The 57,671-nt window shown below is 71.9% G+C and carries 36 protein-coding genes and 3 pseudogenes (2 of these 39 cut by a window edge); 32 read left to right on the top strand and 7 right to left on the bottom strand.

Annotated elements, in window-relative coordinates:
- From ACI78U_RS07080 to ACI78U_RS07070, 3 genes and pseudogenes are all read right to left on the bottom strand, one after another.
- Nucleotides 1-2,509 carry the 5' portion of a caspase family protein gene (locus ACI78U_RS07080; protein ID WP_456874578.1) on the bottom strand. The gene continues 38 nt to the left of window position 1, outside the view, so the window shows 2,509 of its 2,547 coding nt (coding positions 1-2,509); its start codon is at nt 2,507-2,509; its stop codon lies off the left edge, out of view.
- Nucleotides 2,503-3,195 (bottom strand): matrixin family metalloprotease, encoded by a 693-nt coding sequence (locus ACI78U_RS07075; RefSeq protein WP_456874577.1) that lies wholly within the window; start codon nt 3,193-3,195, stop codon nt 2,503-2,505. The genes ACI78U_RS07080 and ACI78U_RS07075 overlap by 7 nt, the downstream gene beginning before the upstream one ends.
- Before the next feature lie 600 nt (nt 3,196-3,795).
- A pseudogene (locus ACI78U_RS07070) lies at nt 3,796-5,006 on the bottom strand (IS256 family transposase).
- 741 nt (nt 5,007-5,747) lie between these two features.
- Between ACI78U_RS07070 and ACI78U_RS07065 the strand changes: the two are divergent.
- The 27 genes from ACI78U_RS07065 to ACI78U_RS06935 all read left to right on the top strand — a co-directional run bounded on the left by ACI78U_RS07065 (nt 5,748) and on the right by ACI78U_RS06935 (nt 46,088).
- Nucleotides 5,748-6,911, top strand: coding sequence for a pentapeptide repeat-containing protein (locus tag ACI78U_RS07065; protein ID WP_456874576.1), 1,164 nt, complete (start codon nt 5,748-5,750; stop codon nt 6,909-6,911).
- 772 nt (nt 6,912-7,683) lie between these two features.
- Nucleotides 7,684-9,093, top strand: coding sequence for a phage tail sheath family protein (locus tag ACI78U_RS07060; RefSeq protein ID WP_456874575.1), 1,410 nt, complete (start codon nt 7,684-7,686; stop codon nt 9,091-9,093).
- A gap of 31 nt (nt 9,094-9,124) precedes the next feature.
- Nucleotides 9,125-11,305, top strand: a complete 2,181-nt coding sequence (locus tag ACI78U_RS07055; RefSeq protein WP_456874574.1) for a phage tail sheath family protein — start codon at nt 9,125-9,127, stop codon at nt 11,303-11,305.
- A 15-nt stretch (nt 11,306-11,320) separates the two neighbouring features.
- The gene (locus ACI78U_RS07050) at nt 11,321-11,845 is read left to right on the top strand and encodes a phage tail protein (RefSeq protein ID WP_456874573.1); all 525 of its coding nucleotides are present in this window, start codon (nt 11,321-11,323) and stop codon (nt 11,843-11,845) included.
- A 2-nt stretch (nt 11,846-11,847) separates the two neighbouring features.
- Entirely contained in the window at nt 11,848-12,576 is a 729-nt protein-coding gene (locus ACI78U_RS07045; RefSeq protein WP_456874572.1) for a T4 family baseplate hub assembly chaperone, read from the top strand.
- Nucleotides 12,573-13,274, top strand: coding sequence for a hypothetical protein (locus tag ACI78U_RS07040; RefSeq protein ID WP_456874571.1), 702 nt, complete (start codon nt 12,573-12,575; stop codon nt 13,272-13,274). Before ACI78U_RS07045 ends, ACI78U_RS07040 begins: the two co-directional genes overlap by 4 nt.
- The gene (locus ACI78U_RS07035) at nt 13,271-14,491 is read left to right on the top strand and encodes a DUF4255 domain-containing protein (RefSeq protein WP_456874570.1); all 1,221 of its coding nucleotides are present in this window, start codon (nt 13,271-13,273) and stop codon (nt 14,489-14,491) included. Before ACI78U_RS07040 ends, ACI78U_RS07035 begins: the two co-directional genes overlap by 4 nt.
- A 2-nt stretch (nt 14,492-14,493) precedes the next feature.
- Nucleotides 14,494-16,377, top strand: coding sequence for an ATP-binding protein (locus ACI78U_RS07030; protein WP_456874569.1), 1,884 nt, complete (start codon nt 14,494-14,496; stop codon nt 16,375-16,377).
- A gap of 29 nt (nt 16,378-16,406) precedes the next feature.
- Nucleotides 16,407-16,658, top strand: coding sequence for a hypothetical protein (locus ACI78U_RS07025; RefSeq protein ID WP_456874568.1), 252 nt, complete (start codon nt 16,407-16,409; stop codon nt 16,656-16,658).
- A 59-nt stretch (nt 16,659-16,717) separates the two neighbouring features.
- Nucleotides 16,718-22,768, top strand: a complete 6,051-nt coding sequence (locus tag ACI78U_RS07020) for an eCIS core domain-containing protein (protein WP_456874567.1) — start codon at nt 16,718-16,720, stop codon at nt 22,766-22,768.
- A 142-nt stretch (nt 22,769-22,910) separates the two neighbouring features.
- Complete coding sequence (locus ACI78U_RS07015) at nt 22,911-23,549, top strand: hypothetical protein (RefSeq protein WP_456874566.1); 639 nt, start codon at nt 22,911-22,913, stop codon at nt 23,547-23,549.
- A 5-nt stretch (nt 23,550-23,554) separates the two neighbouring features.
- Nucleotides 23,555-23,842, top strand: a complete 288-nt coding sequence (locus ACI78U_RS07010) for a LysM domain-containing protein (protein WP_456874565.1) — start codon at nt 23,555-23,557, stop codon at nt 23,840-23,842.
- Nucleotides 23,839-24,984, top strand: coding sequence for a hypothetical protein (locus ACI78U_RS07005; RefSeq protein ID WP_456874564.1), 1,146 nt, complete (start codon nt 23,839-23,841; stop codon nt 24,982-24,984). Before ACI78U_RS07010 ends, ACI78U_RS07005 begins: the two co-directional genes overlap by 4 nt.
- Nucleotides 24,981-25,472 carry a phage baseplate assembly protein V gene (locus ACI78U_RS07000; RefSeq protein ID WP_456874563.1) on the top strand — a complete coding sequence of 164 codons (492 nt, stop codon included), beginning with the start codon at nt 24,981-24,983 and terminating at the stop codon, nt 25,470-25,472. The genes ACI78U_RS07005 and ACI78U_RS07000 overlap by 4 nt, the downstream gene beginning before the upstream one ends.
- Nucleotides 25,473-25,811: 339 nt before the next feature.
- Nucleotides 25,812-26,171: a GPW/gp25 family protein gene (locus ACI78U_RS06995; RefSeq protein WP_456874562.1), complete on the top strand. Its 360-nt coding sequence runs from the start codon at nt 25,812-25,814 to the stop codon at nt 26,169-26,171.
- A gap of 2 nt (nt 26,172-26,173) precedes the next feature.
- The gene (locus ACI78U_RS06990; RefSeq protein WP_456874561.1) at nt 26,174-28,645 is read left to right on the top strand and encodes a hypothetical protein; all 2,472 of its coding nucleotides are present in this window, start codon (nt 26,174-26,176) and stop codon (nt 28,643-28,645) included.
- Nucleotides 28,642-31,104 carry a hypothetical protein gene (locus tag ACI78U_RS06985; protein ID WP_456874560.1) on the top strand — a complete coding sequence of 821 codons (2,463 nt, stop codon included), beginning with the start codon at nt 28,642-28,644 and terminating at the stop codon, nt 31,102-31,104. The genes ACI78U_RS06990 and ACI78U_RS06985 overlap by 4 nt, the downstream gene beginning before the upstream one ends.
- Entirely contained in the window at nt 31,101-33,284 is a 2,184-nt protein-coding gene (locus ACI78U_RS06980) for a hypothetical protein (RefSeq protein WP_456874559.1), read from the top strand. The genes ACI78U_RS06985 and ACI78U_RS06980 overlap by 4 nt, the downstream gene beginning before the upstream one ends.
- Nucleotides 33,285-33,294: 10 nt before the next feature.
- A complete protein-coding gene (locus tag ACI78U_RS06975; protein WP_456874558.1) occupies nt 33,295-35,034 on the top strand; it encodes a DUF6519 domain-containing protein in 1,740 nt (579 codons plus the stop codon).
- Nucleotides 35,035-35,176: 142 nt separating this feature from the next.
- Nucleotides 35,177-35,350, top strand: a complete 174-nt coding sequence (locus tag ACI78U_RS06970) for a hypothetical protein (RefSeq protein ID WP_456874557.1) — start codon at nt 35,177-35,179, stop codon at nt 35,348-35,350.
- A 65-nt stretch (nt 35,351-35,415) separates the two neighbouring features.
- Entirely contained in the window at nt 35,416-37,500 is a 2,085-nt protein-coding gene (locus tag ACI78U_RS06965) for a hypothetical protein (RefSeq protein WP_456874556.1), read from the top strand.
- A gap of 191 nt (nt 37,501-37,691) precedes the next feature.
- A complete protein-coding gene (locus ACI78U_RS06960) occupies nt 37,692-37,940 on the top strand; it encodes a hypothetical protein (protein WP_456874555.1) in 249 nt (82 codons plus the stop codon).
- The gene (locus ACI78U_RS06955) at nt 37,937-40,120 is read left to right on the top strand and encodes a hypothetical protein (RefSeq protein WP_456874554.1); all 2,184 of its coding nucleotides are present in this window, start codon (nt 37,937-37,939) and stop codon (nt 40,118-40,120) included. Before ACI78U_RS06960 ends, ACI78U_RS06955 begins: the two co-directional genes overlap by 4 nt.
- 15 nt (nt 40,121-40,135) lie before the next feature.
- Nucleotides 40,136-41,140, top strand: a complete 1,005-nt coding sequence (locus ACI78U_RS06950; RefSeq protein WP_456874553.1) for a hypothetical protein — start codon at nt 40,136-40,138, stop codon at nt 41,138-41,140.
- A gap of 360 nt (nt 41,141-41,500) precedes the next feature.
- Nucleotides 41,501-43,276, top strand: a complete 1,776-nt coding sequence (locus tag ACI78U_RS06945) for a caspase family protein (protein ID WP_456874552.1) — start codon at nt 41,501-41,503, stop codon at nt 43,274-43,276.
- The gene (locus ACI78U_RS06940) at nt 43,273-45,216 is read left to right on the top strand and encodes a caspase family protein (RefSeq protein ID WP_456874551.1); all 1,944 of its coding nucleotides are present in this window, start codon (nt 43,273-43,275) and stop codon (nt 45,214-45,216) included. Before ACI78U_RS06945 ends, ACI78U_RS06940 begins: the two co-directional genes overlap by 4 nt.
- An 86-nt stretch (nt 45,217-45,302) precedes the next feature.
- Complete coding sequence (locus tag ACI78U_RS06935) at nt 45,303-46,088, top strand: M12 family metallopeptidase (RefSeq protein WP_456874550.1); 786 nt, start codon at nt 45,303-45,305, stop codon at nt 46,086-46,088.
- A gap of 1,218 nt (nt 46,089-47,306) precedes the next feature.
- On the opposite strand, the gene ACI78U_RS06930 is transcribed toward ACI78U_RS06935, so the two are convergent.
- The 4 genes and pseudogenes from ACI78U_RS06930 to ACI78U_RS06915 all read right to left on the bottom strand — a co-directional run bounded on the left by ACI78U_RS06930 (nt 47,307) and on the right by ACI78U_RS06915 (nt 53,170).
- Nucleotides 47,307-47,645 carry a histone-like nucleoid-structuring protein Lsr2 gene (locus ACI78U_RS06930; protein ID WP_456874549.1) on the bottom strand — a complete coding sequence of 113 codons (339 nt, stop codon included), beginning with the start codon at nt 47,643-47,645 and terminating at the stop codon, nt 47,307-47,309.
- Between the two features lie 521 nt (nt 47,646-48,166).
- A pseudogene (locus tag ACI78U_RS06925) lies at nt 48,167-48,403 on the bottom strand (IS5/IS1182 family transposase); the annotation flags it as partial.
- A 137-nt stretch (nt 48,404-48,540) separates the two neighbouring features.
- Entirely contained in the window at nt 48,541-52,677 is a 4,137-nt protein-coding gene (locus tag ACI78U_RS06920) for a trypsin-like peptidase domain-containing protein (RefSeq protein WP_456874548.1), read from the bottom strand.
- Between the two features lie 28 nt (nt 52,678-52,705).
- Nucleotides 52,706-53,170: a trypco2 family protein gene (locus ACI78U_RS06915; RefSeq protein WP_456874547.1), complete on the bottom strand. Its 465-nt coding sequence runs from the start codon at nt 53,168-53,170 to the stop codon at nt 52,706-52,708.
- A 1,110-nt stretch (nt 53,171-54,280) separates the two neighbouring features.
- Between ACI78U_RS06915 and ACI78U_RS06910 the strand changes: the two genes are divergently transcribed.
- From ACI78U_RS06910 to ACI78U_RS06890, 5 genes and pseudogenes are all read left to right on the top strand, one after another.
- Nucleotides 54,281-54,487: a hypothetical protein gene (locus tag ACI78U_RS06910; protein WP_456874546.1), complete on the top strand. Its 207-nt coding sequence runs from the start codon at nt 54,281-54,283 to the stop codon at nt 54,485-54,487.
- Between the two features lie 203 nt (nt 54,488-54,690).
- A pseudogene (locus ACI78U_RS06905) lies at nt 54,691-54,762 on the top strand (zinc-ribbon domain-containing protein); the annotation flags it as partial.
- A gap of 336 nt (nt 54,763-55,098) precedes the next feature.
- On the top strand, nt 55,099-55,635 hold the full coding sequence (locus ACI78U_RS06900) for a hypothetical protein (RefSeq protein ID WP_456874584.1): 537 nt from the start codon (nt 55,099-55,101) through the stop codon (nt 55,633-55,635).
- Nucleotides 55,629-56,681 (top strand): N-acetylmuramoyl-L-alanine amidase, encoded by a 1,053-nt coding sequence (locus ACI78U_RS06895; RefSeq protein WP_456874545.1) that lies wholly within the window; start codon nt 55,629-55,631, stop codon nt 56,679-56,681. Before ACI78U_RS06900 ends, ACI78U_RS06895 begins: the two co-directional genes overlap by 7 nt.
- Before the next feature lie 76 nt (nt 56,682-56,757).
- Nucleotides 56,758-57,671 carry the 5' portion of a streptophobe family protein gene (locus ACI78U_RS06890; protein ID WP_456874583.1) on the top strand. Its footprint extends 727 nt past the window's final position, so only the first 914 of its 1,641 coding nucleotides appear in the window; the start codon lies at nt 56,758-56,760; the stop codon falls past the right edge of the window.

Below are 57,671 nucleotides of genomic sequence, written 5' to 3'. Positions count from 1 at the left end.
CGGCTGTCGCAGGTATGCCGAGGCGTCGGGCCGCGTCCCGGACCTTGAGCGGCACTGACCGCGCGTCCCGAGGCGCCGGAAGGAATCCAGTCTGCAGCGAGAACGTGGGCGCTGGGAACTCTGCTTGAGCTCCGACCGCAGCCGGCTGCGCCTCTCGCGCGGGCGTCGGTCGCTGTCGTCCTGCCCGCTTGTACCCGTCCAGCCATGCCTGCAGTTGTGCCGCGTGCGCGGACTTTGTTGCATCGTCGACGGCCCACACCAGGAACGGACCCAGGCGCGTGGATGCGTGTACCCGCTCCCAGACCTGCTGGGAGACGAGGTCCGGCCGGTCGTACGAGGCTTCGACGATCAGCTGCCAGCTCGCGGTGAACGACGGCGGGGCCGTGAACGGGTCCGTGGCCCGAAGCCGGCCATCGTTACAGCGCAACGACAACGCTTCTACGTCAGGGTGATTGCGACCGAGGAGGTCCCGCAGCCGCAGGACCGCCGTGTCGTAGACGTCGCCGAGCGGGACACCGGTCCAGCGCTCCTGAGAGATTGTCCGGAGGAGCAAGTGACATCCAATGATGGTCGCTATAGGGTCCGGATGCTCCTCGAGTAGCACCCGGCGCAAGACTTCTCCTTGTCCACCTGAGAAGACGTTGCGCCCGTGGACGAGGGCCAGGCGTGCGGCCTCGAGGACGTCGTCCCCGCTGCCACCCGTGCTCAGTTTCTCCTTCCGCATGAACAGCGCGAGATCATCCGGCTCGAGGACGTCGCCGGACGTCGGGCGGTCCTCGTCGCGCCAGGCCCCGCCAAGGCCCGCGGTCCGTCGCAGCACCACCTGTGTGAGCCAGCCTGGCGAAACGGTGAAGGCGGCCTCGTAAGTGGCCCGGTCCAACTCCTGGCGCAGGAAATGAGTCCCCGGATCGACCGGCTGCTGCCAGACGGCAATCGGGTCGTCGCGCTCGTCCTGGACCTCGCTCCGCTCGGCAAGATCGGTCACCGTGGCACCCTCCGCAGCGACGTACCCCAGTCCCTTCATGGGGTGTGGGAGGTTCGCTTGCTCGCTCACCGGCGCCCAGTAGCGCACCATCACCGAGATCGACGCAGCCGGCGTCTGAGCACCATCCCCGGACGGGCGCATGGGATCCGCAGCCTCCCTGAACAACTCGGCATGGTGCTGGTTCACCGGTACACCGGCGTCCAGAGGTGCCGGGGACTCCAAGACAGGCACGAGGCCCATGCCGTCGAGGACGAGATCCCGGTCGAGGAGCACAACTTCCTCTGAAGACGTCGTCATGTCCCGGCCAATCTGTGCCCTGAGCTTGTAGACCCCAGGACTTTCCCGCCCGCGGAGGCCACCAGTACCGCTCGCCACCCACCCGAACTCATCGTCAATCACGACAACCGTTGTGGCTGGATTCGACGTGGTTACCTCCAGGTCGAACAGTTCGGAACCGGCGGCGGGCTCGACCGCCGGACCCCTGCGATCGATCGTCGCCTCGACGGGGCCGGCTCCGGTGACCTGGAAGCCGTCACGCAGTCCTGCGGCTGGCACCTCCGCCACGTAGAGCCCACGGACCAGCCCGCCCGACCACTCCGGCCCGCCCAGCGTCGCGGTGAGTGCGCGCTGATGCGGCGAGCCGGACCATATGCGCAGCTCTTCGCCGGCGGCGGCCGCCGGGATATGCAGCTTCACCTCCAGGCTCGGGCGCTCGTGCAGGCGCTTGAACTCAAGGCCCTCGTCGGCGCGGATGAAGGGGTGCAGGTCGACTGCGGACGAGGTCCGCACGCCATCAGGAAGTGCTTCGGCCATCGCGTTGTGGAGGAAGCTCTCGAGGCTCTTGCCCGTGACCCGAGCGCGGCGGTTCGCGGCGCGCCCGCGCAGACCCTCGAGTAGCGTCCAGGTGAAGACGCCGTGGACCTGCCCGTCGACCATCTCGGCTTCGAGTGCCCGTTTGGTCTGCGCCGCGAGCGCGATGAACGCAGGCCCCGGGACAGCCGTGCCGATCTGGACTCCCATGGGCACCGGCTGCGGGGGCACGGACTGCATAAAGTTCATGCAGGCGTCCACCCAGAGGACTGACTCCTGGAAGCGCTGCGCGGTCCTGAACCAGCGCAGGTAGTCGTGCACGTAAACATGCGCGAATTCCTCGCGGGTCGCGTCGGCTGTGAAGACGGCCGCCTCCTCCAGTTTCGGCGCGAACCCGTGACCGGAGAAGTAGAGGTATAGCCGCCGTCCCGGTCGCTTCTTCGTCCGCCGGGCCAGGCTTACCAGCTCCTGGCGGATCCGCGCACTGGCGGGCTGCGGATCGCTGCTCAGCGATTCGAAGTCCGCCGTCCGCAGCACTACGACGTTGCCGGGCGGCACATGCCCGCCGTCTTCGTCGATCAACCAGTCCCGGACCGCGCTCGCGTCGTTGTCCGGCCCCTGCAGATCGGGGAAGAACTCCGGTTCCGAATAGCGCGAGATACCGACGACCAGCGCGTAGTCGTCGACTTGGGGCGCCGCCCCAGGCGTCACCACGGGTATGCCTTATGGATGAACTCCATGTCGGTGCCGGAGAGCTCGCCGTTGAGGCCGACGGAGAAGCCGTCGGTCGTCCAGGACGCCGGGATCGGGTACATCATGATCGACTGCGGGTCGAGGTTGGTCGCGTTGAGCTCCTCGGGCTCGTAGCGCTTGAAGATGTTGTTCTCGATGGTCCCCTCGTCCCAGTTGTTCGGCGGGCCCGAGAGGTCGGCGATCACCGCGGCCCGGTTCCAGTTGATGGGACGCAGCGGGTTCTGGTGCTCGTGGATGAGTCCGAGCGCGTGGCCGAACTCGTGCAGGACGACCCGCCGCAGCTCGTCGTCGTCCGAGTCGGGCGTCAGCCATCCGTAGTTCATGGTCGGCTCGCCGACGGCGATGTCGTGGGCAACCGTTCCCAGGTACGACCAGGACCCGTTGCCGTGGACGAACCTGATGCGGACGTCGGCCTGCTGGTCGCCGTCGTCGACGAACTGGAGCTCCAGGTTGGCCATGGACGGTCCGACCCACTCCTCGGCGACCGAACGCACCCGGTCCTTCAGCGAGGACTCGCCCTCGAGGAACGACACCCGCACCTGGGTGCCCGGCTGCCACTGGAACTGCTCGATCAGCGCTGCCTTGGTCTGCATCTCCGTCGGCTGCGACGCGATGGCGATGCAGTAGTGGCGGGCGTTCTCCGTCATGGCGGTCTCCTAGCGGTGATAGATGAGCGGTCGTCCGGGAGGTGCGTCCCCGCCGCCGGCGTGGAGGAACGGTTCCGGCGTCCCCGATCGCGGAGCACCCCCGATCAGTGGAGGCGTCGGCCCCCGTCCGGGATACACGGATCCGGTTCCCACAGCGCCACTTCCTCGGCCCACGGCGGAGGACGGCGATGCGCACACGTGCCCACGTCCCCCCGCCGGCTGTTGCTCGGCGACGGAAGGGTCGTGCGGCCGACCGTCGCGCACCAGCACTCCGTGCGCCGACCGGCCGACTCCCCCGCGGCGACGACGTTCCGTCACTGAGCGATTACCGGCGCAAGGCGCAGCGTCCATCGGGCCCGTACTGGACCTCCGTCGTTCGGCGGCCCCGGGATGGGGTGGTCCAGGTCGAGTCGTCGCTCTTCCAGCCCACCCATGGCGCTCAAGGCGAGCGGAAGGCACGGCATCCGCCCGACTTGGCGCTGACAGCCAAGATACCGCTGCAAAATCCCGCCTTCGAAGCTGACTGTGCGGGGGTGACGTCCCGCCCGGTGGTGTAGCTCGCGGCCGGGTGGAGGTTCTGCGGGTTGGACTATGACGCGATCAGGGCGGGCTGCGCCACCTCCTCGTCGGGTTGGTTGAGCAGGCCATGGAACCTTCGGAGAGGTAGCGGCGATCGCTCACCTGCCACTCGTCGTGGGCCTCGACCAGCACCGCTCCGGCCAGGCGCAGCAGCGCGGCGGGGTTGGGAAAGACGCCGACGACGTCGGTGCGGCGCTTGATTTCCTTGTTCAGCCGTTCCAGCGGATTGGTCGACCAGATCTTTTTCCAGTGCCCGATCGGGAAGCCGGTGAAGGCCAGCAGTTCGTCGGCCGCCTCGCGCAGCATCGCTTCGACCTGGGGGAACTGCCGGCCGAGCATGCCGGCGATGACGTCGAGCTGGGAGTGCACGTGCTCGGCGTCGGGCTGGGCGAAGATGGTGCGGATGGCCGCGGCGACCATCTCGGCGTTGCCCTTCGGAACCCGCGCCAGGACGTTGCGCATGAAGTGCACCCGGCACCGCTGCCAACCGGCGCCAGCAGCACGGCGGCGATGGCGGCCTTCAGGCCGGTGTGGGCATCGAAGATGACTAGCTGGACCCCGGCCAGCCCGCGGGCCTTCAGGGTGCGCAGGAACGCCGTCCAGAACGCGCCGTCCTCGCTGTCGCCGACGGCGAACCCGAGCACCTCGCGATGCCCGTCAGCGGCCACCCCGGTGGCGATCACCACCGCCTGGGAGACCACCCGGCGGTTGACTCGCGCCTTGCAGTAGGTCGCGTCGAGGAACACGTACGGGAAGGCCTGCTCGGCCAGGCTGCGGTCGCGAAAGGCGGCCACTTCCTCGTCCAGGTCGGCGCAGATCCGGGACACCTCGGACTTGGAGATGCCGGTGTCGGCGCCCAGCGCCCGGACCAAGTCGTCGACCTTTCGCGTCAAGACGCCGTGCAGATAGGCCTCCATCACCACCGCGAACAGCGCCTGGTCGATCCGCCGCCGGCGCTCCAGCAACGAGGGGAAGAACGAGCCGGCGCGCAGCTTCGGGATCCGCAGCTCCAGGTCTCCGGCGGTCGTTGTCAGGGTGCGCGGGCGGGAGCCGTTGCGCTGCGCGGTGCGGGTCTCGGTGCGCTCATGCGGCGCGGCGCCGATCACCGCGGTCAGCTCGGCCTCGATCAGCGCCTGGTAGATCGTGGTGGCCGCCGAACGGATGCGGTCATCGACATCGGCGGCTTTCAGTGCCTCCAGCAGCTCGAGCAGGGCAGACTGGTCCAGGGCCATCGCGTGGCCTTTCTCTGAGTGAACCTTGGCGGGAACACGCAGAACATCCACGCGGTGGCCCCTCGCACGCCAGCACTTCGCCGACGAGCTCAGGACTTCCGACCAGCTACACCACTTCCTGGGACGTCACCCTGTGCGGGTTCGATTCCCGTCACCCGCTCCACTGCGGGAAGCGTTCAGGTTTTCCCGCGAGACACTTGCGTCGGAAGGTTCGCCGTGCCGCTATGGCCCGCATCCTCCCGGCGAATGAGGGCCTCTCGATCGAAGCCGGCGCGGAACAGGTAGTCGACCGCAACCAGGGCTCAAGCAGACGTGTCCCTCGCCACAGCCCGAGCGCTGGGCTGGTCACTGCTGGCCTGAAGAGGGCTGGTCCGGCGGCTCGCGTGGCAGATGCAGAGCTATCCACAGCTCGGCTCGGCCGCCAGCGTGGTCCAGGTCGCGGTCGAGGGGGCGGCGGCGCGGTGCACACGCTTGCGCAGCGTGTGCCAGTGCACACCCAGGCGCTGCGGCCCGCTCCCACTGGCCGTCTTTGCCAGGCACCCGCACCGAGTCGACAAGGTCGCCGGCGGTGGCGGTCGGATGCGATCAGCGGCGCGAGCAGCATCGACGAAGGCTCGCGTCGGCGCGCGGTCGAGCAGGGCAACCAGCCCGGGCCGGCGAGGTCGGCAGCACCGGCCCGTCGGCCGCGTCCGTGCTCGGCGGCCTGCCGCGCCTGTTGGTAACTGCGCTACACAAGACGCCGTGAGCGTTGGCTGGACGGTTGTCGCCGTGATCGTGGGCTTGGTAGTGATGGTTGGGTCACTGGTAGCGCCGCCTCTTCGAGTGAAGACCGGGCCTCCCGGCACTTCCCGGCGCCGCGATCCGATTCGAATACGCCTTCGACGGCGGCGCCTTCTGCTGCTTGGCTATCTGGCCTTGATCGGCATCGCGGCGGTTGTCTACGTCATCGGCATACTCCCATCAACGTTGACCAGACACCCGGAGATCGCAGACGCCGCAGCTCGGCACCAGGCAATCGCTCAAACTCGCAATAGCCTGGTGGCTATCTTGGCGGCCGCAGGCGCACTGGGAGGGCTCGCCTACACCGCACGCACCTATCGACTCAGTCGAGAGGGGCAGATCACTCAGCGCTACGCCGCGGCTATCCAGCTGCTAGGGAGCGAAAGGCCAGAAGTGCGCCTCGGAGGCATATATGCGCTCGAGCGGTTGATGCGGGACAGCCCTTCCGACCAACCGACCATTGTGGAAACCCTCGCCGCATATGTCCGCGAGCGCACGCCATGCTCACCCGAGCCCACATCAGGTGGCTCAGATCTCAAAGGTCCGACGCAAGACGTACAGGCCGTCCTTACTGTTCTGCGACGCCGGCGTCCGACGGTGGACGAAGGCTCCATCGACTTGACAGAGACCAATCTCGCTGGTGGCAACCTTTCCGACCCGGACTACTATGGGAAGGCAGCCGATCTCCGTGGCGCGCTGTTGAACAACTCGAACTTGAACGGTGCCCGACTTGACCGCGCAAATCTATTGCTCGCCGAACTGCAGAATTCGAACCTGTCCGGCGCCGTCCTCTCGGGTGCCGACCTGACATATGCCGACCTCTCCAACGCTAATCTGGCGGGGGCTCAACTACAGGATGCAATATTGGAAAAGGCACGTCTACACAGTGCCGACCTCAGCAATGCCCAACTCGGCGCAGCCAATCTACTGTCTGCCAACCTCTCCTTCGCCAATATGGCGGGTGCTTGGCTGATCGACGCAGACTTCAGACTCGCAGTCATGAACGGCACGATATTGTCAGGTGCGAGAGTGACGTCAGGAGCGCTTGACCATCAACAGATGGCGTCGGCAAGGATATCAGGAATCGAATGGCAAACGCCTTCCCCTGATAAGCGCCACCACTGACTGTCGGCAACCTCCACTTGACCATGGAATGCAGGCCACTGACCCGAAGCGACGACGTGCTGGGAGCCGGTCCCCATGCTCGAGCGGCCACATGAACTAAGGTCGCTGAGATTGACCACGGTGTACGCGGCCACCCCGTCTACAAGGCGTGTTCGATGCTGACCGCACGTTGAGCGCTTTCCATGCGCGTGCGGAGTGGGCCATCGCAAGCGGGTCGCCCGGCTGATGCGCCTGGGCGCCATCGAAGGAGTGCACCGCCGGCGGCGCGGCAAGTACGGCCGCCGGGCCGCCTCGACGGCGACCGCGCCGGACCGGGTCGAACACGACTTCACCGCCACCGCGCCGAACCAGTTGTGGGTCGCCGACATCTCCCAGCCGCGTGGTGCTCGACGCCGTCGGGATGGCCATCACCAGCCGCCGACCCGCGGCCGGAACGGTGCATCACACCGACCGCGGCAGCCAGGGCGGATTCAATCGGTCGACGCAGCACCGGCTTGTTGCAGGGCACGCCGCCGCGCTGTTTGCGGCGAACAGCGTTGTGGCAGCCCGGGTCGGGTGGTCGGAGGACGCGCGTCGAGCCCCATGGCCCTGGTCGGGTGCCCGAGCCGCGGATAGGCTCCCGCCGACACGAGGGGGGGCCATGCCAGTCGTCACCTCCTGGCCTGGGGTCTATGTCGAGGAGGCGCCCGGGGGCGCCCGGACGATCCCTTCCGCTTCCACGTCCGTCACGGCCTTCGTGGGACGCGCGCTGCGCGGGCCCGTCGACGAGCCCGTGTCGTGCACGAGCTGGAGCGACTTCCGGCGCCAGTTCGGCGGGTTGTGGGCCGGGTCGGAGCTGGGTTATGCGGTGGCGCAGTTCTTCGACAACGGCGGCGGGCACGCCGTCGTCTCCCGGGTGGGCGCCGGGGCCGAGCCGGCATCCGCAGACCTCCCGGCCGGTTCGGGAGCGGGCTCGCTGGCCCTCACCGCCGCCGACCCGGGCAGCTGGGGCCGCAACGTGCGGGTCACCGTCTCCCACGGCACCCCCGGCACGGTCACCGCGACGACCGACGACGCCACCTTTCACCTCACGATCGAGGAGATCGACCCCGCGGCTGCGGCCGTCGACGGGGTCGACCGCGCCGTCGTCGCTCGTGAGACCTTTCCGCGGGTGTCCGTCGACCCGGCCGCGCGCCGGTTCGTCCGGCACGTTCTCGAGCAGCAGTCCCGGCTCGCCCGGGCGGCCGGTGTGCCGCAGCGCCGCCCCCGCGCCGTCGACCGCCAGGAGCTCGGTGGCGGCTCCGACGGCAGCATCGCCGCGGCTACCGACGAGGAGCTCGGCCGGGCGATCGACGCGCTCGAGCACGCCGACGTGGTCAACCTGCTGTGCGTGCCCCCGATCGACCGGTCGACGCCCACCACACCGGGCACCTGGAGCCACGCCCTTGACTGGGCCGAACGCCACCGGGCCGTGCTCCTGGTGGACCCGCCCGAGGAGTGGCGCGACGCCGCCACCGCGGCCCGGCTGACCGGGCGGATGAACCTCCGCAGCGCGAATGCGGCCTTCTACTTCCCTCGCGTCGTCGGCCCCGACCCGCTGCAGCAGGGCCTGACCCGCCCGTTCGCGCCGTGCGGGGCGGTCGCAGGGGTCCTCGCCCGTACCGATGCCCAGCGCGGGGTGTGGAAGGCACCCGCCGGCACGGAGGCGGCCCTGGTCGGGGTGGACGGGCTCGAGCTCCCTCTCACCGACGCCGACAGCGCCGCGCTCAACCCCCTCGGAGTGAACGGGCTGCGCGACCTGACTGTGGTGGGCCCGGTGGTGTGGGGGGCCCGCACGGGCCGGGGAGCCGACGTCATGGCGTCGGAGTGGAAGTACCTGCCGGTCCGACGGCTCGCGCTGCACATCGAGAACTCCCTTGCCCGGGGCACGCAGTGGGCAGTGTTCGAGCCCAACGCCGAACCGCTGTGGTCGCAGCTCCGGCTGTCGATCGGGACGTTCCTGCACGACCTGTTCCGGTCCGGCGCCTTCGCCGGCACGACGCCGCGGGAGGCGTACCTGGTCCGCTGCGACGCCACCACGACCACACAAGCCGACGTCGACACCGGGGTGGTCCGGATCATCGTCGGTTTTGCGCCGGTGCGGCCGGCCGAGTTCGTGATCCTCCAGTTCCAACAGTTCGCGGGTCAGGCGTCGGCGGCCTGAGCCGCCGACGTCCCGCGGAGAGGCGGCGAGCATGACCGCACCCACCGCGCCGGGCGTCCACGTCCTGGAACTGCCGAGCGGCAGCCGCGCGATCACGGGGGTCGCGACCTCCCTGACCGCCTTCGTCGGTCCCGCGCTGCGTGGCCCGGCGGATCGTCCGACCGAGATCGGGAGCTGGCCCGAGTACGAGTCCCGGTTCGGCGGACTGTGGCACGACAGCACGGCGAGTCACGCGGTACGGCACTACTTCCTCAACGGCGGTGGCCAGGCACTGATCGTCCGCGTGACCAACGGCGACCGGACGGTGCTCCGTGTCCCGACAGCGGTGGCCGCGCTCACCGGCTTCCACCACCTGCGCGCGACCGTCGACAAGGCGTCCGGCCACACGTTCACCCTGACCCTGCAGGCCGAAGACGCAAGTGACGCGATCCTGGTGAAGGACGGCAACCCGTATCGGGTTACGGGTGAGGTCGATCTGGGCGGCGACCAGGCGTCGACGATCGGCGGGATGAAGGCCAACGACACCGCGTTGGCGGAGGTCGTGGGCGGGCCGCTCACCGGCCTGCCGCCGCTCGGTGCGGCTACCAGCGCGCCCGGGCCGGACGCGCGGCACACGGTGACGTTCGGGTCGGCCGCCGAGACAGCCCGGGCCGCGGTGCCCGTCGGCCTGCGGCTGCGGCCCACCACCCAGGCCCAGGCGCTCGCCGGGTTCGATCGGCTGCGAGCGTCGGTCGCGAATGCGGACGCCGCGGCGGGCACGTTCGACCTGACGATCTCGGCGGTCGGGTCGGACGGCACCCCGCTGGCGTCCGGCGACAAGAAGTACACGGTCACGTCGAGAGACCTGCGCCCGGCGGAGGCTGCCGAGAAGATCCGCGACCTGCGAACGGAGACCGACCCGCCCGTGGGGCTGGCGGAGGTCGTCGGCACCCCGTGGGGAGGCGTCCCGCCGGACGGCGACGTCGACGGGTCGTCGCAGAACGATCTCCTGCTGGTGACCGAGTTCCTGCACCTGAGCGCCGCCGACCCGGGCGGCTGGGGCGACCGGGTGACCGCGACGGTCACCACCGACGAGGCGGCGCTCGGCACCTTCCACCTGACGCTCACGGAGCGGGACCCGGCCGCCGGCGTCGTCGCCGAGGAGGTCCACTACGGGGTCAGTACCGACCCGACCGCGCCGCGCTGGTTGGGTCGGCTGCTGGAGTTGCAGTCGCGTCTGGCCCGCCTGGACCGGGTGGCGGCCGCCTCCGCGCCGGCCGCGGTTGCAGAACCGGTCCGGTTCCACGGCGGCCGCGACGGTGGCACGCCCCGCCTCGGGCCCGACGTCCTCGGCGACCCCTCGGGCCCGACCGGGATCCACGCCCTCGCTCGGACCGACCTGTTCAACCTGCTATGCCTCCCGCTGCCGTCGTGGTCGGAGGCCGACGCGGCAGCTCGCGACCTCTGGGACAAGGCGGCCGTCTTCTGCGCGAAGCACCGGGCGTTCCTGCTGGTGGACCCGCCCGACGAGTGGGCCGCCCCGGCGAGCGCCGGGGACCGCGCCGCGGCCTTCGGTGTCCGCAGCGACGACGCCGCGCTCTATTACCCGCGGGTCCGGGTGCCGGACCCGTTGCAGGAGGGCCGGTTCCGCGATTTCCCGCCCTGCGGGGTGGTCGCCGGGGTGCTGGCCCGCACGGACGCACAACGGGGCGTCTGGAAGGCGCCCGCGGGGATCGACGCCGCGCTGCGCGGCGTCACCGAGCTGGCCACTCGGCTCACCGACGAGCAGCAGGGGGTGCTGAACTCCCTCGGGGTCAACTGCCTGCGCACCTTCCCGGTGTACGGGCAGGTGGTGTGGGGCGCGCGGACGCTGAACGGCGCGGATCTGCAGACCTCGGAGTGGAAGTACGTGCCGGTCCGGCGGCTGGCGCTCCACCTGGAAGAGAGCCTGCTGCGCGGCAGCCGTTGGGCGGTGTTCGAGCCCAACGGCCCGGGGCTCTGGGCTCAGCTGCGGCTGTCCGTCGGGAGCTTCCTGCACCAGCTGTTCCGGCAGGGTGCCTTCGCCGGCACCACCCCGCAGCAGGCGTACTTCGTCCGCTGCGACGGGGAGACCACCACCGACTCCGACGTCGCCCGCGGCGTCGTCAACGTGATCGTCGGATTCGCCCCGCTGAGGCCGGCCGAGTTCGTGATCATCAGGTTGCAGCAGCTGGCCGCCCAGGCCGAGCAGTGAGAGGAACGCGCCACCATGCCCCAGTTCACGGTAAACACCCAGCGCTTCGACCCGTACAAGAACTTCAAGTTCCGGGTGCGGTGGGACGGCCGCTTCGTGGCCGGGGTGAGCAAGGTGAGTGCGCTGAAGAGGACCACCGAGGTGATCGACCACCGCAGCGGTGGCGACCCGAGCACGGTCGTACGGGCGCCCGGCCAGTCGAAGTACGAGGCGATCACCCTCGAGCGCGGCGTCACGCACGACCGGGACTTCGAGCAGTGGGCCAACAAGGTCTGGAACCACGGCGCGGGCATGGGCGCCGAGGTGTCGCTGCGTGACTTCCGCAAGGACATCATCCTCGAGCTCTACAACGAGGCCGGCCAGCTCGCCGTGGCCTACAACATCTACCGGTGCTGGGTGAGCGAGTACCAGGCGATGCCCGAACTCGACGCCAGCGGCAACGCCGTGGCGATCCAGACGTTGAAGCTCGAGAACGAGGGCTGGGTGCGCGACGTGGCGGTCACCGAGCCCACCGAGCCGGTCTTCACGGTTCCGGAGTAGCCGTGCAGGTCGGGCTGTCCGGCGCGCAACTGCTCGACGTGTGGGAGCAGGGCCAGGGCCGCGACCCGATCGACCGCGGGTTGGTCATGTGGCGCGCGGCCGAGCCGGACGTCCACGGTGACGAGCTCGCCGCCGCGCCGCTCGGGCGCCGCGACGCCGCGCTGCTCCGGCTGCGCAGGAGTACCTTCGGCCCGCAGGCCGAGTGCTTCGTCGTCTGCCCCGACTGCGGGGAGCAGTTGGAGTTCGCCGTGGACGTCGACGCGCTGGTCGTCGACCCGGCCGCCTCGGCCGGACCGGCGTGCGTCGCTGTCGGGGACTGGCAGGTGCGGTTCCGGCTGCCGGGAACGGCAGACCTCCAGGCGGTGGGCGGGGAGCCGGACCCGTGGCTGGCGCTGGCCCGCCGCTGCGTGGTCGACGCGGAGCGGAGCGGTTCGCCGGTCGCCGCCACGGAGCTGCCCGTCGAGGTCGCCCACGAGGTGGACGCGTGGATGGGCCGGCTGGACTCGCAGGCCGAGCTGCTGCTGGAGATGGCCTGCGCCGGCTGCGGCAACCGCTGGAACGGGCGCTTCGACATCGGGACGTTCCTGTGGCGGGAGATCGAGGTGGCCAGTCGCCGCCTGCTGGCCGAGGTCGACACGCTGGCCCGGGTCTACGGCTGGTCCGAGGACGCGATCCTCGCGCTCCCTCCGGCCCGTCGGCGCAGCTATCTCGAGCTGGTGGGGGCGCTGTGAGCTACCTGCGCACGCTGCTCGCCGGCCTCGCCGCCGCGGCGGAGCCGACCCCGCTGGTCCGTCCGGCCGACGCGGTCGTCGGACTGCCCGAGCCGACCGACCAGGTCGAGTCCACCCTCCCTCCGCCCGCATCCCCACCAGCCCGACCAGCCCGACCGGCACCCCCCGCGCCGGTCGAGGTCCGCACGGACCGACCCGCCGAGCGGGCGGCCGAGCAGCCGCCGCGGTCGCCCGCCGTCGTCCCGGTCCCCGCCGAACACCCGCCGGGCCCGCCGGACCCGGCGCCGCCGGCGACCGTCGTCGTGCCGGCGCTGGTCCCGGTCCTGGCGCCGCCACTCCCGGTCCACGAGGTGATCCGGGAACGGCACACCGAACACGTCGTCGTCCGGGAGGTGGCGGTCCCGACGCCGGCCACGCCACCCGCTGCCGTCGCGCCGATCCAGCCGCTCGTCCGGCCGGCGCAGCTCTCCCGAGCTGACCGCCCGGAGCCCCCCCGGCCACCGGCCCCTCGCCGGGCCGCTTCACCGACACCGGCCCGCGCGTCCGCGCCCGTCGAGCTGCCCACCGTGGAGGTCCGCATCGGCCGGGTCATCGTGCGCACCGAGGGGCCGCCGGCCGCTCCGCCGGCACGCCCGAGCGGGACGGCGCCGCCGACACCGCTGGCCGACTACCTCGCCGCCCGGTCGGACCCGCGATGAGCAACGCGCTGGCGATCGCGACGGTGACCGGGGTGCTCCGCTCCCGGATGCAGGCGCTCATCGACGCCGCCCGGCTCTCCGGCTTGGACGTCGTCGCCGCCCCGCCCCAGGACGACAGCAAGCCGGGCGTCTACCTGCACCTCTACCAGGTCCTCCCGAACGGCGAGCTCCGCAACCAGCACCTGCCGGAGCACGACACCCGCGGCGCGCTCACCCGCCCGCCGCGGCTCGCGGTCGACCTGCACTACCTGCTGAGCTTCGTCGGCTCGCCGAGCACGCACGACGCCGAACGCCTGGCCGGGCTCGTGTTGACCGGGTTGAACGAAGGCCCGGCGCTCTCGCGGGACGAGATCGCCGACTTCGTCGCCGCGCTCCCCGAGGGGCACGTGCTCGCCGCCTCCGACCTGAGCGACCAGGTGGAACGCGTGCGGCTGACCCTGCTGCCGCTCGACGTCGAGGAGCTCTCCCGGCTGTGGGGCATGTACGGCCAGGCGCGGCACCGGCTCTCGGTGGCGTACCGGGCGTCGGTGGTGATGCTGGACGCGCAGGTCCGGTCAGGCGCCGCGCTGCCCGTCACCCGGGCGCCCGAGGTGACGGTCGTCCGGCTCCGCGCACCGCAGATCACCGAAATCCGGTCGGCAGCGCGGGCCCAGCCGGTGGTCCGGTTCGGCGAGCGGATCATCATCCGCGGCTCGGCCCTGCGGGGTGACGAGACACGGGTGACGGTGGGGGCGGCGTCCCTGCGGCCCCCGGCGGAGTCGCTCACCGACGCGGAGATCACCCTGGCCTTCGACGCCGCCTCGGGGCTGCGCGCCGGGGTCGCGGCGGTCCGGGTCGTGCACCGGATCGCGTTGCGCGACGGGAGCACCCGGGACGGCCCCGCCTCGAACGTGATCCCGGTCGCGCTGGTGCCGGCGGTGCGCACCGCGGATCCGCCCACCGAGGCCGGCGCCGAGGGCACGCTGCGGGTGCGGCTGGTCGTCGAGCCTGCCCCGATGGCCGGCCAGGCGGTCGCTCTGCACCTCACCGGCACCGCCGGCCAGGGGTCCAGCACGTGGACCGCGTGGACGGAGAGCGACGGCGTCGTCTCCTTCCTGACGTCCGGGCTGGCTGCCGGCACGTATCTCCTGCGGGTGGAGACCGGCGGTGCGCTGAGCCTGCTCGAGGCGGACGCGACGAGCGGCGAGCTCGCCTCCCCGAGCGTGACGGTGAGCTGACCGTGCCGGCCGTCGAGGAGCTCTCCCGCGACGACTTGAGCGCTGCCCTCGTCGCGGTTCACGAGCGCCTGCGGATGACCGCGGAGAAACGCGCCCGAACCCCGTTGCCCGATCCTCGGCCCGGCTCGGTGCTCGCCGAGCTCACCGCCGCGTTCGACCTGACCCCGTTCGAGCGGGGGGTGCTGCTCCTCTCGGTCCTGCTCGAGTTGCACCCCGGCGTCGACACCGAGTTCGCCGCGCTCAACGGCAGCGACCAACGCCCCTGGCCGACGTTCGGGCTCGCGCTGGCCGTGCTGCCGGGCCCGGACTGGAACGCCCTGCTGCCGACTGCACCGCTGCGGGCCGCCCGCCTCGTCCGGCTCTCCTCCGGTGAGGTGCTGACCGACCGTGCGGTCCTCGTCGAGGAGCGGGTGCTGCACGCCCTCATGGGAGCCCACTACCTGGACCCGCGCGTGGCGCGGCGCGTGGTGATGCTCCCGCGTCCGGGTGTGCTGCCCGCCGGCCACGCCGCGGTGGCCGACCGGCTGCGGGCTGCGTGGGGGGCCGAGCGGGTCCACCTGTGGTGCGAGGTCCCCGCTGACGGCATGGCCATCGCCGCGGCGGCCGCGGGCGACCGGATGGCCCTTCGGCTGCCCGCATCCGCCGCCCCGGCGGACCCCGAGGAGACCGAGGAGTTCCTCGCGCTGTGGGCGCGGGAGTGCCGGCTGCAACCGCTGTGCCTGGTGGTCGACCTCGAGGACGCCGGCGACCCCGCCGCCCGGCGTGCTGCCCTCGACGTCGCGCGGCGTGCGGAGGGGCCGGTGGTCAGCTGCGGGGTCGTCCCGCGCGCGGGTGAGCCGCTCAGTCGGCTGCGGGTCGGCGACCCGCCGTTCGCCGAACAGCTCGCGCAGTGGCGCGGCGCGCTGGGTGACCTCTCTCCCGAGGCCGGGTTGGAGCGGCTGGTGGCCCGGTTCCGGCTGGGCGCGGCAGCGCTGGACGCCGCGGTCGTGTCGACCCGGGCCGGCCTGCGGGCCGATCCCGGCGCCGACCCCGTCCTGCTGCTGGAGGACGCGGCGCGGGTGCAGGCGCATCCGGAGCTGGAGGACCTCGCCCAGCGGTCGGTCGCCCGCGCCCGCCTGGACGATCTCGTGCTGCCGGCCGATCAGCGCGCCGCGCTCGGGGCCCTGATGGCGCACTCGCGGGCCAAGGCGGTGGTCGACCACGTGTGGGGCTTCACGCCGCCCGGGGCGCGCGGTGGCGGCGCGGCCGCGGTCTTCGCGGGGCCGAGCGGCACGGGCAAGACGCTGGCCGCCGAGGCGCTGGCCACGGAGCTGCGGCTCGACCTGTTCCGGATCGACCTCTCGGCCGTGGTGAGCAAATACATCGGAGAGACGGAGAAGAACCTGCGCCGGGTGTTCGACGCCGCCGAGGCCGGCGGCGCCGTGCTGCTGTTCGACGAGGCCGACGCTCTGTTCGGCAAGCGCACGGAGGTGCGCGACAGCCACGACCGGCATGCCAACATCGAGGTCAGCTACCTGCTGTCGCGGATGGAGTCCTACGGCGGCCTCGCCGTGCTCACCACCAACCATCGCGAGCACCTCGACCAGGCGTTCCTGCGGCGCATCCCGTTCGTCGTCGAGTTCGCGTTCCCGGACCTCGACCTGCGCGAGCAGATCTGGCGGCGGATCTTCCCTCCGGGCGTGCCGCTGGACGGGGTGGATCACCGGGCGCTCGCCCGGCTGTCGGTGTCGGGAGGCAACATCCGCAGCATCGCGCGCAACGCCGCGTTCCTGGCCGCCGACGCCGGCGAGCCGGTCAGCATGCGGACCCTGCGCGTCGCGGCGGAGCTCGAGTCCGCGAAGCTCGGCCGCCCGCTCACGCCGGCGGAGGTACGCGGATGGACCTGACCCCGCTGACGTCCGCCACGGCTCCGTCCGTGACGCTCGTCGCCCTCACGATCGACGAGCTGGACCTCGGCGGCGTCCCCGCCGCCCGCCGGGACCTGGTGGCCGCCGTCTTCCAGCGGGAGCTGACCCGCCTGGTCACCGAGCGCGCCCCCCGGGCGGCCACGGGCGCCCACGACCGCGCGGCCACGGTCGTGGGTGCCCGGCCCGACGGCAACCCGCTGCTGTTCGGCGCGGCGCTGGCGCGGTCCGTGTACGCAGCGCTCGACCGGGAGCCGCGGTGAAGGAGCGGGCCGTCGCGCGTTCGGCGGACCGGGCGTGGGCCCCCCCGACCCGCCCACCGGTGCGCGCCGCCGCGCCACCTCCGGTCCACACGACGTCCCTGGCCGACCGGGACCCGGACGGGCCCACGCTGCTGGACCACCTGAGTCCCGGCCGGCTCGCGGGCCGGTGGACGCGCGCCACGCGGGACTCCGCTCGCCCGCTGCCGGGCCGCGCGGACCTCGAGCGCCGCTTCGGGGCGTCGCTCACCGGGGTGCGAGTGCACTCCGGTCCGGCCGTCCGGTCCCTCCTGGATCACCTCGACGCCCGCGGCGCGGCATCCGGCGACGTGATCCTGCTCCGCGACCCCGCCGACGCCGTCACCGCGGCCCACGAGGTCGCGCACGTCCTGCAGGCCGGTGGCCCGGGGGCGGGCGCCACCCTTCCCGCAGGGGTGCCGCTCCCTCCCGACCATCCGGCCGAGCGGGAGGCGGAGGCGCTGGCACGGCGGTCCGGGCCGGCGCGGCTGCGCGCCCGTCTCGTCCCCGGCGCGCTAGCGCTGCGTCGGACCGCGCTCCTCGTCCGCGACCCCGACCCTGCGGCCGGCGGGCCTCCCGCCCTCACCGACCTGCGCCCCGACCCCGCAGAGCCGGAGCCCGTCCCGGCTCGAGCCCCGGCCGAGGGCGTCGACCAGGAGGTGCCAGAGCCCGAGGCGCCCGAGGAACAGCCAGAGCCCGGGCCGGCGCGGGCCGTCGCCACGGAGGCGCCGGACACCGGGGAGGAGCCCGGCACCGGGGAGGCGCCGGGCCCTGCCGAAGCGCCGGCGACCCGGGCCGCACCCGGGCCCACCCAGGCAGGTGGGCGACAGCGCGCCGCTCCTCCCGCGCCCGCCCGGGACCGGCGCCTCGAGCTCCGGCAGGTCATCATCCAAACCCAGGGGACCTGGGACGCCGGCCGGCGGACAGTCAAGGGGCAGGACCTGGTGGACTGCCCGGCGCTCGCCACCGCGCCGGACGCGCGCCCCTTCGCCCGCGGCCCGCCACCGGCCGCCCCGCCCGTCCGTCCACGGGAGGAGCTGCCCGAACCCCAGCTTCCCGAGCCCGACACGACCGAAGTCGACCATGCCCGCGACGTCGTGCGACGGCAGGTCGACGTCGCTCCGGCGCGGGCCCCGCCGCCCGACCTCACCGCGCTCGACGACGACCAGCGGCGGGTCCGAGCCGACGGGCAACGCCGGCTTGACGACCACATCCGGGAGACCACGCGGACGCCCCTGCGCGAGGTCAGGTCGCCGGCCGTGGCCCGCGAGGGGTCCGCCGACCCTGCCCGCGCCCCGCCCGTCGAGCGGGCGTTCCGCGAGCGTGCGGACGAAGCCGCGGCGGCAGCGCGGCGCCAGGCGACGCAGGACTTCGGGGAGCGCCGCCTCGCCCCGGCGCGCGACCCCACCGCTGGGCACGACCGGCACCTCGACGGCGTCGAGGTGCCCGAGGTCGACGTCGACGGACAGATCCAGCAGGCCCGGTTCGACCTCGTCGCCACGGACCAGAACGTCGGCACGGTGCCCATCGGGCAGGTCGTGCTGGTGCCCGACGCCGACCTGGCGCGCCTGCGACAGCAGGCGGACGGGGTCGAGGACACCCGCGCCCGCGTCGACACCGACATCGAGAAGGCCCGGGGGGAACTGGGTCGGACCTGCGACGAGTCCGGCCGGGAGCGCGACGCGCTGCGGGTGCGGGCACGCGACGGCGTGGCTCGGCACCGTCGGGAGTGGACGACGGCGGGCGACGAACTCGTCGAACGCCGCGGTCGCGAGGCCCAGGAGATCCGCCGGTCCCGGCTGGCCACAGCCGACACCGTGCAGCGCGACGCGAACGCACGGGCCGACCGGGTGGTTGCCGACGCGCGCGTCGAGGCGTCTCGCCAGTGGGACGAGGCCCGCACCCGCGCACGGTCGGCCGCGCAGCGGAGCGCCGACCGCAGCTGGTTCCAGCGTGGACTCGACTGGGCCCGGGAGCAGATCGCGCGGCTCGTGGACTGGATCGACTCCTTCCTCGTCGCGGTCCGGCGCGCCATCACCGCGGTGCTGGACGCCGCAGCCGCGCTGGGCCACCGGATCGTCACCGCAGCGCACCGCGTCATCTCCGGCCTGCTGGACGGGATGGCCGCCCTGCTCGACCTGCTGGCCGCGAACCTGCCGGGCGAGCTGGGCGAGCTCGGGCGGCGGTACGTCGACCGCATCCACGCCTTCCTGGCGGACGCGCAGGCGGCGCTGGACGACTGGGCTGCCGACCTGCACCGCACGGTCGACCGGACTATCGACGGCCTGAAGACGGTCGTGCGCCAGGTGCTCGACGAGCTCCGGGCCGGCGTCCAGCAGGTCGCGGCCGACCTCGACGCGCTGCTGGCCAACGGCCTGATGGCGTTCCTCCGCCAGCAGTTCCCGACCCTGGCCGCCCTGCTCGACGACGGACTGGACGCGGCCGTCGACGCGGCCGCCGGCCGACTCGACGCGTGGGTGACCACCGCACTGGAGGTCACCGGCCTCGCCGACCTCGAACGCACCTTGGACGAGCTCCAGATCGACGCAGCCTGCGCGGAGCGCGCGACCCAGGAGTCCGCCGAGGAGCGGGTCGAGCGGTGCGCCGCGTTCCAGCAACGGCTCCAGGGCGCCTTGGCCGTCGTGGACGAGATGCTCGCCTCCCCGGCCGCGCAGCAGATCCAGGACTTCCTCCGCCGGCACGCGCAGGAGGAGGCGGCCGCACAGCTCGACGCCGTCGTCGACTTCTTCGACTTCGTCCACGCCGTCGCGGCCCCCGTGTACCGGTGGTGGGAGGAGATCCGCGCCGGCGTCGCGACGGTCCTCGACACGCTCGGCGAGGTGGCCCGGACGGTCTGGCGGCACGTCGCGGTCGCACTGGGCATCGACCCCGACATCGACCCGGTCGAGGCGCTGCGCCGCGGCATCCAGTCGCTCTGGGCCACCCTCGTCGACGGGCTGCGGCCGCTCCTCGACGGGTTGCGCGCGGCATGGCGCTGGTTGTCCGAGGAGAGCCCGTTGGCGCCGCTGTTCGACCTGTTCGCCCGACTGCCACAGCTATGGACAGCGCTGCAGGACCTCGCGGGGCGGGTGGTCTCGGGCGCCGGCGCCTGGCTCGCCCGGGCCGCGGAGACGCTCGCCGGCGCGGTCCTGCCACTCGTGACCGACGTCCTGCAGGCGGTCACGGAGTTGGCGCGGACCGCGGCCGGCGTGGTGAGCGCCTGGGGCTCGACGGTGCTCGGGGTCGTCGAGGCGATCCTCACCTGGAGGCCCGGTCTCGCTCTCCTGGACGCCGTGCTCCGGGCGGTCGACCGGATCACCGCGCCCGTGCGCCGGCTGCTCGCGGCCGTGCTGTCCTGCCTGACCGCGACGGTCCGCTTCGTCGCCGGGCTGCTGCGGGAGCTGGCCCGCGACGCTCGCAGGCTGCTCGACGTCGCGGTCGGACTGGTGCTCGCGCTGGCGACGTTCCCGGTCGGCCTGGTGGCGTTCCTCGCCGGGAACGTCTGGCTGCACGTGCTCCCCGACTGCTACAAGCCGGCGATCCTCAACTTCCTGCTCGACGTCGCGATCCGGTTCGTCCGGTTCCTGCCGGAGCCGGCGGACGTGGGCCTGCTGATCCTGCACCAGGGCCTCCTCAACTTCCTCCAGGGCCTGCGGGCCGCTCCGGATGCGCAGAAGGTGGGGGCCGTCGACCTGCTGGCGAGCCTCTACGCCGGCAACGCGGAGTTCGCCGCGGGGTTCATCGTCGGCACGCTCGCGGGTATCTGGGACTCGACCGCCGGCACGGTCGTGTTCCTGCTGCAGGCCGTGGTCTGGCTGATGCAGCTGCCGTTCAAGCTGACCTCCTGGGCCGTCGGGTCGGTCACCGGAACGCTGCGGCCCGAGCCCGGCGAGGACGGCGGCGGGGACGAGCCCGAGGCCGACGCGGCGTCGGTGGCCGAGACCACCGACCCGAGGGCCGACGTCCGCACAGCCGAGGAGGCGGTGCGGACGGGGTCGCGCGTCCTGCACCGCATGCGCCGCACCCGCACGCTCCACCGGGTCGCGCGGCGCACCGGGACCGGCCCGGTGCCGGTGGGGGAAGCCGTGTCGGACGAAGCGCGCGCCGAGCAGAGCAGGCCACCGGCCTCGACGGGTTCCCCCGACCTGGCGGCGGTCGAGGCGGCCGAGGTCCGCGCGACGACGCGCCAGGCCGGCGCCGAGTCGGCCGACACACCTCAGCCCGCCGAGGCCCTCGGGCCGGCCGACCCCATCGCGGAGGAGCCCGACGATGCAACTCGGGCGGCACCGGAGTCCGTTGCGGCCACCGAAGCCGACCGCACGATCTCGACCGTCGGCGAGCCCGTCGTCCCGGACCGGGAGGACACCGGGTCGGATGCGGAACCGGTCACCGACGCGCCGGAGGGCACCACCGGCCCGGAAGACGAGGTCCGGGCCGACCAGGACGGCTCCTCGCCGACCGAAGGGACGCCCGACCTGGACGGCGCCCGGACGGTGGCGGAAGGCGGAGTCGGCGGGGACACCGTCCCCACCAGCGACGCCCCGGCGAGCGACCGTCCCCCGGCCGCCCCGGCCGGGCTGACCGACCTCCACGGGGTGCTGCAGCGCCTGGTCACCGAGGGCCTCAGCCGCGACGACCTCCGGCAGCTCCTCGACGCGGCACGCGCGGCGCTGCGCGGTGCCGTCGGCGGGCTGGCTCGGGCCGCCGCCCGACTGCTGCTCGCCGAGCTGAACAAGAAGGGGGTCGCGTACGAGCTGGGCAAGACCGTCGGCGCCCTCGTCGGGCAGATGATCACCGAGGCCGTGCTCGCCGCACTGACCGCGGGCGCGACCGCAGCGATCACGGCCGCCAAGACCGCGATGCAGGGAGCGCGCGTCGTCAGCCGGCTCGCCGGGGTGATCAGGAAGGTGCACCGGCTGGTCGAGCCGGTGTTCGAGCTGGTGCAGAGGCTGCGCGGCGCGATCCGCGAGCTCGTCGCGGCGGTCCGGAAGTGGCTCGACGACGTGCTGCGGTGGATGCGCGGCCTGACCCGCCGGGTGCGCGGCACGCTGCGGGGCAGGCCGAAGCCGCGCCTGCACCGCCCCCCGGGGCCGCGCCGCCGGCCGCACCGGCGGGGCAAGGGGCGGCGGGCCGACCGCCGCGGCCAACACCGCCCGGCCGACCGGCACCGCCTGCTGGAGCGGGCCAAGCTCCAGGCGAAACTGATGTCGGACAGGATGGAGGCCCGCGGCCGCACCCTCACGGAGACGCTGTTCGCGCTGCAGGTGCTGCGACTGCGATACCGGTTCATCCGCGGCTTCGAGGCCACGCCCGTCGCCGGTCGGAGCCACGACCTCTACCTGCTGGCCAGCAGGCACAAGTTCGACAAGTGGAAGCACCCGCCGCTCGGGCGCAAGGCCGACCTCGACGAGAAGGGCCTCACGCCCGAGCAGCGCCAGTGGTTCCGGAAGCGGATCGACCACGCCGAGGCACGGACCGGGAGGCACAGCGTCGCGGCCAACAACTGGCGGTGGAAGCGATACCGGATGGCTCAGGCGCAGAAACAGGGGCGCTTCTCACGACAGGCCATCCAGAGGTTCACGCCGGAGCTGAGCAAGCAAGAACACCGCCTGGCGATGGCCCAGATGTGGCGCAACAGCAAGCGCGGCGGCATCGGTGAGAGGCTCCTCGACCTCGTGGGGATCCCCAACAACAACCGGTTCCGACCGCGCAGCTGGCTCGGGACCCGCCCGGACGGACTCGGCAGGCGATGCATCGTCGAGTGCAAGTCGGTGCGCTCGAGGAGAGGCGTGTTCTACCTCACCGAGCAGATCGGCCTGCAACGCGCCGGTCTGCGGACGTCCGTGCAGGCGGGCGGCGCCGGGCTGCGCCGGACCCGCCACGCGGTCCTACTCACCGGCGGTCCGCGGGGCCGGATCCGGCCGAGCGGCCCCCTCGCCCGACCGCACCCAACCGGCCCGCAGATGGGTCGTCCCAGGTTCGCGATCTTCCACTACGACCAGACGGCGAAGCGCTGGTCGGTGTGGGATCACGCGAAGGGCGGCTGGCGGCGGAGTTCGCTCAAGGCGGTCAAGGCGTTCATCGGCCCGCCCTGATCCCCCTTGCCCGCGTTCACACCCGCCCTGGCGGCCCCCTCGCGGTGCGGGCGCTCGTACCGCCCGTGCCCGTGAACGACGTACTCCCCAGCCACACCCGCCGCTGCTAGCTTGGCCGCGGTGCTCCCACGAGGAGGGCTCGATGACCACCTTCCCCGGGTCTCCGCGGACGCTGCGGGGCGCCGTCGTCTCGATCGAGCCCACCAGCCTGGCCCGCACCGTCGTCGCGTTCCAGTACAACCCGCACACCCTCACCCGGACGTTCGAGGTGCAGGGCGCGGTGGGCGGCCGGGAGGCCGGGCAGCTCGCCGGCCCGCCCAGAGAGTCGGTGCGCGTGGAGCTCGTCCTCGATTCCAGCGACGCGCAGGAGGTGGGACTGGGCGCACTCGGTGTGGCCCCGCAGCTGGCAGCGTTGCAGGGCCTGGTCACGCCGCGGTCCGCGGACGTGCTGTCCAACCTGCGCCTTGCGGCGTCGGGTGCCATCGAGATCCTCCCGCCCCCCGGGCCGGTGAGCCTGTTCGTCTGGGGCCCCCGCCGCGTGCTCCCGGTCGCGCTCACGGAACTCGGTGTCACCGAGGAGGCCCACGACGCCGCGCTGAACCCGACGCTCGCCCGCGTCACCCTCGGCATGCGCGTGCTGACCTACGCCGATCTACCCACGGGCCACCCGGCGCACGCCTTGACCCTTGCCGGGCAGATCGGCCGTGAGACTCTCGCCGCTGGTGCGGTCACCGGGGCGCTCGACGGCGTCCTCGGCAGCGGCGTCCGACCACCCCTGTAGGCGCCGTGTTCGAACCCGACAGCCGCTACGCCGACCTGCCGACGGCCACCCACACCACCGTGGACGGCCGGCAGATCGTCTACGTCACCCGCCGGTTCCTGCCTCGGGCGGCCGCGCTGGTGCCGATCGGGCGGGTCCTCGTCACCGAGGACGACCGGCTGGACCGGATCGCCGCGCGCACCCTCGGCGACCCCCTGCAGTACTGGCGGATCTGCGACGCCAACGAGGCCATGGACCCCGACGAGCTCGTGCGCCGTTCCGGCACGGCCCTCCTCGTCCCGGGCGCGTCGTGATCAGCGGCGCCTCCCTCGCCCTGTTCGTCGGGCCGGTCATCCCGGCTCCGCTGGCACCCGGCCTGCTCAGCGCCGTCGAGCAGGTGTCGGTCACGGTCCAGGACGGCGCGCGCAGCGGCTTCCAGATCGTCCTCGTGGCTGGTCGGGACCGCCGCGACGGCCGGGACGACGTGCGTGAGCTCCACGACCGCACGTTCAAGATCGGGAACCGGGTGCAGATCACGGCCGCCCTCGCCGGGCGCCAGCACGTGCTCATGGACGGCATCGTCACCCACCTCGCCCTGGCCCCCGCCGCCGAACCGAACGCCTCCCGGCTCACGGTCACCGGCGAGGACCTCGGCGTGATGCTCGACCTCGTGGAGGTGCAGCTCGAGTTCCCCGGGATGTCCGACTCCATGATCGCGACGGTGCTCCTCGCGCCGCTGGCCGCGCTCGGGGTCGTTCCCCTGGTGGTGCCCGAGCCCGCGATGATCGTCACTCCCCCGACGCGGTCCGTCCCACAGCGCAACGGGACGTTCCTCGCCATCCTCACGGAGATGGCCGAGCGCTGGGGCTATACGTTCTACGTCCAGCCCGGTCCGTCCCGGGGCGTGAGCACCGCCTACTGGGGGCCGCCGATCCGCGCGGGCGTGCCACAGCGAGCCCTCACGTGGCGCATGGGCGCCGCCTCCGACGTCGGCTCGATCTCCTTCCAGTCCGACGGCACGAAGCCCAAGCAGGTCTTCGGGCTGGTCCAGGAGGAACGGCTGAACCTGCCGATCCCGGTGATCGGCCTGCCGTACACAGGTCAGCCGATGGCGGCGACCCCTGCGTACGTGGGCAACCTGCCGTTCCTCGGGGTGAAGCGGCTCTCCGACGACGAGGGCGGCAAGGTGCTGGCGGCCCTGTGGCGGGCGACCGGCGAGGTCTTCCGCTCCACCAAAGGGGCCGTCACCGCCAGCGGTGAGGTGGACGTCGCGCGCTACGGGACCGCCCTCGCCGCGCGCGGCCTGGTCGACGTCCGTGGGGTGGGCCGGACCATGGACGGCACCTGGTACGTGCAGTCCGTCACGCACACGATCGCGCGCGGCAACTGGAAGCAGTCGTTCACCCTCGAACGCGAGGGCACCGGCGCGCTGAGGGAGCGGGTGGCGCAGCTGTGAACAGGTACTACGGGAAGTACCGCGGGAAGGTCGCTGGCAACACCGACATCGACCGGATGGGCAAGCTGCTCGTCACCTGCCCCCGAGTGCTGGGCACCGGCGTCGTGCCCGCGATGCCGTGTGTGCCCTTCGCCGGCCGGGGCGAGGGCTTCTACATGCTGCCGGGGATCGGCAGCAACGTGTGGGTGGAGTTCGAGGCGGGCGACCCTTCCCGGCCGATCTGGAGCGGCTGCTTCTGGGACGAGCAGTCCATCCCGACCGCTGCACTCCTGCCGAGCGTCCGCACCATCACGACGGCGGCCTCAGAGGTGACGCTCGACGACGCACCGGGCGGCGGACTGCGACTGCGTGTCGGCCCTCCGGTCGTGCAGACCCCGTGCACGATCTCCTGCTCGACGCAGGGCATCACCATCAGCTTCGGATCGAGCGTCATCTCCCTCGACGTCAAGCAGGTGGACGTCAACAACGGCGCGCTGCAGGTGGTGTGAGATGCCCGCGGCGCTCACCACCGCCAGCACGCTCACCTGCCCGCACGGCGGGTCGGTCGCCCACCGTCCGGGGCAGACGAGGGTCCGGATCGCCGGCTCCCCCGCGCTCACCTCGCAGGACGTCGGGACGGTCACCGGGTGCGCCTTCACACTCCCCGGCGGCAAGCCGTCGCCGTGCACGACCGTGCGCTGGACCGCCGGTGCAGCCCAGGTCCGCGTCGGTCGCGTGCCGTTGCTCCTCACCGGGTCGACCGCCGCCTGCCACAGCCCGGAGCAGGCTCCGCAGGGGCCGCCGATCGTGTCGGCGACCCAACCGCGGGGGGCGGGCCGGTGACCGGGATGGCCTTTCCGTACGGGCTCGACCCCACCGGCCGCACCGCCCGGCCGGCCGACGCGGCCGCACACGCCCGCCAACTGCTCGAGCAGGTCCTGCTCACCTCCCCGGGCGACCGGGTCATGCGGCCCGGCTTCGGCACCGGCGCCCACCAGCTCGTCTTCGAGCCGAGCTCCGGCCAGGCGGCCACCGCGGCCCAGCACCTGGTCGGCGGTGCGCTGCAGCAGTGGCTCGCACCATGGCTCGACGTGCAATCCGTGGACGTGGAACCCTCCGGGACGGAGGCCTCCCTCACCGTCACCGTCAGGTACGTGGTGCGGGCCACGGGGGAGAGTGACGTCGCCTCGCTGTCCTTGGGACGCTGACCGTGGCGACCTCGTTCCCCAGCGCGGCCCCCAGTCGGCTCGCCCGGCTACGCGGCCAGGACGCGGTCAACGCGATCGACTTCCTCGAGGTTCCCGACTACTCCGACACGCCGTCCTCGCTCCGCCGGCGAGTGCTCCTGATCAAACTGCTCAACCAGCGAGGGCTCGCTGGGCTCGATCGCTGGCAGGTCCGCGTCACGGGCGGGGTGGCGACCCGCGACCCGCAGGTCGTCTTCGCCGCCGGTCTGGCCACGCTGACGCCGACCAACCAGGAGTGGACGCGGATCACCACGCCAGTGGAACGGGACCACGTCACCAACAAGCTCAGGGTGATCTACCGGCCGATCTCCGAGTGGCTGTTCGTGCTCGTCGACCGCCCGGGCGACCACACGCGCTACCGCTTGGAGCTCGGCCAGGACGACCGGCCTCCTGCGGAGTTCGACCCGGTGCTCTCCGAGGTGGCGTTCTTCTTCCACGTCGACGCCGAGTCCGACCCGTTGCGAGGCGACACGGGCACTCCGACTCCCCCGCAGGAACCGGAGCTGGACTACCTGGCGCGGGACTTCGCCAGTTTCCGGCGGCTGATGTTCGACCGGCTGGCGTTGCTCGCCCCCGCCGACGTCTCCGACGACCCCGCCGAGCTGCGCACCACCCTGGTGGAGGTCCTGGCCTACGCCGCCGACCAGGTGGCGTACTTTCAGGACGCGGTGGCGACCGAGGCGTACCTGGGCACGGCCCGCACCCGCCCGTCGGTCCGCCGGCATGCGCGGCTGCTCGACTACACCGTCCACGAGGGCTGCAACGCTCGCGCGTTCGTCCAGCTGGAGCTCGCAGCCGGCGTCGAGGTCGTCGGCTCGGCGCTGCGGCCCGGCGCGATGTTCCTGACCCGGGTACCCGCGCGCGGCCCGGTGCTCCAGCCGGACGAATGGCCGGGGACGCTGGCTCTCGGCCCGGAGGTCTTCGAGGCGCTCGCCGGGCCAGTCGCATTCTGCGCCGCTCACAACGCGATCTCCTTCCACTCGTGGGCGGCGGAGGACTTCACCGTAGCCGAGGGGGCGACCGAGGCGGCCGTTGTCGACCCTCAGGGCCCGGACGGGAAGGGCCGGCTGCGGCTGGCGCCCGGCGACTTCCTCGCCCTCGAGCAGAACGGCCCGCCGGACGACCTCGACCTGGCCCGCCGGCACGTCGTGCGGCTCGTCGAGGTCGGCGAGCCGCTCGACGACCCGCTGTTCCCTGACGCGCGGGTCCGGCTGGTGCGGTGGCATGAGCACGACGCGCTGCCGTTCCCCCTGCCGGTTCGTGCCGGCCGGCTCGCGGTCGCGGTCGCGCGGGGCAACCTCGTCCTGGTCGACCACGGCCGGACCGTCGCCCAGGAGCGCCTCGCCCTGCGGCCCTGGGGGCACCGCCTCCGCGTCCGGCTCGACCGGCCCCACCTGACGTGGGCGACGGCCGTCGACCCGGCCGCGCCGGCCTCCGCCAGCCTCGTCCAGGACCCGGCCGCGGCGGTGCCCGTCATCGAGGTGCACGGCGAGGGCGAGACGTGGACCCCCCTGCCCGACCTCCTCGACGCCTACGAGTACACGCGCGCGTTCGTGGTGGAACCGGAGTCCGACGGGTCCGTGCAGCTGCGCTTCGGCGACGGGCAGTCTGGCCGGCACCCGGTCGAGCTGGACGGCTTCGCGGCGACCTACCGCGTCGGCAACGGGCCCTCGGGCAACGTCGGCGCCGACGGGATCCGGCACCTCGTCGCCGGCGCCGCCGTGGCGGCGCAGCTGTCCGGTGCGGTCGTCGGGGTGCGCAACCCCCTGCCGGCGATCGGCGGCCGACGGGCGGAGAGCATCGACGACGTCAAGCTGCACGCCCCCCTCGCCCTGCGCGTCCGCGAGCGGGCGGTGACCGAGGCCGATTGGGTGGAGCAGGCCCGGACGCACCCCGACGTGCAGAACGCCGTTGCCGAGATCCGATGGACGGGGAGCTGGCCGACCGTGTACGTGACTCCCGACCCGGTGGCCGGGGCGGAGCCCGACGTCGTGCGCGATCAGCTGATCGCCCGCCTCGGCGGCAGGCGGCTGGCCGGGTACGGCCTGGAGGTCCTGCTTCCCGCCTACGTCGGGCTCGACATCGTCCTGCAGGTACGGGTGGCCGACGGGTACTTCGCCGACGACGTGCACGAGGCGCTGCGTCGCGAATTCTCCGCGGGGCCCCTGCCAGGCGGTCGGCTCGGCTTCTTCCATCCCGACCGGTTCACCTTCGGCACGAGCGTGTGGCGCAGCCAGGTGGTGACCGGGGCCATGGGCGTGCCCGGCGTTGCGGCGGCACAGGCCGTCCGGTTTCGCCGGTGGGGTCTTCCCGAGGCGGCCGGCGACCAGCCACTGCGCGTCGCGATCGGCCCGTCGGAGATCGCCCGGTGCGACAGCGACCCCGACGCCGTCGAGCACGGCCGCATCGAGTTCCTCCTGGAGAGCGGACGGTGAGCCAGGACGAGGCCGCCGGCCGGAGCCTCGGCACCTGGTCGAGCTTCCGGGAGCGGATGCTGCGCGGCCTGCCCCGCCAGGTCGTGCCGCCCGACGCCGGGCCGGCGGGTTCGCGGCCGCTCCAGGGGCTCACGACGCAGGCGTCCGACGACCCCACTGTCGCGCTGGTCGACGCCTTCGCCGCGGTGTGCGACGTGCTGACGTTCTACCAGGAGCGGATCCTGGCGGAAGGGTTCCTGAGCACGGCCACCGAGGACCGGTCGGTGCGCGAGATCCTGGCGGGGCTCGGCTACGAGCCCGGGCCGGGGGTGGCGGCGACGGCCGATCTCTCGTTCACCGTCGACCCGGCCCACGACGGGGAGGTGGTCGTCCCGGCCGGGCACGCCGTGCTCAGCGTCCCGGCGGGTCAGGGCGAGCTGCCGGTGACCTTCGAGACCACCGAGGAACTGCGCGCGCGAGCCGAGTGGAACGCGCTACCGGCGAGGCGCACGCGGCAGCACACCGGCGGCGCGACCGTCCGCACGCTCCACCTGGCCGGCCTCACCACCGGCCTCGTCCCGGGCGACGGGCTCGTTCTCCGCTCCGGAGCGGGGGAGGGCGACGGGGCCTGGGCACTGCACCCGGCCACGGCCGTCACGCCCGATCCAGCGTCCGACCACACAATCGTCACGCTGGGCGAGCCCCTCACCGGGACGGCGCTGCGGGACGGCCCACTGCAGGTGGTCGCCTTCGCCGGTACCGGCGGCCTGTTCGGTTGGAACGCGCCGGACCCGCGGATGCTGCCCAGCAGCACGCCGGGCATCACCCCGCCACCGCCGAGCGAGAACGCGGCATGGATCGGCTTCGGGATGGCGAACGACCGGACGCTGTCCGCCCCCGGGACGGACCCGGTCGTCGACCTCGACCGCGAGTACCCCGAGGCCATCATCGGCGGCCTGATCTGCCTGCACGGCGGCGGAGAGGTCCAGCTGTACCGGGTCAAGACTGCAGCGCCGGCGGCGCGGGTCGACTTCGCCCTCTCCGGTCGGGTCACCCGCGTGACGTTCGGGGCGACCGACCCGGCGAAGGCCAAGCAGGCGCTGGGGAAGCTGGACCGGCGGGGCACGCGGGTACTGCTCGGCAGCCGGGTGCTGCCGACGGTCGACGAGCCCAACCCGACACCCCTGCAGGGCAGGCGCGTCCCCCTGGCGGAACCACTCGTGGTCCCCCTGCCCGCGGGGCGGCCGGTGCTGGTCGTCGGGGAGGGCACCGACGGCCGGCCGCGGGTCGTCCGTACCCAGGTCGCCGACGGCCCCGAACTCACCGTCGACGACGAGCTGCCGCCGCTCCGGCGTCCGACGGTCGTCGTCCACGCCAACGTCGTCCTCGCCACGCACGGTGCGACCGTGCCGGAGCAGGGGCTCGGCCCGGGTGGAACGGTGCCGGAGGAGGTGCTCGGCTGCGGCGACGCCGCGGTCGACCGGCAGAGCTTCACGCTCCGCCACAAGCCGCTGACCTTCGTCGCCGTGGAGGGCCAGGGCGTCGAGCCGGCCTTGACGGTCCGGATCGACGGCGTGCGGTGGGACCGCGTCGACTCCCTGTACACGGCCGGTCCCCGAGACCGGGTGTATCTGCTGCGCCGGGAGCACGACGACTCGACGACGGTCGTGTTCGGTGACGGCCGGCGCGGCGCCCGGGTTCCGACCGGGGTGGAGAACGTCCGGGCGACCTACCGCGCCGGGATCGGCACCCCCGGCCGGTTGGGGGCCGGCCAGCTCAGCCTGCTGCGCAACCGTCCCCTCGGGCTGCAGGGCGTCACCAATCCCGCGCCGACGAGCGGTGCCGCCGACCCCGAGCGGCCGGACACGGCCGGGCGCTCGGGCACGCGGACGGGCGTGGCGCTGGACCGGCTGGTGTCGCTCGCGGACTACGGGACGTTCGCCGCCGCGTTCCCCGGTATCGGCAAGGCGTTGGCGTCCGACCTGCACGACGGCCGGCAGCGGGTCGTGCACCTCACCGTCGCCGGAGCCGCCGGTGAGGTGCTGGACCCCGACGGACCCCTGACCCAGGCGCTGCACGGCGCCGTGCGGGCCCGCCAGGACCCCGCTCACCTCACGGTCGTCGACCGCCACGTGCAGCAGCCGTTCACCGTGCGGCTGACCCTGCTCACCGAGCAGGGGGCCGACGCGGTCGCCGTCGGGGCCGCGGCCCGCGCCGCGCTGACGGCCGCCTTCTCGTTCCCGGCCCGGCAGTTCGGCCAGCCGGTCGCCGCGGCGGAGGTCGTCGGCACGGCCCAGCGGGCGTCCGGGGTCGTCGCGGTCGACCTCGAGACGCTCACCGGCCCGCGCGGACCGGCGGAGCGGGGCGTGCTACTGGCGCACGTGCCGCGGTGGGACGGCGTCCAGGTCACTCCCGCGGAGCTGCTGCTCCTCGACCTCGACTCCCCCGCGAGCCGGATCAGCGTGCGGGAGGCGCCGTGACGGAGCGGTCCGAGCGGCTGCTGGCCCTCCTGCCCGCAGTCCACCGGCTGCGCGACGCGGCCGAGGGGGGCCCCTTGCGGGCGTTGTTGCTGGTCCTAGAGCGCGAGCTGGCCGCCATCGAAGCGGCCGCCGAGTCCACCTGGGACAACTGGTTCGTCGAGACCTGCGAGGAGGCCCTGACGCCGTACCTCGGCGACGCGCTCGGCCTCCCCCGGCTGCGCGGCGGGACGTCGGCATCGGTGTCGCAGCGCGGGTACGTGGCCAACGGGCTCCACCGGATCCGGCGCAGGGGCACGACCGCCGCGCTGGAGCGGCTCGCCCGCGACGTCACCGGGTACCCGGCGTATGCGGTCGAGCAGCTGCTGCTGACCGCCACCACTTCGCACCTCGGTCGGAGCGCCGTGAGCTCACCGCCCGCCGGGCTCGGCACCGTGGACCTGCGCCACCCCGCTCGTCTCGACCGCATCGACCGGGCCTTCGAGACGTTCAGCCACACCGCGGACATCCGCCCGCTGACCGAGGGGGTGCCCCGGTACAACGTGCCCAACATCGCGCTGCACCTGTGGCGCGCCCAGCCCCACGAGATCAGCCGCGCGACCGCGCGCCCGGTCCCCGACGCCGACGACTGGTACTCCTTCGACCCGTTGGGCGCGCGCGTGCCGCTGTTCTCCCGCCCGGGGCAGGACACCGGCGGCACCGGCGCGCGGGCCGGCGGAACCCGGGCACTCAGCCGCACCGACCTGGCCGGTGACCCCTGGCCGCCGGTCGCGGTGCGGGTGCGACGCCCGCAGTACGACGGGGGGCCGCCGCAGGAGGTCCCGCTGGTCGTGGCCCCGTGGGATCTCGCGGAGCGGGGCGGCCGTCGCCCTCCCGAGCGACCGCCGAAGGGCACGGCGTACGTCGATCCCGAGCAGGGGACGCTGGTACTGGCCGCCGAGGATGGACCCGTCGACGAGGTGGTCGTGGACTACGTGCAGGGAGCACCGGGCCGGCTGGGGGCTGGACCGTTCGACCGGTTCGCGTCGTGGCGGGCCCAGGTCGGCCCCGACCCCGTACTAGTGCAGTTCGGCGTCGCCCGGGACGATCCCGCGCCGGGCGCCCGACCGGGCTTGCACCGCACCCTCGAGGAGTCGGTCCTCGCCTGGAACCGGTGGATCGACGCGGTGCCCCGCGACCGCCGGGCGGCCGCCGTCGGGGTGATCGTCATCGCGGACAGCCGTCGGCACGCGGCCCCGACGACGCAGGTGCAGGTACCGGACGGAGCGCGGCTGTACCTGGTCGCGGCCACCTGGCCGATCCGCACCGGACCGGGCGGCGAGTTCACGCGGCTGCCCGGGGAGGTCGTGCCCGCCCTGGTCCGACCGCAGATCGCGGGCGACCTCACGGTGGTCGGCTCCGGCGAGGACAGCGCCGCCCGGCCCGGAGCGCTCGGCCTCAACGGACTGCTGGTCGACGGCCGGGTCGTGGTGGCGCCGGGTCGGCTCGACCGCCTCGAGCTGGTGCACTGCACCGTGGCGGCCGGGATCGTCGTCGCGAAGGACGGCAACGCGGCGAGCAACGGCGGGCTGACGATCGACCTCACCCGCACGGTGCTCCTCGGCCCGATCCGGGCGTCGGCGGCCGGCGGGGCACCACGGGTGAGCATCACCGCGCTGCGCGCGACCGAGAGCGCCATCCTGCGCACAGCCGTCGACCTGCCCGGGGCGGCCCTCGAAGTCGACCGCTGCACGGTGCTCGGCACGCTGAAGGGCCGCACGCTGCAGGCCAGCGAGTGCCTCCTCGATCCTGCGGACGTGCGTCCTCAGGGGCAGGACGAGAGCTACGAGATCGGCACACGACAGCAGGGGTTCGTCCGCTACTGCTACCTGCCGGACGCGCCGCGGGCACCACGCCGTTACCGCTGCCAGCCAGACCTCGCGGTGGCGGACGTCGATCCTGCGGACCGGCGCGCCATCGTGTCGCGGATGCGACCGACCTTCGACAGCGAGGTGCTCGGCACCCCGGGATTCCTCGTGCTGTCGCCGTCCGCCGCCGCCGAGCTGCGGACCACCGCCGCCGACGGCGGCGAGCCCGGGGTGTGGCACCACCTCGGGCATCCGCTGCGCATGGTGAACCTCGACGCCGCCCTGCGGCAGGACCTCCGCTTCGGCCTTTCGGCCGGAGCGGTCTTCGAACGGTGAGGGAGCGCCCGTGTCCGGGGACATCACGCGTCGCAGTTTCGACCCGCGGAAGCGCTACTCGGCCGTGCGCCAGCAGCAGGGCCGGGTGCAGACCGACGCCGACTGGAACGAGGACCGCGACATCGCGCTGTTCGAGCAGCGTCAGGGCCGGTCGGACCTGATCGGGCGGCACGGCGCGCCGCTCCGCAACCCCGGCTTCAAGGTGGCGCTCCGCGCCGGCGACAACTCCCAGCTCCAGACCGGCGCGGGGCGCTACTACGTCGACGGCATCCGCATCGACGCCGACGTCCCCACCGACCTCGAGAAGACACCCACGGTCGTCGGCAACTACCTGGTCTACCTCGACGTCTGGGAACGGACCGTCACGGCCGTCGAGGATCCGACGATCCGCGAGGTGGCCCTCGGCGGACCCGACACCGCCACCCGGATGCAGGTGCTATGGAAGGCGAGGGCGCTGCAGGTCGCAGGAGCCACCCTGACGTGCGGTACGAACGCGCCCGAGTGGAACGCCCTCATCGAGCGCGACGCGACCGGGACCGACACGCGCGGCAAGCTGCGTGTGACCAGCGACGGGTTCCGCCCCCGGGAGAACCGCACGTACCGCGTGCAGATCCATCAGGGCAACATCGATCCGACGACCGGAAAACCCAACGGGAAGGCCCCCACGTTCGTGTGGAGCCGGGACAACGGCGCCGTCCTGGCCGCCTGGACGGCCGCACCCAAGGACTTCGACGTCCAGGTCGACCGCCCGGGACCGGGCGGAGCCGCCGGGTTCGCTCCCGGCGCGCTGGTGGAGTTGAGCACCGACGAGAGCGACGCCCGCCTGGAGCCCGGCCTGCTCGCGACCGTCGGCTCGGTCACCGGCCGGACGCTGCGGCTCGAGGGCACCAGCATCCCCGGCGACGACCCCAAGAAGCAGCTCACGGACGCCTTCAAGGGCACGAACCCCAAGGTGCGGCGATGGGACTCCCCGGCGCCCGTCCCGGTGCCCCCGGCCGGCACGACCGTCGCGCTCGACAACGGCCTCCGGGTGGAGGTCAAGGGCGACCGCTGGCGCACCGGCGACCACTGGATCATCCCGGCTCGGTCGGCGGTCCTGCCCGGGACTGTCGACCGTCAGATCGAGTGGCCGGCCGACGCCGGCGGCGTCGCGCAGTTCGTCGCGCCGCACGGGCCGGAGCACCACTACGTACGGCTCGCCGTCGCCAAGCTCACCGCCCCCAACACCTGGGCCCTTGAGGAGTGCCGCAAGATCTTCCCGCCGCTGACCGGACCGACAACGGACGCGCTCCACCTTCCGCCGGTCACCGGCGGGGGCGAGGGCGCGCGCCCGACAGAGGGCAGTGCGACAACCGACGCCGGCGGGGCGGAGCCGGTCGCCGTCGGGCCGGACACCGTCGTCCCCGTGGCCGCGTGGTCCGGGCAGCTGAGCCTGCACCTGCCGTTCCCGCTCGCCGAGGGGATCTCCGCACGCACCCTCGACGCAGCCGTGGACGTCACGGTCGAGATCCCGGCCGCCGGTGGCAGGTGGCCCGGTGGGCGGGAACCCCACCGCATGCCCGGTGCAGCGAGCATCGACCGGCGGAACTCCGACGCCACGGACCTGACGTGGGTCGGCGACGGGTCGGCCCTCACGGCAGAGGACGTCGCGCACGGGGAGGTCCTCGTCCGCGTCACGGTCCACCTCGGGTTGTTGACCAGGAACCCCCTGGCGCCGGGCTGGCGGACGGCGTTCTACGTGGGCGCTTGACCGCGGCGGTCAGCGACCGGGTTCCTCCGGTTCCGGAGCCGGAGGGTCTGGACGAAGTGCCACGGGCGCGGTTCACTGCGGCGGCGTCCCTCCTCGCACTTCCCAGCGACCGGTCCAGCACGGACCGAGAGGAGAGCCCACGGTGAGCGACCTGGACGCCAGGATGCGGGACCGGCTGGCCGAGCTGCGCAAGGAGTGGGAGATCGGGCAGGCGCGTCTCGCGGAGCTCGAGCGCGAGACCGCGGCCCTCCAGCAGTCGATGTTGCGGATCGCGGGGGCGACCCAGGTGCTGACCGAGATGCTTCCCGACGAGTAGGACGGCCGAGCGGATCCGGCGGCGGCGCGGGCCGCGGCCGGCGACACAGGATAGCGAGGACGACCGTGGGCGCAGTGCCGCTGACGCGCAGCAGCTACCTCGACAGCACGGGATCCGTGCGTGACGAACCTCCCACCGAACCGCGGGAAAGCCAGCTCGACCAGGAGCAGCTCGTCATCGCCTGGGGCCGGATCCATGCCAACGGCTCGCACGGATGGGGTGTCGCCACCGGGCTCGACGTCTCCGCCACCGTCGACGCGGCGGGCCTGACCGTGGCCCCCGGTATCGCCATCGACGCTCTCGGCCAGCACATCAGCCTCGCGGAGGGGGCCGGTCGCGCCCTTGTGGGGACCTCGAACACCCCCGTCGACGTGATCGGTACCGGCGTCGCCCTGCCGACGACCGGCACGGGCGGCACAGCGCTAAGCGGACCGTTCAACGTGACCGTCGAGTTCGCCGAGTTCCTGGACCAGGACACCCGCCGGTACCGGCACACGCCCCGGGTGCGGCTGGTCGCATCGGAGGGGTTCACCAACGACGGCACGCGCGTCGTCCTGGCCCTCGTCCAGCTGCAGGACGGGGTCGTCACGGGGCTGGAGACGGGCCTCCGTCGCGGCGGCGAGCTGCCCGCGCAACGAGTGACGCTGTCCGGGCCCGTCCGCACCGGGGCGGCCGCCGCACCGGTGATCGGACACCGGTCCGTCGGGGGGCTCTACGCCGGCCTCGCCGGTGGGCTGGAGATCCGGCTGGACGATCCCGCCGCACCACTCCACCTCGGCGGCACCCCCGGCACCTCCGCTCCCCTGACCATCGGCGCCGCCACCATCACCGCCCACCGCCCCGACGGCACTCCCGCTCTGGAACTCGACCTGACGACCGAGGCCGCCACCCTCAAGGTGGGCAGCCTGACGGCGTCCACCGTGTCCACCGGGACCCTCGCCGCCACCGGCCTGACCGTGGGCAACCTGACGGCCTCGACGAGCCTGACGACGCCGACCATGACCGCCACCGACCTGTTCTCGACGAACCTGTCCACGACGAACCTGTCCACGACGAACCTCACGACATGGGGGCTCACCGCGACCAGCGTCAACACCTCGTCACTGTCGGCGTCGACCCTCACAACTCCCTGGATCGACGTCGGGCAGCTCAACACGAGCGGTCAGTCGTGGCTCAACGGGCAGGTCGTCGCCGGCGCCAACACGTTCGTGAACGGCCAGTTCACGGCCAAGAACCAGTCGTGGCTCAACGGCCAGGTCGTCGCCGGGGGCAACACGTTCGCGAAGGCCCAGCTGACCGTCGACGAACAGTTCACGGCCAAGGGCCAGTCGTGGCTCAACGACCAGGTCGTCGCCGGCGCCAACACGTTCGTGAACGGCCAGTTCACGGCCAAGAACCAGTCGTGGCTCAACGGCCAGGTCGTCGCCGGGGGCAACACGTTCGCGAAGGCCCAGCTGACCGTCGACGGACAGTTCACGGCCAAGGGCCAGTCGTGGCTCAACGGCCAGGTCGTCGCCGACGGGAACAGCTTTTTCAACAGCGCCGTGGTCGTGAAGGGTTTCCTGCACAAGTCGGGCGGCGGGTTCCTGATCGACCATCCCCTGGCTCCCGAGGACAAGTACCTGTCGCACTCATTCGTGGAGTCGCCGGACATGGTCAACCTCTACGTCGGCGTCGTCGAGACCGGCGACGACGGCCGGGCGACAGTCCGACTCCCCGACTTCTTCGCCGCCCTCAACCGCGACCACCGCTTCCAGTTGACCCCGATCGGCGCGCTCGCCCTCGCCACCGTCGAGAGCGAGATCACGGACAACACCTTCACCATCCGCACCGACAAGCCGGGCGTCACCGTCTCCTGGCAGGTCACGGGCGTGCGACAGGATCCGTGGGCCGAGGCCAACCGGATCGTCGTGGAGCAGGACAAGCCTCTAGAGGAACAGGGCCGGTTCCTGCACCCGGGGCTGTACGGGCACGCCGACGACCTCTCCTCCGGCGCTACGGCCCCCCAGCTGATGCCCGAGGCCGCGGCGTCCGTGTCCTCTCTGCCGCCGGACTCCCCCACGCAGCCGGCGCTGCCGCCGGAGCCGGAGCCGGCGTCGGCGCCTGAGCCGGAGGCCAGGGAGCAGCGGCGGATCCCCCCGATCACGTGACGGGGGCGTCACCTCACCGGACGCGGTGACGGGACGATGACGGGACGGTAACGACGCCTCAGGACCATTACGCCCTCGAGAGGTGGTCCATCTCCTCCGTGAGCGCGCCACGCCACCCGGGTTCACGGGGGTGCACCCGACATGTCGCCGACGGTGCCGTCCACCGAGGCCGAACACACGCAGGAGGACCCGTGGCCGAGCTCTTTCCCATCACGGCAGGACTGTTGTGTGGTCTGTTGCTCGGATCCCTCACCGCCCGGCGGCGCGTGCTCGTCGGCCTGACCTTCTCGGTGGTCGCGGGCGTGCTGGCGACGGTGGTCTCCGGTGAGTGGCGGATCAGCTGGGCCTTCCTGCTGATCGACATCCCGCTGGTGGCCGTCGGCGCGGTGATCGGCGATCTCCTGTCCCGTCGCGTCGTCCTCCGGTGGGCCGCGCGGTGACCGGGATCTGGACCAGGCAGGGTCCGCGGCCGATCACGGGTGGCCAGGTCGAGGGCCTCGTGGACAAGGAGGTGGTCGGCGCCATCAAGGCGGTCGCCCCGCACCCGTCGAACCCCGACATCGTCTACGCAGGCTCGGTGAACGGGGGCGTGTGGCGGACCAGGAACGCGACCAGCGCGAGGCCGACGTGGGACCACCTCACCGATCACCTCCCCTCCCTGTCGATCGGTGCGCTGCAGTTCGACCCGACCGACGCGACGCACGCGACCCTGGTCGCCGGGAGCGGCCGCTTCAGCAGCCTCGCCCGCATCGGCGGGGCGCTCATCGGGGTGCTCCGAACCACGGACGGTGGCGCGACCTGGACCGTGCACGACGCGGCCGGTCAGTTCAGGGCCTTCCACATCTGCGACGTCATCCCTCGCGGCCCGACGATCGTCGTCGCGGCCAACAACGCCGGCATCTTCCGCACGACCGACGCCGGCGCCACTTGGGCGCCGGTCTCCGGCGCGGCCGGTACGGGACTACCGGCCGGTGTCTCGTTCGCGCTCGCCGGGGACCCGACCACGCCCACCCACCTGTTCGCGCACGTCGGCACCGGCGGCATCTTCAGGAGCACCGACACCGGGGAAACCTGGGCCAAGGTCAGCACCGCGGCGATGGACGCCCTGCTCCCCCGGGCCGTCAACGTGAAGATCGCGACGGGCACCGCCGACGACGTCTACGTCGCGATCGCCGACGGGCGGCTCACCGGGCTGTTCCGCTCCGGCGATGGCGGCGCCACGTGGACGGCGCTCGACCTGCCCACGACGGTCGAGGGCACGGTCGGGACCACCCAGGTGCGCATCGGCCTGCACCCAGGCCGGCAGGCCGGCATCCACCTGTCCCTGGCCGCCGATCACGTCGACCACGACGTGGTCTACATCGGCGGTGACCGGCAGCCGGATCGCACGGAAGCTCTCCCCACGGCCACCCAGCGCTTCCCCAACGGCATCGGCGCACGCGACTACACCGGCCGGCTCTTCCGGGTGGACGCGGGCCGTCCGACCGGCAGCCAGGCCTCGCACATCACCCACTCGCACACCGCATCCGGGACCGCGCCGCACGCCGACTCACGCAGCATGGCGATCGACGCCCGCGGCGACCTGATCGAGGGTGACGACGGCGGCATCTACCGGCGAAGGAATCCGCGCAGCGACACCGCCGACTGGGTCTCGATGATCGGCGACCTGCAGGCGACCGAGTTCCACTCCGGCGCCTGGGACGCCAACACCCGGACGGCCCTGGGCGGTGCGCAGGACACCGGGACCCCGCAGGAGCTGGCCGCCGTGGCACCGCGGTGGCCGAGCGTCTCCACGGGGGACGGCGCGGTGGTGGTGGTCGACGACACCACCACCCCGGGCCTGTCGGTCCGCTACTCCAGCTTCCAGGAACTCCGCGGCTTTCGCCGGGAGGTCTACACCGCCAGCGGCGCCCTGCAGAGCCGCGTGTTCATCCCGATGCAGGTGCTCGGACCCGGCGCTCCGATCGCGGCCCAGTTCTACACCCCGCTCGAGCTGAACCAGGTGGTGGCCACGCGACTGGTCATCGGTGCCGCCAACGGGGTCTACGAGTCCGACGACCAGGGCGACACCGTCACCGCGATCGGCCCCGGCATCCAGGTCAACAGCATCAATGCCGGACTGGCCGCGCCGATCGCCTACGGCGCCCAGGGCAACGCCGACCTGCTGTATGTCGGATCCGGCACCAGCCTGTTCGTCCGCACCGCGCCTCCTCCGGCACCCCTCGCGGTGTCCGCCGGCTATCCCGGCAGCAGCCCGGTGCGGGGCATCGCGATCGTGCCGACGGACCCGGACACCGCCTTCACCGTCGACGCCGGCGCCGTCCACCGGACGACCGACGCCGGGCTCACCTGGACGAACGTCACGGGCAACCTCCTCACCCTCGGCGGCGTCGTGCTCCGGTCGGTCACCTACTGCGCCGACCTCGACAACGGCAGCGTCGTCGTCGGCACCAACGCGGGCGTGTTCGCCGCCCCCGCCACCGCCACGGGCTCCAGCTGGACCCAGCTCGGCTCCGGGCTGCCGACGGTCCCGGTGCCCCGCCTGCGCTACAGCCCCGCGAGCAGGGTCCTCCTCGCCGCGACCCTGGGCCGCGGCGCGTGGACACTCAGCATCCCGTGAAAGAGGGTCGCAACCGTGCCCAGCTTCCAGCTCAGCCCCAGTGTCGTCGTCGATCCCGACCGCCGGGAGGCGTACCTGATGAGCCCCGACGGCGGGATCATCGCCCTCGATCTCGGCGAGGGCACGCCGGTCTGGCGCAGCAGTGCAGCGGACAAGCCGCTGGCCGTCGCGGACACCCTGCTCATCAGCCAGGCCGAGACACCTAGCCCGGCCAACGCGATGAGGATCGTGACGCTGGACACCAGCAGAGGAGGTGCGCTGGTCAGCGAAGCCGTGATCGAGCTGCCCCCCGGCGTGCAGCCGATGATCGCCCCGTCGCTGAACCGGTCGTTCACCGCCTCCGCGCGGGCCGATCCCGAGGGAGCCGTCGTCTCGTGGGAGTTCGTCGAGCAGCCCGCACGGGGGGTCGCCGACGGGCCGATGGAGGTGCTCCCCGGTGAGGCACCTCCCGCCGTCTCGGCCGCGACGCCTCCGGTCGCCGGCCCGCGCAGGATCACGGCCGGAGCGATGGACACACGGGAACCGGGCGGTGGAGCGACCGTCGTCCGGGGGACAGCGCGAGTCGACCCCCTGTCCGGAACCGTGACCGCCGGGGAGCCAGACGCGCCGGCGCCGGGCCCACCCCCCGTGACCGCCGGTGACTCGGCTCCCGCTCCGGACCTCGAGGCGGACGCCGCCCTGCCCGGCGTGCCGCAACCGCAGTTCCTGTCCGCGGACGGGCGTCACGTGCTGAGCAGCACCCGGATCGCGAACGACCCCGACTGGGACAAGTACCTGTGGACCGTCTTCGACCGGGACAGCGGTCGCCGGGTCGGCGAACTCCGCATGCACACGCGTTTCGTCCCGTTCGTGGTCGTCGGCACACGAATGGTCTTCGAGACACTGCCCTACGAGCGGCGGGAGGGTCCGGAGCTGCAGCAGGAGCCGCTCCAGCTGCGCGCCGCCGACCTGAGCACCGGCGCCCAGGTGTGGCGCCAGCCCGTGCGCGACACGGTGGATCGCCAGCCGCCACCTCCCTAGGAGCGCCCGGTCCCACCCGCCGCCCTTGCACGGGCCCCGGAGCGCCCACCCACCCGCGACGGACCGAGGAGTCAGCCCGGTGGACCACCCAGCCGGGGCGCCGTTCAGGCCGGTGGCCGGCCGGGCCCGAACCGGCTGAGACCGCCGCCATAGTCCGTCGTCTGCGCTGCTGCGTCGGACGAGCAAGCCGACATGATCTTCAGCGCGGCCACATGCCTCGGCCGCCGTCGACGAGGTCGAGGACCCACGGGCCTGCCTGCCGCGGCCGGGGGACGTCAGCTCAGCGCAAGGGTGATTGACCGGCGGCCGGTCCAGGTGGTGGTCTGTCGCAACTCTTCAAGAGGTATGTGGAGGGAACTCGTGTCGGACTCGCTCCGGTCGGCCATCGTCATCGGCAACGGCGCCTACCAGGAGGGTCGGCTGGACAACCCGACGGGAGACGCTCAGGCGATCGACGGTCGGCTCAAGGAATTCGGATTCGAGACGGTGTTCGGCTGCGATCTCAGCCGTGACGAAATTTTCGCCACCATGGACAACTTCCGAGATCGGTTTCCGGAAGCCGCGGTCTCGCTGTTGTTCTACGCTGGCCACGGGCTGCAGCACCAAGGAAAGAACTACCTGGTGCCAGTCGAGGCTCGAATGAGACGGTCCGCCGATATCGCCCGGTTCGGAATCGACGTCGACCAGTTCCTGGAGCTTTTTGAAGAGACGGCGAGTACGTCGATCGTCTTTCTCGACTGCTGCCGCGACAGCCCCTTCCTCGATCGGATTCTGAACAGTACGCGGGCTGAGCATCGAGACCTGCTCCCCCTCAAACCCGGCTTGGCCAACGTGGACGCCCGGAATGGAACCTTAATTGCCTACGCCACCAGCCCCAATAGAACAGCTAATGACGGCACGGGAGAGCACAGCCCGTTCACGACGGCACTGCTCAACCGGCTGGGTCGGCCGAACGAATCGATCACCGACATGATGATCGATGTGACCAGAGAGGTGCTGGAACTCACCAACAACCGCCAATGCCCCTGGTTCCATCAGTCACTGTGGCGAAAGTTCGTGATCAACCCCCAGGAGGCGGCGCTCCCGCCGGCCACGTCGGTGGGGCAGGACTCAGACGAAGCAGCTTGGCTGGCAATTAGCGCAAGCAACAGCATCTCGGTGTTCGATTCCTTCATACAGAAGCATCCGACGTCGACCTACAGTGACCACGCGCGGGCCAGGATCAGTCAGATTCGGGCCACCGCGGAGGCCCAACAAGCGTTGGCGTCGGCCGGGTTGCCGAGCAACGCGCAGGTCAGTGTCATCCCCATCCGGCCCTACGACCGGTCCACGGTAATACCCGTGGAACCGATCGGCGGGTCACGCAAGCCACCCGGCCTCGGTTACCGCAATATGGTCCACCCGGCCTTTCTCGAGGGGCTCGTGGCCATCGGTCTCTTTTCGGTGGCCAAGGTCGTGACGACCGACGGTCGAGGGATCGGGACGGCGTACATCGTGAGCGGGGTTGACGTGTTCGGTCCGGAGGACAGGGGCATGTACGCCTTAACGGCATCCCATGTCGTCGGATCGAAAGAGCCGGCCGGCTTCGGAGTCAGCCCGGAGGAGGTGTTGCTCTCATTCGAAGGGATGGATGACCGCGGAGCCGCAACCGACCCGTTGCGAGTGACCGACGTCGTGTGGGAGTCCGAGCCGTGGGGCAGAGGGTGCGACGCCACCATCCTCGGTCTCGGCCCGGACCTGCCGGACTTTGTTCGACCAATACCCATCGCCTCAGGGCTCCCGGAGATTGACCTGTCCAGTCCGCTTTCGTTCGCCTCCCGTCCCCGGGTCGTCTCCATCTCCTACCCCTACGGTGGCGGGATCCGTTTCGGGACGATCGACAACTTCCTGCTCGACTACGATCGACCGATCTTCGACGAGAACGGGCAACCGGTCGACAGGGTAATTAGACTCCACCACACCGCGGCCTCCGAGCCGGGCAGCTCGGGCTGCCCGATTCTCGACGAGCATCTAGAAGTTATCGGCCTCCACATCGGTGGCGCCGATCAGGTACCTCGACTGAACGGGCAGGACGGCCACTACTCTGCGAACTTTGGAGTGTGGATTCAGTCGATCATTAAGGCGGCTCACCGATGAACCCCGACGAACTGCATGTGCTCCTGATTGGCATCGACGCCTACGACGGTGGCGGCTCGCTCCAGGGCTGCGTCAATGATGTCGACGCGATCCAAGGCATCCTCCTAGATCGGCTCGGAGTGCCTGCGGAGCGGGTGACGCGCCTGGTGAGCCCGCGCTCCAGCGCCGACCACGACACACGGATCGAGGGGCACCTGCCCACCCTGGCAGCCATCACCGCAGCGCTTGACCGGCTCGCGGGCGATGAGGTGGCGCCGACCGACCGCGTCTTCATCTACTACTCCGGCCACGGTACGCAACTCGTTCTCGAGGACGCCGAGGGCCGGCGCTTCCCACGTGAAGCCCTGCTGCCGAAGGACAAGGTACGAGGCCCCGACACCGTTGTCCTGGCCGACTGGGAGCTCAACGCTGCGATAGCCCGTATCGGAGCCCGGTGCCTCTCGGCGACGATGGTGCTGGACTGCTGCAGCTCGGCCGGAGCCACCCGAGCGCTGAGCTTCGAGACCGGCACGACCCGGTTCTGGCCCACGGCCGGGATCCGTCCGATTCGCGGGACGGAGGCCAGGCTCGAGTCCACCTCCCGAGGGGTCGCCGAGGGCGTGGTGGCCCAGATCGACAACTGCCAGGTCGTGGCCGCCTGCCAGGCGGACGAGAAGGCGAAGGAAGCCGACCTCGACGGGCGGACGATGGGTCACCTGACCCGGTCGCTCTGTGAGCGGCTCCTGGCCGTCGACCCAGGCGACCTGTCCCGGCTGCGCTGGGGGCAAGTCTGGCGCCAGGTCGAAGCGGCCGTCGTGAAGCGCAACCCGCAGCAGCGGCCCTGGCTCTCGACCGGATTCGCTCGTGCGGTGTTCGGGGGGGACCCCGATGACAGAGGAGACGTCGGTTTCGCCGTCCGCCGGCACGGCGATCGGTTCCAACTCGACGTCGGCACCCTGGCCGGAGTCACCGAAGGTGCCCGGATCGCCGTCTACGGCCCGGAGCCCGTCACCTTCGCTCCGCTGGGAAGCCCGGCCGACAGAGGCGCCCGGCTCGGCGAGCTGCGGGTCGACTCGGCCACCTGGGCTAGTTGCAGCGGCACCCCGGTCGCCCCGTTCACCCTCCCTGAAGCCGCCCGAGGCCGACTGGTGGCTCCCGGCACCGACGCCCGACTGACGGTGAGCCTTCGGCCGCACGTCGACGAGGCGGCGGCCGCGCTTGGTGAGTCGCCGTTCATCCAGGTGGTAGACGATGCTCACCACGCCGACCTGGAGCTGCACCGGCGGCCGGAGGGATGGATTCTGGCTGACGATCTCCACGGCGACGATCCAGACGGGCCCCGCTTCCCGCCTGTGCCCGACAGGCACGGCGACCTGCTCCGTCCGATCACTGAGCACTACTACCGCTACAGCGCTCCGTTGCGCCTGGCTCATGCCTGTCGCGACCTGCCGAGGATGCTGCAGCTCTCGGTGCTCAGCTGCAATCACCACCGGCCGACGGCGGCCGACGCTCAGACAGCGTCACTTCCGGAGGTCACCGGGAGCAACCGGGCGCGCTACGAACTGACCGTGGGCGACCTCATCTGCATCGCCGTCCACAACCACTCCGATCGTGACGTCTACGTGACGCTCATCGACGTCGCGCCCAGCGGCCGAGTCTTCCTGCTCGGCACTAGTCAGGTCCCGGCTCGCGCGCGTGAACGGTTCTGGTACGGCAATTCCCTCGGCGCGCCGTTCCCGGTGTCACTGCCCGCAGGCCAGCAGGTGGGGGTGGACCGGCTGGTCGCGATCGGAACCACGGTCTCCGGGGTCGACCTCAGTCATCTGCGACAGGACACCGGCTTCGCCGAGCTCATGCAACTCGCCAGGGGTGGTCACGACCGGGATCTGGGGTCGCCCCCCTGCCCGCCTCCGCTCGAGCAGTACACCTCCGCCGTCGCCGACATCTGGGTCAGGAACTGACGGGTCCCGACAGTGGGTCAGGAACTGACGGTTCCTACAGCCACGGCTCGCTGCCACCTCGTCACCGCCTCGAGGAGGAAGCACTCATGAACAGGACGAGAACCTGCACCACCCGTCTCCTGCCGAAGGCCCAGCGGGTGGAGGCCGCCCGGTACGCCGCCACCGTTTACACCAAGAACCTGCCGGCAGGAACCAGCATCGACGACCTCGAGGGCGGCGGTGCAGACCGACTGGCCGTCGTGGTCAACAAGTGGTGGGGACCGAGCGTCGACCTGACCGTGGGATTCCTCGACAATCCCTCGCGGCAGTTGCGGGACAAGATTATGCTCCACCTGAACGCGTGGGCCCGGGATGCTTGTGTTCGGTTCCACGAAGTCGAGACCGACCCCGTGGTTCGCATCAGCCGCCTGTCCAACACCGACCTCCCCGGGTTTGGAGGGTACTGGTCGTACGTGGGCACCGACGTCGCCTTCATTCCTGACGATGAACCGACGATGAACTTTGAGGGGTTCACGGCGTCGACAACCGACACCGAGTTCGACCGCGTTGTGCGGCACGAGGCAGGGCACACGCTGGGCTTTCCTCACGAGCATATGCGCCGCGAACTGGTCGAGCGGCTCGACCGGGAGAAGGTGATCGCGGCTTACGTGGCGTCCCAGGGCTGGACGGAGCAGGAGGTCATCGACCAGGTGCTGACGCCACTCGAGGAGGCGTCGATCCTCGGCACACACGCCACGGACGAGACCTCGATCATGTGCTATCAGATTGACGGCGAGCTCACAATCGATAGTGAGCCTATCCTCGGTGGAATGGACATCAACGAGGCAGACCACCGCTTCGCCGCACTCGTCTACTCCGGCCACGGGGAGTGAATGATTAGGGTGTGTGCTGCTCACGGCGGGACCATGAGAGGTGCAGCTCGACAGTTCATAACCGCCACGCAGCTCTCCGTCCCAGAAAACGCGCAGAATAGGTACGAGCCCAATCTATCAAATACGGAGGCCTGGGAGATAGGGAACCGATCGGGAGAACTGCGCACGCAAATCGGCAGCCAGGTCGCAGGTCATGCGGCGCGATACAAGTTAGATGTACCGGGCGATCTACGGCGCATTCTTCCCCCAGACGCGGAGTGATCGCCGAAGCACAGGTGCGATGCAACAGTCCGAGCAACAGCGAGGAGCCGCTCTCCCGGCCGCCATCTGTGGCGCTGAGGCACGCGGAAGGCACGACTTCCGCCCGACATGGCGCTGACCAGCACAGAGGGCGATTGGAGTCCCGAGCCTTCCAAGCTGACTGTGCGGGTTCGATTCCCGTCACCCGCTCCACATGGTCGATCGTCTGCCCGGGGATGTCGGTGGGGATCTTGGACTTCAGGTGCACGTCGATGAGGTGCAGCAGCACGTCGGCGACGTCGATCTGCACGTTGCAAGATGGGCCGCTCGACGTCGAAGGCCGGGCCTGGTCGTCCGGGGGGCTGGGCCGTCAGCCGCCCGGTAGAGGGGCGGGTCGATGAACCTGTTGCCGATCTGCTCCTGCGCGGCGATGGGGTGCCGGGTGGCCACGACCAGGTTCGCTCGTCGAAAGACGGCGCCGTCCTGGGTGTGGGTGCTGGCGAGGTTGCGCCGTCGAGATCGGTCTGCTCCAGCAGCGGCGCAGGGTGATGAGCGCCCGCGGTTGTCCCGGGCGCTCCTGGCCGTTGACCTCTCGGAAGCAGACGATGTCGGCGGGCAGCCGAACGATCGGCGAGCGGATTAAGGCGATCCGCTCGTCCAGCGTCGGGCGCTCCCCCGGGTCGGTCTCGTCGAAGTTCTCCAGGCCGACCGTCGCAATCCGCACCGTCGTCCCGAATCGCCCTCGAGCCAGGAGCGAGGCCGGCCGAGCATGACCCCGTCGCAGGGTCGGAGGCGATGACCCAAACCGCAGATACCGCCACCGGTTTCCCGAGCCGACCCGCCGGCGAGTCCTCTCAGCGCCGGCCGCAGCCTTGCGTAGGCCCTGGCCCTCCTGTCGAAGCGGCGCCAAGTGCACGACACCCGCCAGACCGGACGTCCCGCTGGTAACCTAGGCCCGTCGGCGTGGTCCCGGTGAGCTCAGTTTCCGGCGGCGCGGAATGCCTCCAGAACCTCGGCCTTGATGCGGCCACGAGTGGACACGGTGTAGCCGTTACCCGGGGCCCAGGCGCGAACCGCGGCAGGGTCGAAGCCGCTGAAAGGCTTGGCGGGCTTCTCGGCCGTTCCCGGCGTCCGACGCCCGCCAGAGGTCTTTCGTGCGACGGCGATGTAGCGAGCGAAAGCGTCCCGCAGGGTCGAGGCATTGGCTTCGGTGAGGTCCAGCTCGTACTCGCGGGAATCCAGACCGAAGCGCACTGTGGTGTCGGCCGGCTCGCCGGTCAGGTCATCGACCAGGGTGACGACAGTCTTCGTTGCCATGGCGATCATGTTTCACGCACGAACGCGGATTGCCCATGGGACCGCCGGCACGCTCATCCCATGGTGGCACACACGCGGTCAGGACAGCGCCTCGATTACCCGCATACGACAGTCCTTCGAAGTGACCCCAGTCAGGCGAAGAAGTGTTCAGCCGGCGGGGTCACTTCACAAGTTGGCCATCGGGGCGTCCGACTTGAGGCTTCCTAGGAACCGGCCGAAGTAGAGAAGGCATGTTACGCGAGGAGCCTCTAGGACAGGAGAAGGCTTTGGCTACGAACGTCGGGGTCATCCCTCCTGGCGCACACGACGTCGACTGCATGGACGGTCCGGCCGGGCAGGTCACCTGCGGCTACACGATTGACGATCCGACGGCGCCCTGGCCAACCACTCCGTACAGCCACTACACCAACGTGTGGTCGACGTACACAAACCGTGGGTCATTCACTGGCCGATGTCGGCCGAGGACCTGGCGCCGGAGCTCTTCAGCCCTCGGGGGCCGGCTTGATTTGATGCTGCTCGTCGGTCGCTTGATCCGAAAGCCCCTCCAGCGCCTGCAACACCAGGACGGAGGCGACCACATCGGCGTGCACGCTGGGCAGGCCCAGCGGTGAGGGGAACAGATCGGCGAACGCCGCATCCGGAAACAGCTGCCGTCGATGCTCGGCCAAGAACGAATACACGCTGCCCGCAGGCACCAGGCGTTCCAGCGCCGACTCGGCGTCCATCACCCCATGCTGGGCCGGGGAAGTGCCCTGCATAACCCCGATCGTCCCGCCGACTCTGCCGACGGACGAGCCCCAATATCAGCAGGCTCGTAGGCGAGCGGCCCCCTTGGTCGCCGCATAGGTGGGGCTTGAGCTTCCGGTCGCCGGCCATGACCCCGTAGGTGCCCTTCTCAGGCAACCCAAGTCAGGACCGCATCGGATACTGCGAGAAGCGCTTCGCTGTCTGCCCGGCCGAGCAACTTCAATCCGTCAAGCCAGTGCGGCGTCACCAAGATGAGTGCGAATGACCGGGGTGCCCGAAGGGCAGCGAGGCCCGTCAGCACTCTGGCGACTACAGCAAGGGCGTCGGCCTGTGCTGCCCGGCCGGGCATGCTGCGGGCGATCTCTTGGGCGGTGGGCACCATCTGTTCGCCTCCATCCACGAGATTCACCAGCACCGCCCCTAGCGCCTCGACCTGCGCGGTCGAGCCGGGGATGAACCGGGCAGTCTGCTGGGCGGCGGCGGCGATTTGTGCGGCGCGGTCGGCATGGCCAGCGCTAGCCAGCACACGCGCGAGACGCGCCAGCGCCCTGGCCTGGCCGAGGTGGTCGGAAATGCTTCGGGCGGTTTGCTCGGCGCGGTCAGGCAGGCCGGCATCGGCCATCCCCGTGGAAACGGCGCTCAGCGCCGTGGCCTGCCAGTAGGGCTCGGGGATGGACCGGGCAGTCTGCTCGGCGCGGTCGAACTGTCCGACGGCTGCCAGCGCCTCTACGACGTGGAGCGTCGCCAGATCGCTCCAGGGATAGCCGTAGCTTCTCTGGGCGGCCTGCTCGGCGCTTCTCCGGGCTGCCTGCTCGGCAGCGGAAAGCACCTGTGCGGCATGGTCGGCGTGGCCACCGGTCCTCAGCGCTCGGGCGACATCGAGCAGCGCCTCGGTCTGGTCCCCCGGGTCGGGGATGGTGCGGGCCATTTGCTCGGCGCGGTCGAGTTGGCCCACTGCCGCGAGCGCCCGAACGACGGCTGACTGTATCCAGCTCGGCGGGCTTGGGTCCGAAATCGCGGCCTGCTCGGCCGCCACAGCGACCTGCACGGCGCGTTCGGCGTGGTCAGCGGCGGCCAGTGCTTCGGCGACGCCGGCCAGTTCTAAGGCCAGCTCCGCGCCCCGGTCGCTCGGGTCGGGGATGGCGCGGGCGATGCACTCGGCGCGGTCGGCGTGGCCCGCAGTCGCCAGCGCTCGGGCGACATTGCTCAGCATGTTGGCCTGGACGCGGCGGTCGGGGATGGTGCCGGCGATCTGCTCGGCGCGGTCGGGGTAGCCGACGGCCGCTAGCGCACTAACGACGCGGACCATCGCCCACCCCTGATTGAGGTGGTCGGGGATGGTGCGGGCGATCTGCACGGCGGCGATCGCCATCTGCTGGGCGCGGTCGCCGTAACGCGCGGCGCCCAGCAGCGTGGCGCCAGCGCCCAGCAGCCCTGCCTGCGCGGCGGGGTCGGGCACGGTTCGGGCGACCTTCTCGGCCGCGGCCGCCACTTGCTCGGCTCGGTCGGTGCGGCCAGCCCCGACCAGCGCTTCGGCAAGGACCGTCAGCACTCGCGCCTGCGCGGCGGGCTCGGAAACGGTTCGGGCCACTTTCTCGGCCGCGGCCGCCACTTGCTCGGCTCGGTCGGTGCGGCCAGCCCCGACCAGCGCTTCGGCAAGGACCGTCAGCACTCGCGCCTGCGCGGCCGGGTCGGGGACGGCCCGGGCGACCTCCTCGGTCGCGGCCGCCACTTGCTCGGCTCGGTCGCCGTGGTCGACATCTGTCAGCGCTTCGGTGACGGCAGCGAGCGCCCCGCGCTGCTCGACGGGGTCGGGAACCCAGCCGGCAATCTGCTCTGCTCGGTCCGCGTAGCCGGCTGCGATCAGCGCCTCGGCGCCGGCGATCTGTGCCGTGGCCTGGTCATCTGTGTCTGGCACGGTGTGGGGGATTTGCTCGGCGCGGTCCCCGATGGCAGCGGAGGCCAGCGCGTCGGCGAGGACGGCCTGCACTTCGGCGAGGGCGACCTGAGTCGCGCGGACGGCCTTGAGGTCGGAGCCTTCGGTGAGGGGCGAGTCGTGAAGCGTGTGGTAGATGGTGTCAACGATCTGCTCGACACGGTCGGTACGGCCGACGAGGGCCAGTCCTCGCGCGGCAGCGACGAGCGCCCCGGTCCGGTCGCGGTAGTCAGGAACGGTGCGAGCGGTCTCCTCGGCAGCCACCGCCACCTCCTCCGCACGGTCGGCGTGCCCTGTTTGGGCCAGGGCCCGGGCGGCCTCGGCCAGTGCGTGCGCTTGCGCAGAGCGAGAGGAGATCGCTTGGGCCAGCCTGACGCCGCGGTGTGGGCGCCCCAGACGAACCCACAGCGCTGGAAGGTTGCGGGGGATCGCCTCGTTGCGCTGCGTGAGCCGCTCTCGCTCGACGGCCAGGAGAGCCAGTTCGGTGAGGTTGGGGTCCGGTCGGTCGACCAATAGCTGCTGAGCTTGCTCGATCTCGGCCAGGGCGGCGGCGTCGACGTTTGTGCGGATGAGCATGCGGTCGTGCCGTGTGGGATTGGCGGCCAAGCTCGCGAGCCGTTCGATGGGGCCGAGCTGAGCGAGTTGCTGCCCGTACGGGACGAGGAGGTACCGGGGGGTGTCAGGTGGCCAGCCTCGGGCGGCGTAGTCGTCGGCCCAGTCGTCGATCAGCCGCTGGAAGTCAGGTAGGTCGTCCTGAAAGAGATCACGTGCCTCCTGCAGAAGTAGCTCATGGGCGAAGACATGCACGGTCTGCTCGGGCTCATCATCGTCGGGAACGGTGCGCAAGCTGCGACTAAGCGCCTTTCCCAGGCTGTCCCTCACTTTGACTGCGGTCACCGTCCGATGACCGAACCGACGTGTTAGCTCGGCAAGCTCCCTGCTGCTCAGGCCGCCCGAGGCGATGGACAGCAATCCGATGAGGTCGCCGTTGAGGTCAGCGGCCTCGCGAGCGGATCCCAGTTCCGCTTCGGCGGCTTCTCGAATTTTTGACGCCACCGGGGACACGGAAAGAGGCCAAGCGTGCCGGCGCAGCGGGTGCTTGCCATCCAGCTTGAGCGGCACGCCGGCCCGGCTGGCGACCAGCAACCAGGCGTTGTCGGGCAAGGCGGTTGCGTCAGGCAGCCAGCGGGCGACGGCGAGACCGGACTCGACGGTTTGGTCCTCGTCCAGCCCGTCGACGAGGACGAGCAGGCGGTGGCCGCGCTGCTGCGCGGCCCCGGCGGCGTCGCGCAACAGGAAGGGAAGTTCCGCCACGCGCTCCGCAACAGGCGCCGACGGCGGCTGCGGCTTCTGTGCGTGAACCGCCAGCTGGCGCGAGAGCACGTCGAGGGCGTAGTCGGCGCTGGCCTGACCGGTTGTGCGGCGCAGGAAGCAGGCGGCCACGTCGACGTCGCCCGGGGGATGCAGAACGAAGGTGGCCAGCAGCGCGGTCTTGCCGGCGAAGGCCTCGGCTTGGATCCAGCGCCATCGCTGCGGTCCGTGGCAAAACTCGGCCAAGTCCACCAGCTCCCGCTCCCGGCCGACCAGCACCTCCGGTCTGACCGCGACCGCGGCCACTTGGGCCTTCGCGACGACGAGGTCGCGGGCGGTCGGCGGGTTGACACAGTCGAGCTGCTGGCCGGGGGCGGGCAGCTGGGGCAGCGCCCGCCGCCACGCGGCCACGGTCTCCGCCGGGGCGTCGAGCAGGGGCGCCACGTCGAGGAGGGTGAGCGTCCCGGCGCCCTCCTCGGGGTGGTGCTGCCCGACCACGCCGAACAGCCGGCCCTCCGTAGTGAAGACCCCGGCCCCGGACATGCCCTCCCACGGTGAATGCCTCCGCTGCGGGTCGTCGGGTGGCGGGCTGTGCACGGCGAACTCCAGCGTCCCAGTCTTGGCATTCGACCCAGCCACGACGCTTCCTTGTGCTTGGCGCAACTCGCGGAGCAGCACGCCGGGCCTACCAGGGGCCGTTCGCAGCTTGTGCCGCGGAAAACCGGCGGCGACCGCCGGCAGCGGCTCGACCGTGGCCCGGTCCAGCCGACCGAACAGCACCCGCTCCACCGACTGTGCCGCCACCGGCACCAGTGCCAGATCCGCCTCCGGCACCAGCAGCACCGCCCCCGGCGCCACTGCCATTTGGGCCTCGGAGGTAAGCTCGGTGGGCGCGCCCAGCCACACGCCGATCGTCTCCGCGTCGGCGACCACGTGCGCGGCGGTCAGCACCCAACCCGACGCGACCAGATAGCCCGAGCCCCGCTCTAGCGGCTGGCCGGTCCGCTCGACGAGCAGCTCCGCGACCCGCTCACGCACCGGATGAGTCACCGTCGCCTACCAGGTATCAGCCGCCGGCGCCCTGGGGCTCAGAGTCGCGTTGGCCGGTGGCCGGCCGCAGCACCGGGGCCTCCTCCCCCGCCACGACCGCACCGGCCACATCGACGCTGCGGGTGGTCACCTGACGCACCTGCCCCTTCGCGTCGTAGGTGACCTGTTCGATGCGCGGCCTGAGCGTCAACGTGAGCGTCTGAGTGCGCACCCGCTGCGAGGACAGCTCCCCGCTGCCGCTGACCTCGGCGTTCAGGACCCAGAACTTCGCGCTGACCTTGCCCGACCCACCGCCGCGCCGTTCCGTAGTGACCGCCACCTCCAGCGCGACAGACACCTCCTCGACCCCGAGCTTCAGCGAGGAGCCCTCCGCCCGCTGCTGCGCGACCGCGAGCTCCGCCCGCAGATCGGTCAGGAAGTCCGCCAACCCCACCGACCCGGCAGGCGGCTCATGCGCGTCCGGCTCACCCGTCTCCGACACGACCGCTCCCCCTCGGCGCCCAGAAGGGCACCCAGGGTCCCGTTCCCGCCCGACGACGGTCAACGGGTTCGGGCGCTGACTGCCTGAGCCGGGATGCGCCTCCGGCGCCAGCCATCGCGCCCGCACCGAAGTCACGCTGGTACCCAAGCCGTACTCAGGTGCCGGGCACATCCCGGGACTGACCGGAACGAAGACGCCGCGAAGGTGCAGGTCCCGCACCGTCAGGGGGTGATGAGCAGCCAGTTCTTCACCGGCGGCCGTCCCAGACCAGCAGGATTTGCGCCGCCGAGCATCCAGCAGGCGGGCCTAGTCAGCCTCGGTGAAGCCTTTGCGCCGCTCGCGGGCGCCGGCCGCGGTCGTCCGGCGGGCAGGAGACCGTCTGGCAGTCAACTGAACGGGGGCGATCCCGTCACTGCCGCGGTACGCGGGCCGCGTCCCAACGGCGCCGCCGTCGCTTCCGTGAACCACGGCACTCGAACGGCAACGGGGCCGAGCGACAGCGAGGAGCCGCTCCTCCGGCCACCATAAGTGGCGCGAGAAGGCACGCGGAAGGCACGGCATCCGCCCGACTTAGCCCTGACCAGCGAAGATGGCGCTAGGAGTCCCAAGCCTTCCAAGCTGGCCATGCCGGTTCGATCCCGGTCACCCGCTCCACTGCAATGTCGCGGGACACCCCGTCCGCCGCCGGCAACGCGCCAGACTTCTTGACCCCGGAGGTTTCTCCGAAATGCATCTTGCACGTCTGCCGGCAGCCAGCCGGGTGTCTCAGCGGAGGCGCGCCCGTTCCCAGTTACCGCCCCGGTCACCGGGCTCGATCACTGGCCGCAGTCGAACGCGTCCTCCGGCGACGCGCCCTCCTGGCACCAGTACGTGGGACTGATGGAGGGATCATCGACCGGGTCTTGGCCGGTACGTGCGGCGCGTAGAGCTCCAGCGTGAACTCATGGCCGACGTCGTGGAAGGGAGGGTACTCGGCGGCGCGGTCGGTGCCCTCGGTGTCGGTGACAGAGCGCGGTGATCGTGGCGTTGAGTGTGGACCCGCCGACCGTGTAGGTGAACTGCTCGATGTCGTTGCACCACTCCTCGACGGCCGGCCCCGCAGGTGGAGCCGTGGGTCTGCACGCCTCCGACGTCGTGGATGGTCAGCTGTGCGCCGTGCGCGTACCACTCGCCGAGGAACTCCGCGGGCGCGCCGCTGGTGGGAGTGCCGGCGTCGGCAGTGCCGATGAGCGCGTCGAGCTAGCCGGGGTCGGCATCGCCGGCAACGCGCATGGAAACCGGCTGCTGATGTCAGTCGCCGGGGATGACGATGACTGAGCGCGCCTCTCCCGCGTGCGACCCCGTGCCCTTGGTCCTCTCGGCGACACCTCCGGCTCGACCTCCAGGTGGGCGGTGCCGTGACGCGCCTACCCGAGCTCCGGTCCGGAGCGCTTGGCACGCCTCATGTTCTTCCGCTACGGGAGCGTTCTCTTTATCCTTCGAGAGGTCGCGCCGAGCGGGCGCCGGTCACCGGGGGTGCCATGACGGCTCGGTTCTGTTCGTCCTGCGGTGCGGCGGTGAACCCGTCGGCTCAGTTCTGCGCATCGTGCGGAACGCCCGCCGGTGCACCGACGCTGGTTGAGCGGAGCGTCGTCTCCGGTGCTGGCGTCCCGGGGGGCTCAGCAACGGCCGGGCCGACCGGCTCCACGGTCGAACCGCCGCCGAGGGTCTCGTTGACCAAAGCCGGTGGGGCAGCCCCGGTTCCGCCGCCGGCGTCCCGGTCCGGCGCGGCGGCCACCGACAGCCCCTGGGAACCCGTCCCGTCGGGGCCGACAGCCTCCGGGGCCCCGGCCGGACCGCCACGCGCTCCCTGGGTCCGCCGACTCGACGCAAGCACTCCCCCGACCCGACGGCACGGCGTCCTGCCCTGGTTGGCGGTCGCTGCGGCGGTGGCCGTCGTCGCCGTCATCGCGGTGTTCGTGAGTTCGCGGGACTCGACCTCCGACGTCGCCGCGACCGCCGACCCGTCGGCCGCGACGACCCCGCAGCTCGATGCTCCGTCCGCCGCGACATCCTCGAGTTCCACCGAGCCTTCGACAGACGCCCCCAGCCGAACCCCTTCCCCAACCGTGTCGGCATCACCGACTCCGTCGCGTGGAGATCTCGGCTTGCCGACGCCCATCTCCCAACCCGCCTGCAACGGTCAATGGGTGGTGTTCCTCGGCGCGGCAACCACTCCTGGCCGCTACGCCGACGACATCGATCAGCTGCTCGAGACGCAACCAGGCTCGGACTACCTGCTCACCGAGGGCAGCTGCTCGTCGCTGCGTCAGCGACTGGATGACGGCGGCATCATCTTCGCCGCCTACGTCGGCTACTTCCCAGATCAATCCGCCGCCTGCACTGCGCGCGACGGCATCGGCGGCGGCGCCTACGTGAAGCGGCTGGACAACGTCACGCCGCCCGAACAGCTCTGGCAGTGCTGAGCCACGCCGAGGGCAACCAGGGATCAGCGGCGGGCGAACCGCATCCGACGCCGAACCTGACCCGCCGCGCGTTCGTCCGCCGCTCCTCGGCCATCGCCCTGGCGATCCCGATGGCCGCTGTCCTCGGCGACGTCGCCGGCGCCCAGCCCCTGCCCGCCGACCGGCTGATCGTCCGTCCCAGGGAGGATTGGGCCCAGGGCCTGCTCCCGGTCGGGCCGCTCCTGCAGGAGCAACCGGGGGACGTCCGCTTCCTGCTGGTCCACCACACTGCCTCCGGTAACGAGTACGGCCCCGACGACGTCCCGGCCCTGATCCGCGGCTTCTACTCATTCCACACCGGTCCCGACAAGAACTGGCCGGACGTCGCCTACAACTTCTTCATCGACCGGTACGGCACGGCCTGGGAGGGGCGGGCCGGGAGCCTCGCCGGGCCGGTGCAGCCCGATGCCACCGGCGGGAGCCAGGGATTTGCTCAGCTGTGCTGTTTCATCGGGGACCACACGGTCGAGCCCCCCACCGCGGAAGCCCGGCAGGCCATGGTGGCCCTGCTGGCGACACTGGCCGAGCGCTACCAGGTCGACCCCAGTCCCGGGGCGACGACGACGTTCGTCTCCCGCGGATCCAACCGATGGCCGGCGGGCACCCCGGTGACCTCTGCCACCATCGCCGGCCACCGGGACATGTCCTCGACGACCTGCCCCGGCGACGCCGCTTACGCCCTCGTGCGGAACACCTTCCCCGCCGAGGTGACGGCGCTGCTCGGTGCCGCCTCGACGGCCCCCCCGCCGCAGCCGCAGGAGACCGCACCGGCATCGGGCGCTTCGCCCAGCGCGCAGCCGACGTCCACGCCGGCGCCGACCGACACGACCGCAACGACCGACACGACCGCAACGACCGACGTCCGGGACACCGACCCGACGGCGCCCGCACTGATCGTGGGGGGCGGGGTGACCGCCGGAGCGGCCGCGGCCCTGTACCTCCAGCGGCGACGCCCCTCCTCTGCTCGTGACGAGCGACGGCCCGACGGCGACCCGGGCGGAGCCTGAGGTCCTTCCGCAACGCCACGGTTCTCTTTACTCTCCTTCCGTCGCCCGCGCGGGCGTCAGTTCACGGGGGGACACCATGCCGGCTCGGTTCTGTTCCGCTTGCGGTGCGGCGGTGGTTCCCGGCGCGCAGTTCTGCGCAGCCTGCGGCGCGCGCGTGGGGGAACCGCTGCCGGCCGCGCTTCACGTCGTCCCCGGTTCCGACGCCCCGCCGAGCCCGCCCCCGAGTACGCCGAGCGGCCATCCCGCCGAGCCACCGGCGCAGCCCGCGCCTCCGCCCTACTCGTGGACGCCGCCGGCCGGTCCGCCCGTTGGCGGCTACGGCGCCCCGTCCGGTACCCCGTGGGGGACGGGCGCGTCCGGGTCCGGCAGCCGCTCGGGGAAGTCGATCGCGGACGGGTTCGGAGCCGGTGACTGGCCCGGCGCGCTGGCGGCGGCCGCTGCAGCCGTCGGGGTCATGACCGGCGTCGCGCTGATCGGCATGCTGATCGTCACCGAGGTTGGAGCAGGGTTTCGCGGGACCTTCGCCCTGGTGCTCGCGGCCGTCTGCAGCGCCGTCGGCGGCGATCCCTACCTCAGCGCCTCGGCGGCCGACGCCGCCGAGGGTTCGATCAGTCTGGGCCTGCTCCCGCTCAACGTGACGTTCGCCGGGCTCGGCACCCTCGGCTGGGCCTTCACCCTGCGCCTGCGGGCCTCGAGTACGACGGCCCTGCGGGACGTTCTCGTGCAGGCCGCCCGCACTGTGCTTGCCTTCACCGCCCTCTTCCTCCCACTCTCGTTGCTCACCCGATACCGGTCCGACGACGGCGCGGCACTGAACCTCGTCGGACAGTTCGGCGTCTCGGTGTGGTCCTCCCTTCTCGGAGCGTTCCTCTTCGCGGTGGCGACCCTGGGTCTGGCCAGCCTGCTCTCCCGTCGGACCGTGCTGCCCCCGCGCCTGCAACGGGTCCGCGAGGCGGTGCGCGCGCCGCTCGGCGGAGCCGCGTGCGTGCT

The organism is Geodermatophilus sp. SYSU D00710, assembly GCF_054050195.1.
This window is presented reverse-complemented; position numbering and strand designations above follow the sequence as displayed.

What these genes read in the sequence shown, in the direction of transcription:
- ACI78U_RS06940 (WP_456874551.1), top strand. Translation starts at nt 43,273, where the DNA reads ATGAACCCCGACGAACTGCATGTGCTCCTGATTGGCATCGACGCCTAC.
- ACI78U_RS06930 (WP_456874549.1), bottom strand. Translation starts at nt 47,645, where the DNA reads ATGGCAACGAAGACTGTCGTCACCCTGGTCGATGACCTGACCGGCGAG.
- ACI78U_RS07050 (WP_456874573.1), top strand. Translation starts at nt 11,321, where the DNA reads ATGCCCCAGTTCACGGTAAACACCCAGCGCTTCGACCCGTACAAGAAC.
- ACI78U_RS07075 (WP_456874577.1), bottom strand. Translation starts at nt 3,195, where the DNA reads ATGACGGAGAACGCCCGCCACTACTGCATCGCCATCGCGTCGCAGCCG.
- ACI78U_RS06995 (WP_456874562.1), top strand. Translation starts at nt 25,812, where the DNA reads ATGGCCTTTCCGTACGGGCTCGACCCCACCGGCCGCACCGCCCGGCCG.
- ACI78U_RS06935 (WP_456874550.1), top strand. Translation starts at nt 45,303, where the DNA reads ATGAACAGGACGAGAACCTGCACCACCCGTCTCCTGCCGAAGGCCCAG.
- ACI78U_RS07055 (WP_456874574.1), top strand. Translation starts at nt 9,125, where the DNA reads ATGACCGCACCCACCGCGCCGGGCGTCCACGTCCTGGAACTGCCGAGC.
- ACI78U_RS07035 (WP_456874570.1), top strand. Translation starts at nt 13,271, where the DNA reads ATGAGCAACGCGCTGGCGATCGCGACGGTGACCGGGGTGCTCCGCTCC.
- ACI78U_RS07015 (WP_456874566.1), top strand. Translation starts at nt 22,911, where the DNA reads ATGACCACCTTCCCCGGGTCTCCGCGGACGCTGCGGGGCGCCGTCGTC.